Source organism: Mycoplasmopsis pulmonis (assembly GCF_900660575.1).
GTDB classification, from domain to species: domain Bacteria; phylum Bacillota_I; class Bacilli_A; order Mycoplasmatales; family Metamycoplasmataceae; genus Mycoplasmopsis_B; species Mycoplasmopsis_B pulmonis.
The window spans coordinates 519,043-576,713 of sequence record NZ_LR215008.1; the positions used below are offsets into that span (position 1 = coordinate 519,043).

A 57,671-nucleotide genomic window follows, 5' to 3' on the forward strand; every position below is an offset into this window, starting at 1 on the left:
TTGAAAAAAACTTTGGAGATTTTATTAAAGAATATAAACTAGTTGATATGCTTCAAGCTAGTTTGTTTGAATATCCTAATTGACCCAGTTATTGAGCTTTTCAATCTCGTTTTACCTCTATTAATTATTATGATCAACCTGTCAGTGAGAGTTTTTTAAAATTAAAAGAGCTTATCAAAGATAAAAATTATTTTATCATTACAACTAATTCAGATAGTTGTTTAGAAAAAGCTAACTTTGATGAGGACAAAATTTTTTACATCCAAGGAAAATACAAACATTTTCAATGTAGTAAAATGTGTCATAACAAGCTCTATGAAGACAAAGAATTAATTTACAAAATGATCAAAGAACAAAAAGATTTACTTGTTCCTTATGAGTTAATTCCGCGCTGCCCTAAATGTGATTCTTTTTTAGAAATAAACAAAAGAATTGCATACAAAGGAATGGTTGAAGATCAAAAATTTGAAAATCAAAAAGCAAAATATGAAGCTTTTGTCGAAAAAGCTAAAGACAAAAAAACTTTATTTTTAGAACTAGGAGTTGGTTATACCACTCCTCAGTTTATCAAAATTCCTTTTCAAAAATGAACCCAAGAAAATCCACAATCGTTTTATTTGTCAATTTCAAATAAAACTTACCGTTTAAATCCACAAATCAAAAAACAAGCACTTCTTTTGGAAGTGGATTTAAAGGACTTTTTTGAAAAATTTTAAATCTTTAAGGAGAAAAGTATGTATTTAATAGAACCAATTAGAAATGGAAAATATATTAAAGATGGAGCCTATGCAATGGCCCTTCAGGCTTATGCTCTAACTCATTTAAAACTTGAAAGAACTGCTATATTTCCATATATTTGTGATGCTCACATTCAAATTGGATATTTCCAAAATCCAGAAGTTGAAGTTAACTTTCCTTATTTAAAAGAGCACAACATCCCTATTGTAAGACGTCGAACTGGTGGAGGGGCTATCTACATTGATGATAAATCGGTAAACATTTGTTGGCTTTATCCTTTTAATAGCGAAAACAACAAAAATATTTTTGGTAACTACCAAAAATTCTATGAACCTATTGTTGAAATTTTAAAAGAGCTAGGGGTTAAAAACCTTGTATATAGCGGTAAAAATGACCTTCACATCAATGGCAAAAAAGTCTCAGGAGCTGCCATGATGCTCCAAGATGATTATATCTATGGAGGATATTCACTTTTATGAAACCTTGACTTTGAAGCAATAGGAGAGGTTCTAAGACCAAGTAAGGCAAAAATTAAATCAAAAAGTATTGAATCAGTTCGCCAAAGAGTTGACTACATTAGCCAATATGTTGATGATAAATACAAAAACCTTTCTTCTCAAGAGTTTAAAAAACTAGTTCTTGACAAGCTTTCAAAATACCATGAAGAAAAAATTGAAATTTATGAGCTAAGCGAGCAAGACTGAAAAAACATTGATGAATTAGTAGAAAAAAGATACAAAAACTGGGATTGAACCTTTGGGCTTTCTCCTCGCTATGAATTTAATAGAGAAGCTCGTTTTGATATTGGTACCTTTGGAATTAGTCTAAAAGTCGATCAAGGAAAAATTCAAGCTTGCAAAATAAGCGGTGATTTTTTTGCAAAAGAAAATCTTCAAATTATTGAAAAAGCTCTTTTACAAAAGCGTTTAATTAAAGAAGAGCTAATGGATGCTCTTAAAGACATAGATTTTCAAAACTTTTTCTTTAAACCAATTGATCCAGAGAAAATAGTTGATTTAATTTTAAGTTAATTTTTTTAAACAACTATTATAATTAATAAACTTTAATTTATAAGCTATACTTTGGCTTATAATTTTTATTAAGCCCCTCGAAAGATTAAACTAGTAAAGGACTAAAGATGATTAGGAAAAGAATATTTCTTCATGAAAGCGATTTGGAATCATTTAACTTTTCAAGACTAAATAAATTTCAACAGCTTTTGAAAATGGCAAATTATTTAATTATCTTTGTAGTTACTATTTATTCTTTATTTTTTATAACTGACTCTTTTGACAACATTTATGCTGATCCTAAAAAATTTGAGCTTACCAAAGTTTTTATTCTTGAACTTTTACAAAGATCATTACATGCTTCATTTTTAGTTTATTTTATTGCAACTGCTTTTAGGAAAATCTACCATAACCATAGAAATTTTTATATTTATATCCTTTGATTTTCCATTTATATATTTAGTGGTATTTTTATTTTATTTTCAAGAAACATTCCTAATTTTATAACACTAAATGAGTTTGTTGAACTAGGCTATATTTTTTACTTTGTAATATATGTTATATTTTTAGAAATTCTCTACTCAGTTTATTGACTTTTATACAATAGAAGAGTTGAAAGAGATCATCTTGAAGCTTATAAACTAAAAATTGTTTTTTTAATAGTTTCAATGCTTTATGTTTTGATTTTTTCAAGCTGAATCAATAAATCTCAAATTACAACAGATGCTAAGTTAGTTGAAGAGTGACTTCCTTTTTATCAAAATAGAATTCAAGCTTTTGTAGAAGCTTCAAGTGATGAAATTGTAGGTTTGATTTTTAGAGAAATAGGTTATGTCATTGCTTATTTAATTTTAATTTTCCCTTTCTTTTTTAGCCTTTTACTCTATAGCTTTAAAAAACCTAAAAGAACTAAAGTTTCAAAAAACAAAAAGAACCTTTTCCAGTTAAATGTTTCAATTATTGTTTTAATTTCAACTTTTTTAAACTACTGAATCATTTTATTTAAAAATGTTAACGTTAGCTTTTTAGAAATTAACAATTTATTTTTAGGTTTAAATGTTGTCTTTTTATTAGTTTTTACTTTCTTGATTTTATGAAATAGACTAAGATTAAAATCTTCAATTTATTTTATGTTTTCAGTGAGCTTTTTTATTGTAGTTTCATTTTTTACTTTAATAATTTTCCATATTTCCTATGATAGAGAAAACAAAATTTCAATGTTTAATATTCTAATTTTTTCATTTGTTCTAACCATTTTGTTTTTATTTATCTTATTTTCTAATTATGAAATGAGTACACTTCAAAAAATGTCATTTAACTTGCTTTTAACTTCATTTTCACTTTTATACATTTTCATGTCAGTGATTCACAAGTTAGATCTTCTAGTCATTATTGCTAATTTTTTAGATTTTTATTTATTATTGTACTTATTAGTAGGCTTTGCTGTGATGTTAAACTTTTTTGTTTTTGTCTTTTCATTTTACAAATCACTAAGCACTCTAAAAACAGAGAAAAAACCTTGAACATTTAATAAAAAAAACATATTTGATTATAATAAAGTCTTTAGTTTAATAAAGTCCTTACTAAAGAAAAAGGAGAAAAAAGATGTTCAAATTCTGAAACAACAAAAAATTAAAGCTAAAAAAGGAAATTAAATTACATGAAAATGTAATTAATCACTATAGAGAGATTATGTCAAATCCCTCTACATACTTAGTTGACATTGAAAATTTCAAATATAGTACTTATCTATATTCAAATTTTTCTTTTGAAAATGACATTTTTGAAAAATTTTTAGAAATGCTCTCTTCATCAATTAAACAAAAAAAACAAATTGTTTTTAGCTCTTTTACTATTTCTTGAGAAAAAAGTGCCAATGCAGTTGACTATCCCATTATTATCCAAAATAAAAACAAAGTTAACTCATCACTATTATCTGTTGATTTTTCAAAAGATGAAGATGAAGACATTGCTAAACTTTTTAGATCTTTAAACAAATTAATTGACTATTATTTCCAAAAGGACAAACTAGTTTTAAGACTTCCTTATGAAATTATTGTTTTTGGACGTCAAAGAAATGATTTTTCACTTTTATTTTCAGAAAGAGTTTTAAATGAAAATATATAGCAAAATTGAAAAAAAGAAAAAAAATTTGATCAATATCAAAAACTACATCAATATTTATTTTCTTGAATCTCTTAGTCAATTTCAAGTACAAAACAAAATCTACACTAATAAACTAAATGAAGTTAACTTTATTAAAAATATTTATTCAAATGTTTTAAAATCTCGCTTTGGTTTAAAATCAATTTTTTTCAATGGCTATCCTTCAACTAAAAATGGAAGAAAAATTTTTGTCTACATAGCTGAAATTAATAGAATCTCTGATATTTCTCATAGACAATTAGACAAAAAAATCCTAGATACAATTGAAAAAAATGATTGAATTATTGCAATTGGAAAACATGCAATCCAATTTGCCCAAGAAAACAAACTTAACATTTTAACCACTTTTGAGAGCATTGATGAAAAATATGTCAATGATTTAAAAGCTCTAATCTATGATAAATACACACTTGGAGGTGTTTATCAAATTGAATTTTTCTTCCAAAGTAACAAACTAAAAAATAACTCAGTTGTTATTTTGCCTATTAAAAACTTTCACCTTGACAAATCCTTTGAAGATGAAGAAATTGACCCAAAAATAGAGATCTATCCAAATTTAACTGATTTTGTTGATGATTTGAGTTGAATTTATCTACAAAGCTCAATTTCGGCTTTATTAATTGAAGCTAATTTTTACTTGATTAAACAAAGAATAGCAAAATTAAAAGATCTTCTAAATGACATTGATAAAAAAATTGAAAATATTAAATATGAATCATCAAAATTTAGAAAAGATATTTTAAATGAAAATGTTTTAACAACCACTCAATAAAAAAAGTAGGAAAAATGAAAATATTAAATAAATTAAAAGAGGCTTTTGAATTAATTCCCTCAATAATCTTAAAAGCTAGAATCATAACTGATTCAATTTTAATTAAATTAAAATTCAAAGAAAAGCCCTCTTCATTTGTGCTTTCTTTTTCCGATTACAAAAAAGTTGATCAAAATATTCAAAATTCAATCTTAAAAAACAACAAAGCTAAATTCTTTAAAATATTTTTTGGTGCTAGTCAAAAAGTTTTTAGACCAGCAAAACCTACCCTTGTTACTGGAAAAGTAGCCATAATTGCCTTGGGTGATGAGCTCTATCAAAGTAGAACTGATGAAGTCTTACTAATAACTGAATTTCTAATCTTTTTTAAGGGAAATAAAGCTGAAGTTAAAAACTTTGAGACATTAAAAAAGATAGAAATCTCAAAAAAATGGGTATTTATTAAGAAAAATGTAAAATCGAGAATAAAATTTATTAAAAAGAGAATAAAATTTTTAAATGTTAAAAAAACAATTGGACTCTTGCCAAGTGAAGTTATTGAATTAAACAATTTAAATAAAGATCTTGAGATCAATAAAATGTCCTTGTTTTATATGATGGATATAAACGGAGAAAATTATGACCAAAAAAAATAAAGTAATTTTGTCGCTTTTTTGTCTTTCGAGTGCTTTAGCCTCTAGTACTTTTTTTATTTCTAGCACTCATGCTAGTCAAAACATTAGTTTCAATGAAAAAATCCATAACAATGATAGAAATTTCAACAATAATGATTTAGAAAACTCAACAAAAGATGTCAATCCAACAGATAATGTAGAAGTTCAAAATGCTGAAGATGATGAAAAATTTCCTCTTCCAGGAACAAGACTAAAATACAAACATGTAAAATGGATAGTTGGAATTTTGCAAGAATTAAGACAAAATCTTATAGAAAAAATTCCAGCTTATGGAAATCGTCATATTCTTTCAGCTAGAACTACAGAAGAGATAACATGGCTTTTAATAACAAAAGGTTATGTTGACATTTTGACTCCTGGAAGTGATAATTTTTTAACTCTTTTAACTCAAGTAGTTGATCTAATTAATAAATTTATTGCCAACGAAAAATTTCAATATAAAGAAATTCCAACAGAAAATGACCCTGAATATTTACCTAGTAGAAGAGCTAATCCTTTAGTTAAAAATATGTTCTATGTTTGAAATACACTAACTGATAAACAAGTTGATGACTATATAAAATATTTCTTACAACGCATGCGTGGCTTATTTTTAGCTGGCTTTGATCCAAATACTAGTTCAACATGAAAAAGTAATGATTTTGGTCTTGATTGATATAACAATATACCTTCACTACCAACTTGAGAATTTGCCACTTCAATAAAACAGTCTGACTATAAGTTGTTAATAGATAGCTTATCTTCAATGGAAGGGGATAACCAAATTGTTAAATCTTATTTTGGAATGTCTTATATTAAACAAGCAGTAGAACAACAGCTAAAAGAACAACAAAAAAAAGATCAAGAAGATTTAATAAGTGAAAGAGCTAATTTCTATTTTACAGATTCAACAAAAAATCAACTAAGAAAAGCTTTAAATCTTCCAAATGATGCTCAAAGCAAAATAAACTGAAACGACAATAGTTGAAATTACAACTTTTCAAAGTTGGAAAATTTATCTTTTGACTGATCAAAAATCCAAAACCCTGAAAACAGAGCCACCAATGGAGAAAACTCTAATGTAGGTATTTTAGGTAATCTTTTCATCCACAATGAAAGACTAAAATTGTTAGAAGATTTTGCCTCAACTCTTGAGCTTTCTGAATTAATAAATAGAACTGGTGTAGGATTTAATATTTTTAAAAATAATGCTATCTTAGAAAATGAAATTGCCTATAGCAAAGAAAGTATTCAACTTTCTGATTTTATGAATAGCCTAAATAGTGTAATTGAAGATGATTTTAAAACAAATATAAGCTCATATCTTTCAATTAAAAAATCTTCTTCTCAAAAAAGTGGACTAAGACTTCAAAAAGAAGATTTTCAAAAAGAAGCAAAAGCTCAACAAATATCTTCTGTTGTCAATTGAGACTTTGACTATGAAATAGTTAGAGATGAAAAGTCTCAAGAGAGAAACACTGGTGAAGATGTTTATTTAAAAATAACTTCTACTTTAAAAACTAGTGATGCTCGTAGCTTTGATTCAGCTGCAAATTATTCAGCTAAGTCAATCTTTTTTATAAAATTTGAAAACTTGCCTTCTGAAATTCAAAATTTAATTGACAATGCCCCTGAATTACAACCAAATTTTGTAGGCGACAATCTTGCTAATTTTGATGCATATCAATTCATAAAAGATATCAATTCTGGCAAAGGAACTCCATTTCTTAGATATAGTAACAAAGACTCAAGAATTGTTTATAAACCTATTAATTTGAAAGACATAGGTAATGGTAAAGCTGAAATAACAACTCAAATAAGTCCAAATATTGATTATTCTAAATTAATTAGAAATAAATTAATAAAAAATAAAAGATATGTAACAAAAGTTAATACCACTCTTTTTGATCTTAGCAAAAACTTTTTAAATAAATCACATGAATCAGCTGCTCTTACACTTGGAGCTTTTGGTTCTCTTTTAGGAAAAGAATTTTTAGATAAAAATCTTGATGAAATTACCAAAAAAAATGTTTTTGAAAAATCAATTGAAGATTTAAAAAAACAAGATTCATTTTTAAAAAGTAATTTTGAAGAAAAATTAAAAAATTTTAGAAATATTTACTATGACAATTTAAAAAATAAAATTGAAGATTTAAGAAAAAATAAAGATGAATTTGATAAAACTATAGATAAACAAATGATTATTGATCACTACAACAAGCTAGAAAAAAACTTATCAGATAATTTAAAAAGCAATAGCATTGACCCTTCAAGTGCTCCTGTTAAAGAACTTTTTGACCACATCAATAAATCAAAAACTATGGCTCTAAATAATCAAAATCCTTCAACTCTAGCAGAGTTGCAAGAATTTTTAGCAAGAAACAATGATTTACTAAAACTTTTAAATACAGATACTTTAAATCCTCAAAATTTAAAAAAATTTGAAAGTATTTTACAAAAATTCGATTTAAACCAAATTAAAAAATATAAATCACTTGGAGAACAAATAAGCCTTTATACTATTTTAGGATTTTTATCATTAATTTCACTAGGAACTATCCTTTTATTGGTAAGATCTACAAGAATAGGTGGATCAAAAGTAGGACTTAAAAAATCAATATTTGTTTTACTTACTTCAGTTGCTTCCTCTTCTACAATTGGACTATTAATTTATATAATTATGGAAGCTATAGGAAAGGTATAAAATGGATAATGCTAAAATAGTAATAAAATCGATTAAAGACTATATTGTAGAAGTGCAAGGAGACTATGACTTTAGGCTTTATGAAGTTTTTCAACTAACAGATGATGTAAAAGGTTTTTGTCTTTCAGTTGATGAAAAACGAACCTTTTTATTAATTGATGGAGACACTTCCAAAATTAAAGTAGGAACTGAAATTATTCCTTTGGAATCACGCTTTATTGCTAAAACCTACAAAGATTATTTTGGAAAAATAATAGACATCGACGGAAAAGTTCTCTATTCAGAAAGTGAAGATCAAGAAATTTCAGAAAAAGCTTATGAAAATGAAAATTCAGCTTTTAAAGTAGCCTCTGGAATTCAAGATCGAGTTAAATTAAACGAGCCCCTTGAAACAGGTATTTTTTCAATTGATATTTTACTTCCTATTGGAAAAGGTCAAAGACAGCTTATCTTGGGAGATAGTAAAACCGGAAAAACTTCAATTGCCCTTTCAACAATGATTAACCAAAAAGAAAATGATATTAAAATTATTTATGTTTCCATTGGTCTTAAATCAAATGATTTAAAAAGAATTTACAAAACTATAGTTGAGCAAAAAATTGCTCATAAAACTATTTTGATGCATGCTTCAAGTGATAATTCTTTTCAACAATTTTTAATTCCTTATGTTGCTATGGCCCATGCCGAAAACATCATGCAATCAGGTGAGGATGTTTTAATTATCTTTGATGATCTAACCAATCATGCTAATGTCTTAAGAGAAATTGCCCTTTTAACTGGTAAACCAGTAGGTAAAGAAGCCTTTCCTGGAGATCTTTTTTATTCTCATTCGAAATTACTTGAAAGAGCTGGTAAGTTTAAAAATGGCTATTCAATTACTTGTTTTCCAATTGTAAGAACAATTAACAATGATATGACCTCACTTTTGGCCTCAAATATAGTATCAATTACTGATGGCCAAATTGTTACCAATAGTGAAATTAAGGATCAAGGAATTTTACCTGCAATAGATATAGGCCTTTCAGTTTCAAGAACTGGCTCATCAGTTCAGTCGGTTTCACTTTCTAAAATAGCCATTGAAATTTCTAAAATTTATTCAAAATACAAACAAAACGAAAAATTTTCAGATACTAACTTTGATCTAAATGACAGCGTTAGAGACATCATCAAAAAAGGTAAAATTCTTTTAAAAATTCTTAATCAAAAAGAATTTCAAGCCTATTCAAGAAGTTTTAATCTAATTATTGCCTACATTGTAGTTTGAGGAATTTTTGAAGATGAAGAAAAAATTTATGATAAATTAATTTATCTTTATTTTGTTTTAAGATATGACTATATTGGAAAAATTTTAGTAAATGTTGTTGACAAAAAATCAGGAGTTGATGGAATGGTTGATGAGGGAGTTTTAAAAGCTGAAATTATGAGACTTTTAGCTCACTTTAAAGATATTCACAATATTAAAACAAAAAGCTACAATGATGGTAAATTTAACTTATCAACAAGAGTTTTACATAAAGTAAAGGATAGAATATGGGAAAAGTAAAACATTTATGATCGGATGTCTATGATGTTGAATTTTCAGAAAATGAACTTCCAAATATTGGTAATATTTTATCTTTACAAGATGGAAAATGTTTCTTGATGGTTGAGAGGATTTTATCAAATACCCTTGTAAGAGCTATTTTAATCAAAATTGGTGAAGAGCAAATTAAGATCAATGACATAGCAATTGATACCAAAGAGTCTTTTAATGTACCGGTGGGCTCAGCTACAAATGGTGCTATTTTTGATGTTCTTGGAAATCTTTTAAATGAGCATCCTGGAGATTTTAAAAAAGTTGAAGTTGACTCAACCATTTCAACTGAAAAACACTTTAATTCAGATAATGAAATCATTAACACTGGAATTAAAATTATTGACTTTTTTGTTCCAATTATTAAAGGAAGTAAAATTGGAATTTTTGGAGGAGCAGGTGTTGGAAAGACCATCATCATAAAAGAGCTTATTTTCAACATTAGCCGTCAAAGAGACTCAAATGACGTTAAAGTTTTTTTTGTTGGAACAGGAGAGAGAACCCGTGAGGCAAAAGAGCTCTACGATGAATTAGTTAATTCATCACTGATTAAATCAACTTCACTTTTTATTTCTCAAATGAATGAACCCTCTGGTTCAAGAATGAAAATTTTGCCAGTTGGAATAACAGCGGCAGAGTATGCCCGCGATAGTGAACAAAAAGATGTTTTATTTTTTGTTGATAACATCTATCGATATTTACAAGCTGGAAGAGAGCTTTCTTTTTCACTAGGAAAAAAACCCTCAGAGGCAGGTTATCAAGCTACTTTAGTTAGTGACATCTCCTCTGTTCAGGAGAGATTAGCAAATAGTAAACATGGAAGTATAACTTCCTTTCAAACTGTCTTTTTACCAATGGATGATTTAAATGATCCAGCTTCAGTTGCTATTTTAAACCACCTTGACTCTTCACTTGTTCTTTCAAGAGAAATCTTTGCAGAAGGACTTTTTCCAGCTATTGATCCGCTTTTATCAAATTCATCACTTTTACAAGAAAAAATTGTTGGAAAAAGACATATCTTATTAGTTAAAAGAGTTAAAAAAATCCTTCATAAATACAAACAACTTGAAGAGATGATTATGATCTTAGGAGTTCAAGAGCTTGAGCCTAATAATCGTTTAATTGTTAAAAAAGCTCAACAATTAAAAAACTACTTTAGCCAAAATCTTTTTATGGCTAGTTCATATACAAAAAAACCAGGTTTTTTTGCAGATAAAGAAGAAATGTTAGATGAAATTGAAAAAATAGTTGATGGCCACTACATTGATATTCCTGAATATAAATTTTTATATTTAGGTTCAAGTAAAAAACTTGATCAAATAAAAGCTAATTTAGAAAAAGACCAAAAAGAACAGGAAAATTAAATTTTTAGTATTATAAAAGCTATGCACGATCAAAATAAAAAGAAAATGCTAGACATTAGCAACCATCTTAAAAACTTTGGTTTTATTTTCCAAGGTTCAGAAATCTATGGAGGACTTGCCAATACTTGAGACTATGGCCCTGTTGGTTTTTTATTAAAACAAAAAATCGAAGAATTTTGAAGAAAATTCTTCATTTTAAAACAAGACAATTCAGTTGAAATAGACTCAAAAATCCTAATGAATCCAAATGTTTGAAAAGCCTCAGGACATGTTTCTAACTTTAGTGATCCTTTAATTGAAAACAAAGTTAATGGAAAAAGATATCGAGCTGATAAAATCATTGAAGAAAACTTTCCTGAAGTTAATGTTCAGTCAATGAGCGAAAAAGAAATTCATGCCTTTATTGTTGAACATGTTAAAGAATATGAAAACTCAAAAACTTCTTGAAGTGAAATTAGAAAATTTCAGCTTATGTTCCAAACTAGCCAAGGAGTAGTTGAAGATTATAAAAACCTTGTTTATCTAAGACCTGAAACTGCCCAAGGTATTTTTATTAATTTTAAAAATATTCTTCGCTCAACTCGAGCTAAACTTCCTCTTGCTGTAGGTCAAGTTGGAAAATCCTTTAGAAATGAAGTTACTCCCGGAAATTTCATCTTTAGAACTCGTGAATTTGAACAAATGGAACTTGAAGTTTTTTGTCTTCCTGAAGAAGCTGAAGAAATTTACCAAAAATACATTAATCTTTGCTGAGAATTTTTATTAGAACTAGGAATAAACAAAAACTCAATTAGAAAAAGAATTCACCAAAAAGAAGAGCTAGCTCATTATTCAAAGGGAACTTGTGACTATGAATTTAATTTTCCTTTTGGTTGAGGAGAGCTTTTAGGAATAGCCAACCGTGGAGATTTTGATCTAAAAAATCATAGTCACTTTAGTCAAGAGGATCTAAGTTATTTAAATCCTCTTGACAATCAAAGAATTATTCCTTATGTAATTGAACCTTCAATAGGTCTTGATAGACTCATGCTAGCACTTTTATGTGATGCCTATCATGAAGAAAGTGTTGAAAATGAAACGAGAGTCGTTTTAAAACTTGATAAAAAAATTGCTCCCTATCGCTTTGCAGTTTTACCCCTTGTTAAAAAACTCTCAGAAAAAGCCAAAGAGCTTTATAAAAATCTTGTAGATTTAAATTTAATGGTTAGCTATGATGAAAGCGGTTCAATTGGAAAAAGATACCGCCGTCAAGATGCCATTGGTACTTATGAGTGTATTACCATTGATTATCAAAGCTTAGAAGATGATAGTTTTACTATTAGAAACCGTGATTCAATGGAACAAAAAAGATTGAGTTTTGAAGAGCTTAAAGGATTGTTATAGTGAACAATCTTTGAGAAATTGAAAAAAAGATTTTAGAAAAAACAACTCTTTCAAATCTCATAGGTAAATTAATTTCAATTAAACCGAAGGGCAAAAGTTTTTGAGCCCTTTGTCCTTTTCATGATGATAAAAACGCTTCCCTTTCTATAAGCGATCAAAAAGCAATGTTTTCTTGCTTTTCTTGCAATGTCCGAGGAGGACTTTTTGTTTTTTATTCAAAATTTTTAAATAAAAGCTATGTTGAAGTTGCCAACATGCTAGCCAAAGAATTTGACCTTGATTTTCACTTTGACCAACAAGAAAAAGAAAAATATAATGAAAATGAACAGCTTTTTATTGATGTAACTTCCATTGCAAATCACTATTTTAAAGTTTCTTTAAAATCTCAAGTTCACTCTAATTCAAAGCTTGTTAATTTTTTAAAATCAAGAGGAATTTCTAGAGAAACAGCCAGTGAATTTGAAATAGGCTATGATGACGGAAATTTTTGAAAAATCCCAAATAAAGAAAAAAAGAACTTTAGCTTTTTTTTATCAAATAATCTAATTGTTAAAAAAGAAACTAATCAATATTATGATTTTTTCTACAAAAGAGTAGTTTTTCCAATCCACAATAGCTTTGGAGATGTAGTGGGCTTTTCGGGAAGGGCCCTTGATGAAAATAACATCAAATATTTAAACAGCCCTGAAAGCCTTGTTTTTAAAAAACACAAAATTCTCTACAACTGAGCAAAAGCCAAAGAAAAAGCCATTCAAGAAAAAAAACTCTACATTACTGAGGGCTTTATGGACACAATAGCTCTTTATAAAATTGGAATTAAAAATGCCATTGCTATTATGGGAACAAACCTTTCAAATGAACAGCTTGAGCTTATTCCTAAAGACATTGAACTAATTTTTTTTCTTGATGGAGATCAAGCTGGAAAAAATGCAGTTTATAACATCTTAAAAAAAATCATAAAAATGCGCTCAAAAATTAGTGTTATTGAAAATGATTCAAAGCAAGATCCTGATGAGCTTTTAAAACAAAAAGGAGCTAATTTTTTAAAGGAGCTAATTGAAAAAAACAAAAAACCTGCCATTGACTACCTTTATGAGTTTTTACTTACTTCAAAGTACAATATCAATAACTCAGAGCATTTAATTTCTTTTGTAAATGATTTTGCACCTCTTCTTTCAAGCCAAAATAATATCGTTATTGATAAATACGAAAATCTTCTAATGAAACACTCAATAAACATTAGAAAATTTTTAACCTATCAAAATCAAAAATATGATAGAATTAATCAATATAATTCACTACAACAGAGATTTTATGAAGAACTAAAACAAAAAAAGAAGGCAAATTCTAGAGAAGAGATTTTAAAAAAACAATATCAAAACTTATATGTTAAGTTGCTTTTAAGCTTACTTAACTCAAATGCATTGCTAGAATACTTTCTAAGGCATAACATTGAAGAAAGAATTATTTTTGAGCAAACAAACAATGGACAAGAGTCTAAACTAAAAGATATACTTAGAAAAATTATTAAAATCCAAAAGGAAAAAAAATCTGAAACTACAATTGAAGATTTACCCTTAGAAGATCAAGAAATATTAAGGTGATATTTACAAAAAGACTCTTGATTTAAAAGCGACTATGCAAAAGAAGGAGATTTAGACCTTCTAGCCAATCAGATTTCTGAGTCATATTTAGAATATGAAAAGAGCCAAAAAATTTCAAAAACACTAGAAATGCCCTCTTTAGATGAAGAAAAACAAAAAATCTTGAAAAGAGTGATTTTGCAAAGAAGGAGTAAAAATGACTAAGAATTCAAGTTCAAGTTACAATCAAATAATAAATGATATTTCTAAAATCATGAAAAAAAGAAAAGTTAAAACTCTATCTCAAAGCGAAATTTTTGAACTTTTAGATAGTGAAGGACTGTTTATCGATGAAGATTCAAGTGATGAGTTTTTAGACGTTTTGAAGGAAAAGAAAATCCTTCTAGATGAAGTTGACCCCGATGATCTAGTGGAAGTTTCTGGTGATACAATCGAAAATGAACTCGATGATGAAGTTGATATCAAAAAACTAAAAAGCATTGAAAAAGAAATGCTTAATGATGATCTTTTTAACGATGATGATTTAAATGATGATGGTGATGAAGACTTTGAAAGTAACATCTTTGATGACGATGAAATCAAAGAGTATAGTTCTAAATCATTACAAGACAAAAACATCTCAAAACTTTCAGGAGAAAAATTAAAAAGTAAGTTAATTGAAACCAATGACATTGTTAAATGGTACATGAGATGAATTGGTAAATATGGAACTCTTTTAACAGCTGCTGAAGAAAAACAACTTGCAATTGATATGAAAAAAGGTGGACTTAAAGGTAAAAGAGCAAAAGATAAGCTAATTAATCGCAACCTTCGTTTAGTTATAAATAATGCTAAAAAATATAAAAATAGAGGACTTTCTTTTATTGACTTAATTTCAGAGGGTAATGCTGGAATTATTAAAGCTGTTCAAAAATTTGATGAATCTAAAGGATTCAAATTTTCAACTTATGCAACTTGATGAATTAGACAATCAATTACAAGAGCAGTAGCCGATCAAGCTAGAACAATTAGAATTCCAGTTCACATGGTTGAGACTATCAATAAAATTATTAAAATTGAAAGAGAACTTCAACAAGAATTAGGAGTCAATCCCACAGATGAGCAAATTGCTGAAAGATATGGAAATGACTACGATGCTAAAAAAGTTCGTTACATAAGAAAAATGAACATAGATCCAATTTCACTTGATAAAACAGTTGGTAAAGAAAATGATTCATTTTTTTCAGACTTTGTTAAAGATGAGAGTGTAATTTCACCAATTGACCATGCTGCAAAAGAAGACTTAAACGAACATTTATTAGAACTTTTAAATGAGCAACTCACTGAAGAAGAAAGAGTCTTAATTATGAAAAGATATGGAATAGGAGAAGATGAAAATGGAGTTCCTTATCAAGTTCATACTTTTGACCAATTAGCAACAGAAAAAAACACTTCTAAAGAAAAAATAAGACAATGGGAAAACAAAATCCTTAGAAGACTTAAAGCTACTAAAAAAAGAAAAATTCTTAAAGAATACTTAGTTAAATAATTTTTAAAATCACCAAAGCTTGTAAAATTCTTTGGTGATTTTTTTATTTTCAAAGCCAAAAAGCCTTATTTTAAAATGGTTTATTTTAAATTTTATTTTATAATTCTAAAGTTCTTAGCAAATTTAGAACAACATTAAAATAATCACTTATTTAATTTAAATTTAAAAGAAAGAGGTTTTCTATGTCTTTAAAATTTTTTAAAAAGACTTTTTTAGCCATTAGCTTAGTTGCACTTCCTAGTCTTTTGTTTACAGCATGTGTTGGACAAAAAAACGAAACTAAAAAAGAAAGTGCTCCGACTAGTCCAAATACTCAAAATAACCAAAGTAATCAAAGTACTACAAAACAAACAAATCTAAGTTATGCAAATAATTTTGAAATTAAACCAAAAGCAAATGTTGAAGACAGAAGACTATTACATCCAGCTGCCCCTGAAAATAAACTTATTGATGGTAAATTCAGATTTTCACTTCGCCACTCTCCTGTAAGAGGTTTAACTGGTGAGTGAGTTGCCTATGCAACAGAGGTAAAAGCAGCAAATGACAACAGCCTAGTTATGCCTGTAAACATCCATAAAGCAGAGGCAAGTGTTAAAACTGTAAATGACATTGACGCTGAAGCTTCACTTGTTTTTAACTTCGAAACTCTAAACACTTCCCAAAAAGGAAAACACTTTACCTTCTACTTCATTAAAAAAGATGGTTCTCAAAGAATTTTGTTTAGCCAAGCCAACATTGAAGCTAATAGAGATATTTTTACAGTATAAGCTTAATTTAAGTTAAAAAACAAAGTTTTAATTAATAAAAATTAAATCTTCCAAGTTTTGCCTTTAAAAAGAGGCAAAACTTTTTATTTAAAACTAGTTGAAAAACGAATTTTGCAATTTCCTTGACTTTTGCTATAAAATAAAAAAATATTGTATTTTTACATATTTAAATTTTAAAAATTTATTAAAAAATATGAAGAAAAGAGGATATCATTTTAAAAATTAAAGATGTGACTTTGTTATTGGAAGAAAAATATCCAATCGAAAATTGTGAACCATGGGATTTTTGTGGTTTTTCTTATAAAGTAAACTTTTATAACAGAGAAGATTTAACAGGGATTGTAGTTGCCCTTGATCTAACAGATCATGTTTTAGAAAAAGCTATTGAAGAAAAAGCTAATTTAATAATTACACATCACCCTTTTATTTATAACAATAATCTAGAAGAAGAATTTGCTAATTTCCCTTACAAAGAAAAAATATATAACAAGCTTGTAAAACTAAAAATAAGTGTTTATTCACTTCATACAAACTTTGATGCAGACAAACAAGGAACTAGCTATTGAGTAGCAAAAGAATTTTTCCCAGATGAAAAACCCTCTCCACTTGGAAAATATGGAGCTCTTATAAAAACTAAAATAGAACTTAGTGAACTAAAGGCTATTTTAAGAAAAAAATATAGCGGTCCAATTATGACAAACAACAAAAAAGCTTCTTTTTCATTTAATGGAGTTGCCTTTTTTGCAGGTTCAGGAGATAGCCCTGAAATTAATGAACACACAACTAAAAACAACATTCTAATCACCTCTGATACTAAATGATCAGACTGGATTTTTCTAAGTCAAAACAAAAAAACTTTAGTCAACATCTCTCATCAAACTGAAGAGCTTTTTATTAAAGTTATTTACTTTTTATTAACTAAAAAATTCAAAAAAGGCGTAAACGTTTCAACTTTTTACTACAAAAACTTGATTAACTCATTGTAAAATAATTCAATCATGTTTAATATCGAAAAAATGCTGCGCGAGCAAGAAAAACTAGATAATCTCATTTTAAAAAAATGTAACATTTTAAATTTTGAAGCTGTTCAAAATAAAGTTGCTCTTGCACTTTTAGTTGAAGTTTCTGAACTAGCAAATGAAGTTCAATCATTTAAATATTGAAAACTTTCAAAACAAATTGACCTAGCTAAAGTCAAAGAAGAATACTCAGATGGAATTCATTTTTTAAATTCAATCTCCTTTTATTATCAGCTAAGCAATTTAATCCCTTTTAAAGTAATTTCGCCCGATATTAACGAGCAATTTAGAGCTGTTTTTATCTCAATAGCTGAGTTTATGAAAAAACCTTCAAAAGAGTCTATTTTAGAGGTTTACTCACTTTATTTAGGAATAGCTAAGTTGTTAAATATTTCAAATGAAGAAATTGAAAAATCTTATTTTGAAAAAAACTTAATTAATCAAAAAAGAGCTAAGGGATCATATTAATTTATTTCAAAAATTATTTCAAAAAAGGCCTAAGTAATTAATTGGGCCAATTTTTTTTAATTTTTAAAAAAGTTTGTAAAATTTAAATAATACTTTGAGCCAAAAAGGCTCATTTCTAGGAGAAAAATGAAAAAACTTTTAATTATAGGTAATTGAAAAATGAACAAAACTTATGATGAGGCACGTGATTTTATCAATGCTTTTTCTAATGCATATGCACTTAATGGAGCAAAAATTTCTGAAAATATTGAATATGGAATTGCCCCGTCTTTTACAAATATGTCACTTTTTAACAAAGAATTACTTGAAAAAACTAACATTAATTTAGTAGCTCAAAACATAAATGAAAATCGAAGTGGAGCTTTTACTGGTGAAATTAGTGCACAAATGCTTAAATCAATTAATGCCAAATATGTTATTGTAGGTCATAGCGAAAGAAGACAAAACTATCGAGAAACTAACAAAATTGTTAATCAAAAAGCCAAAGCTGCCATTGAAAATGGACTTATTCCAATTATTTGTGTTGGAGAGAGCTTAGAAGAATATGAAGCTGGAAAAACCAAAGCTGTTATTAAAAAACAAATTAAACAATCTCTTGAAGCTCTTGATCTTTCTAAAATTGTTGTTGCATATGAGCCAATTTGAGCAATAGGAACTGGAAAAGTAGCAACAGCTGAAGTAGCTCAACAAATTTGTAAGTTTATTAGATCAATTACCTCAAAAGATTTAATAATTCAATATGGAGGAAGTGTTAGTCCATCAAATATTGAAAATCTAATGAAACAAGAAGATATAGACGGAGCTTTAGTAGGAGGAGCTTCATTAGAGGTTGATAGTTTTTTTGAACTAATAACCTTTAATGCTTTAAAGTAATTATGGAAAACAAAAAAAATAAAAAAGTTATCTTAGTTGTAATTGATGGACTAGGACTAAGAAAAGAAAAAATTGGTAATGCCTTTGAACTAGCTAAAACACCATTTTTTGACAAAATGTTCAAAGAATTTCCTTGAAGCTTTATTCAAGCTTCAGGAAAATTTGTAGGTCTTCCTGAAGGGCAAATGGGTAATTCAGAAGTAGGCCATTTAAACATTGGAGCTGGTCAAATAGTTTATACAGGGCTTTCTTTAATTAATAAAGATTTAGAGGAAAAAAATTTTATTAATAATAAGGCTTTTTTAGAAGTTATTGAAGATGTTAAAAAAAATAACTCAACTCTTCATTTAATGGGCCTTGTCTCTCCTGGAGGAGTTCATTCTTTAGAAGATCACTTATTTGAAATAATAGATGTAGCTTATCAAAAAGGACTAAAAAAAGTCTCAGTTCATGTCTTTGGAGATGGTAGAGATGTAGCTCCTCGATCAATTAAAAGCTCTTTTGAAAAACTTGAAAAAATAACCAACAAATATAACTATGATATTGCCAGTATTTCAGGAAGATTTTATTCAATGGACCGAGATAAAATCTTTGAAAGAACAGAAAAAGCCTATGAAGCTCTTCTAGGAAATTCTAATTCAAAATTTGATAACTGATCAGAGTTTTTAAACAAGCAATACTCTCAAGAAATTAGCGATGAATTTTTTATTCCATCAATTAATGCAAGCAAAAATGTTAACTTTGTTAAAGATGGAGATAGCATAATTTTCTTTAACTTCAGACCTGATAGAGCTCGTCAATTAACTCATTTATTAATTGGCTCTTCTTTATATGATTTTAAGCCAAAAAAACCAGTCAAAATTAACAAATTCTGTTCAATGATGAAATATGAAGGAATTGAAACTTTAATTGCCTTTGAAGAGATGGAAATTAAAAATCCAATTGGAAAAGTTGCTGAAAAAGCTGGTTTAAAACAGCTGAGACTAGCTGAGACTCAAAAATATGCTCATGTAACTTATTTTATGGATGGTGGAGTTGACATTGAATATAAAAACTCAAAAAGAATTATGGTTGAGTCTCAAAAAGTACGCTCTTATGCAGATCATCCTGAAATGTCGGCTAAAGGCATTACTGATGAGCTAATTAAAAATGCCAAAGACTTTGATCTAACTATTTTAAACTACGCAAACCCTGATATGGTAGGTCACACCGGAGTTTTAACTTCAACTATTAAAGCTGTTGAAATTCTTGACTATGAACTTTCAAGGTTAGTTGATTTTGCTCAAAAAAATAACATCACAGTTTTTATTACAGCCGATCATGGCAATGCTGAAGTTACAGAAGATGACAAAGGAAATCCTCAAACCAAACACACTTCAAATCCAGTAATGTTAATTACAAGTGATAAAAACCTAAAATTAAAAGATGGAAAACTAGCAAACATAAGCCCTACAATCCTAGATTATCTTGACATTGAAAAACATGAAGATATGAATGAAGAGTCTCTAATTATTAAATAAAAATTAAAGCTGATATTAACAAATTGAATTTAAGAAAAACTAGCTTTTAGGAAAAACAAGGCTAGTTTTCTTAAATTTTTCTTTTTTTTGCAATTTTTCAGTTTTTTGACTATTAATAAATGAGTCTAAAAAGATTAAAAAAAATACTTTCTAAACTCAAAGATGAAATTATGATCAAATCCAAGTGAAAAAAACTTTTACTAGTCTCAGCTTTAGTTGTAGTTTTAGCTTCTTTTTTTATCTATAGTTTTTCAGTTAATAACTCAAAAACTACTATAGAAAAAAGTGACAAAATTACAATAACTCTAAAAGGAGCTTTTAAATATCCAGGAATTAAACTTGTTAAAAGACAAGCTAGTTTAAGAACTATTTTTAAAGAAGCTGGACTGATGACCAATGCTGATTTAGAAGGAATTAATCTAGAATCTAGTGCCATTGAAAATAAAGTTTATAAAATTCAGCTAAAAAGCAATGTTGAAAAAATTAGATGAGATCAAATAACTCAGGAGCTTTTAAAATCATGGTCAATAAAATCAAATATTATTGAAAAACTAATCAAACTTAAAGACACAGGAGCAAAAGTTTCTTGAAAAGAAATTGATTCAATAAATGGCATAGGTCCTATTACCTTAAATATTTTGAAAAAAAATATTCAACTTTAAATACAAACTTTTACTTATTTTTTCCAATTTTATTTTTTTTATTTTTTAACTACTCTAAAATTTTCTTAGTAATTATTACAATTTTATTTTTTGTTTTTTCTTTAAAGAAAATCAAAAAATTAATTTACTTTTCAATATCTCTAAGTATTTGCTTTTTTTCAATTGGAATAAATCGTCTTTATTTAAACAAAACTAATTTGCAAGTAGAGGCAAACTATGCTATTTCACAAAAATATAAAAATGGCTATGTTATTCAAAATAATTTTCAAAGAATTCTTTTAATAACTAATAAAGATTTAGATCAAAATTTTATATACAAAATAAAAGGAAAACAAGAAAAATTAGATAATTCAAATTATGCTAATTTTTTAAAATCTAATTTCGTTTTTTCAACAATTAAAACCAAAGAAATTACTAAAACTTTTTCAAACAAAAGTTTCAGAAATAAAATCAAAAACTACTTTGAAAACTCTCCTAGTTATTATCAAAAATATGTTCCTCTTATTTTACTTAATCATAAAAGTCAAATAAATCAAAAAGAATATAAATCCATTGAAAATCTTGGAATAGTTCATCTTGTAGTAATTTCTGGTTTTCACATAAATTTAATTTTTTGACTTTTAAATTTTGCTTTTAACAAAGTTAAAATAAAACCTTTTTATTCCAACTTTTTTAGCATCTTTTTGATTTCATCTTTGGTAATTTTACTTGGAATTTCAATGCCAATATATCGGGTTTTATTTTTCTATTATTTCAAGTTTTTTTATGAGAGTTTTATTTATAAAAAGGGCAAAGTAAAAATATCGAAAATTCAAATTTTGCTCATTTCACTAGTTGCAATTTTTACTATAAATCCAAATGTTATTTTTTCACTTTCAACTATATTTACATATAGCATAACTTTTGTTATTTTATGATCAAGCAAATTCAAATTTAAAAATAAAATTTTAAAAGCTTTATTTATCTCATTTTTAGCTTATGCAACTTCTGCTTTAATTTTGATAATTTTTCAAAACAAAATTTATCCTTTTGCATTTTTTTATTCAATAATTTTTAGCCCAATTATTTCATTTGTTTTTATTGTTAGTGTGTTATTTTTTTGACTTAAAAATTTCATAGATTTTATCTATTTAATTTTTGATAAGTTGATTCAAAGTCTAAATACTTTTTCACTTGTGTGAGAATTAAAATTTTAAATTTTTAAGAATTTATTTTATAAATAAATATAATTTGAACAATGCATTTAATTTATGGACAAGAAGAATTTTTAATTGAATCAAAAACAAAAAACATAATTGAGAATCAAAAAAAAGATTCGATAGTTTTTACATTTTATGAAAACTTTGAAATTGATGATCTTTTAAATGATATTGTTCAAAAAGATCTTTTTAGTCCTAATAAAATAATTCATATTAAAAACTGAAAATTACTTGAAAATCCAAGACCTTCAAAAGTAATTTTAAACAAACTAAAATTGCTTAGCGAAATAATAGAAAATGATAAAAGTTTAATTTTTATTTTTTCTCACATTGGTGAAATTGAAAAAAATTTTTTAAGTGATTTTTTATTAAAAAAAGCTTCAGTAAAACACTATAAAAAACTTGAGTTAAATGAAAAAATTAAATTCATTGAAAGCTATGTTACTAAAAACAAAATTAAAATTTCAACAGTGCTTATTTCTTATTTATTAATCAATGTTTCATCATCTATTTCAATTGTTATAAATGAAATTAATAAACTATTTTTAGAAAACCAAAACATCACTAGAGAAATGATTGAAAAGTCAGTTGGTTTTTATACTAAAGAACCTAACTTTGAATTTATCAATTCAATCAAATCTAGAAATTCAAATTCAATTTGAAAAACATTTTTAGAACAAAAAAATTCAGGAATTGAACCTTTAGATCTTTTAAAACAAATTTCATCAGCTTTTATTTTAGGAAATAAAATTAACAACATCATCAAATTAGATCACTCACTTGATCAAGTTGCTAAAATTTTAAATGTGCACATTTATAGAGCAAAAGAAATTTTTTCTTTAATTAAAGGTTTTAGTCAAAACTCAATTAATGAAATTATCGAATTATTAGAGTTAACTGATAAAAGAATCAAAACTACATATATGGATCCTGAGATGGCTTTAGATTTTTTTATTCTAAAATTAATTAGACACTATAATTAAAATTATGAAAAATTCAAAGTATATTTTTTATCAACTAAAACAAGATTTATTCTTTTCTAAAAGTGCAAATTTTAATGGTGATTACAAAGGTATTAACTTAACTCTTGACTATTTTAAAAACTTAAAAGTTGATTTTATTATTATTGAAAATATTCTTGAATATTATCTAAAACCTCAAAAACAAATAAAAGAAGTTGAAGATGAAATTGGAAGCTTAAAAGATTTTTTTGATCTAAGTCAAAATTTTAGAAAAAACAAAATTGAATTTGCAATGAAGATAAATCTTTTGAATATTGAAAGAATATACAATGCTTTTTTAGAGATTAAAAAAAATTATGAAAACAAAAATTCAAGTTTAAATGAACCTTTAAAAAATGTTGATAAAACAGATATTAATAAATCCAATTTTTTCAAAACTCAAACTAGTAATATTGAAAATCTATGAACTTTAAACAATAATTCAAAAAAGTTGAGTGAGCTAATAAGTTTTTTCAATGAAATTGGAATTAAATCATTTGTTTTAGAAAACTTTGAATTTTTATTTGATGAAAAAGAAGAAAATGCTTTAAATGATCAAACTTTAGAACAACTTCAAAAAATCAATAGACTAATCAAAGCTAATAGTTTAAAAAATCTAGTTATTTGATCTTCAAAATTAGTTGATTTTAAAAAACATAGAAAACTTATAAATCACAGTAAAAATTACTATGATTTTTTAATTGATGATTCTATTAACTTTTTGAATATTTATAATTTTTATGAAATTCAACTTCTAAAAAAATTTGAACCAAAAACACTTTATTCAAAAGTGAAAATGATGATCCAAAAACCTAACATTATTTTTAAAATAAATAATGGTAAAACTGGAAGAGCACTTTCACTTTGAGAAAAAAACAAATTTTCAAGAGATGAATTTGCAAAGTCTCTGGCAATTTTAGCTTTTTTCAATAACAATAGTAAGGGAATTTTTTTCGGTGATGAAATAGGACTTTTAAATTTAAAAAGTGATTTTATCAAAGAATATAAAAATGCTGAATTTAATGAAAACAAAAGATTTTTAGAATCAAAAGGTATTAACCAAAAAACTTTCTCAAATTCTTATGCACAAATAAGTGACAAAAACTCTAGTTATCCAATGATTTGAACTAAAAATCAGCTTGCAAAAAATAATTTTTCTAGCTATATTGACTCATTAGATCACAACAATGTTAATTCTCAATGAGAAGATTCGAGATCAATTTTTCATTTTTATAAAAAATTAATAATGATTTTTAAAGATTCTTTTTTTCTAGAGTTTTTAGCTAAAACAAAGCTAAAAGTTTATAGATCATCTTCAAAATTACTAAAATATGCTTTTAAAAACAAGGATTTTGAAATTCAAATTCTTGTTAATCTAAATAATAAAAATATAGCTCTTTATAATTCTAAAAATATCATAGTGCTTCTTAGTTCATATGAAAAAGATGACTATCAAGATAGAGTTGATTTTTTAAGCCCTTATGAGTCATTAGTTGTTTTAAAAAGAAAGAAAAATCAAAACAAAGATCTTGAAGATTTTTTCACTAATTTATTTTTCCAAAACAAATACTAAAGACTATTTTTATTTATCTTTAGTTATTATTAAAAACCTTACTAAAATGTAAAATTATCTTAAAGATCATTAATATTTTTATTAATGAATAATGGCTTATTTTAGAATTTTATTTTTTACATTTTAACTTTGAAGATCAAATTAAACAATATAAAATGTAAGTAGTTAGATAGCTTATAATGGAAGGTTAATATATGGAAAAGGCAATTTTAGTAATACTTATAATCTTATTAATTTCAGTTATTACATTTTTTATTACATGATTAGTTTTGTTTTTCAAAAAACAAAATCTTAAGAATCCATCAATTGATGAAAAACTTGTAGAAAAAGAAATGCAAAAAATTAAAATTTTACTTTTAGATGAAGTTAAAAGTCAATTTGAGAAATTTGAAAATTCAACTTTGGATAATTTTAATATTGCTACAGAAAAAATAAAAACTGAATTAGATGAAAATCAACCTAATTCTTTAAAAAGTACAATGACTCAAAAAATCAATGATTTAAATAATCAACTTTGAATCACCCAAAACGAAACTTTGAATAAAATTAGTCTCGAAAAAACAGAAGAGTTAAAAAATATAAGAGAAGAAAACAACAAATCTTTAAATACTCTTAAAGAAGAAGTTATTAAGCAAATTGATCTGATTAAAGGAACACTAGATGATGAACTTTCAAAAAAATTAGTTCAAAAAATTGAGACTTCCTTTGAACAAGCAATAACAACTGTCCAAAAACTCACAGAGAATGTTAATATTATTGGAGCACTTAATAAGAACATTCTAGACATGAAAGCAATTTTTGATAATAATAAAAAATTTGGGACTTTAGGTGAAACTTTACTAGAACAAATTTTAGAAAATTATTTACCAAATGCTAATTTGGTTTATTCTAAACAATATAAAATCAAAGGTGAAACTAGAGTTGATTTTGCTATCAAAGTCTTAAATCAAAGAGGAAATGAAGTTCTTTTACCAATTGACTCTAAATTTCCAGCAACAGTTTTTAGAGAATATAATGAAAATCCTAGTGTTGAGAACTTGAAAAAATTAGAAAATTCAATTACTGAGCGCTTTAAAGAAACTAAAAAATATGTTGTAGAAGATAAAACAACAACTCATGCCTTTTTGTTCTTCCCTAGTGAAGCTATGTATTATTTCTTTATCACAAGTCCTTTTCGTCAAAAAATTATGGACAAATATAAAGAAGTTCTTCCAGTTTCTCCATCTAATGTTATTTTATATATCAACCACTTTAATTTATTTGCCAAAACTCATTTAATTGAAAAACACCTAAAAGAAGTAAAAGAATTATTTGTAAGTATTTTAAAACATCATCAATCAATACAAACTAAATATGAAAATAGTAAAAAGCAACAAAAAAAATCATTAGAGTCTCTAGAAGAATTAGGCAATGAAGTTAAAACAATTAATAATCAAATTTCTGATAAAGCTAACAAAATAGGTTTTGCTAGTGAAGCTTTAAAACTTGAAAGTAATTCAGATCAAATCTCTATAATTAAAAGAGATCCAATTACAGAAGAGCAATAAAATAGTCATACTTTAAAATCTAAAAAATTTAATTTATAAACTAGTAAATTATTTTTCATAAAAAGCAAAATAAAACAAAGTATTTAAAAAAGCTTTAGAGATTTTAACTAAGCTAACATGGTTTTTTAACTTGAGATTTATTAGAATTTTTTATCATTTAAATTAATACCTTTTTTTGTATTTTCATTTTATAAAAAAGCTACAAAATATAAATTATTTAATTTTTATTTTCCTGCTCAAAAACTTAAAATAATTTAAATTATTTTTTGACTTTTTTTCCTTGTATTTACCAATAATAATCTTTTCAAAAAACACTAATAAAAGAATATATTTTTATTTTCATTGTTATAGTTTTGATTAATAACTTATAATTATATGCACTTAATATGATTCTATAATTTGAGATTTTGTATTATGAGTTTTTATATTTATTAGCCATATTACAAAAAAGAAAGTTTGATATGAAAAAAGGATTTTTAATTTTATTTGCATCATTAAATTTAACAACACTTTTAACAGCAGTAGCATGTAATGTTAAAAATGATAGTGCAAAAAATTTTGTTTTAAAATCTAGTGATTTAATTTCGATTTCAGAAAAGTTTCAATTTAAATTTAAAAATAATTTAGACAAAAACCAAAAAATTATTGAAGGAGTAATTACCTTTATAAATAGTGAAACTAAAGAAATTGTGAAAAAAGAAACAATATTAAATTTAAGTGAAGATAATATTATTTTTTCTCTACTTAATATAGAAAATAATGCAAAATTTCAATTAGATGAATTTGTATCTAAAGATGAAAAATTTAAAATCAAATTTCAAGAAATTAATTTTAGTCAAACTGAACAAAAAATCACTGATAATATTTCTTCAAAAGAGGATGAAAAAAACAAAAATCCTAAAGATAATGAAAATTCAAACAATAATAGTTCTGATCAAAAAAATGATGAATTACAAAAAAATAATTCAGATAAATTAAATGATAATGTCCAAGATGAAAAAGCTAATAAAGAAAATTCAAATAGTAATGATTCTAAAGAAAAAAATGATGAAAATACAAACAAAATTCAGCAAGATCAAAATCAACAAAAAGAAGATCAAGATACTAAGCAAATAGAACAAGAAAAACAAAATAATTTAAATTCAAATAAAAATGAAAATTTAAATAATTCAACAAAAATTTTTTCAAATAAAATATTTGATAAATTAACCTTAATAAATAGTAATTCAAACAAACATGTTTTAGTTTTTAATATAAAAAATTCCGAAGAATTAAAAGATAAAAATAAATTAACTTTTAGTATTGATAATAAAAATTACGAAAAAGAATTTTATAGTTGAGAAAAAAATATTTTTATTCAAGTTGAAAGTCCATCTTTAAATTTAGAAAATGTTAAAGAATTTTTTTCTAAATTACTCATAAATGATAAATATAAAATTTCAAAAGAAAATATTACATTTGACTCTCTTAGTGACTCACATGAAAATAATAGTAATTTAGCTTTTGAAAAAAATGAAATAGATTTTAAACATGAAAATAATAATTTAATTATTAATTTTAAAAACCCACCTCTATTTTTTAAAGAAAATCAAAGATTTATTTTGGAATTTAAACCTTATCAACATAATTATGATTTTAATTTGAAATTTATTGCCACTTTTAAAAATAAACAATTAATTGTTGAAAATGTAAATTGATTATCCAAGTTTTATAACAAGTTTTATTTAACTAATATCTATAGTGCAAATTTAGAACATAAATACAACATACCTGAATTTATAAATTTTGATATAAAATCAAATTTTGAAATTCAAATCCAAAGAATTAAGGTGGAAAAAACTAAAGATTTCAATTCATTTAAAATGCAATTTGAATTAAAAAATAATGAAGATATATCTTTTTATAAAAACAAATATTTTGCATTGCATTTTAATGAAAAAAAATTAGCAAATATAAAAAATACAAATTTTGTATATGGTAAAAATTTTGTTAAATATTATTCTTATGAAGAAATTATCAATACCTTATTGATTAATTCATTTCCTGAAAATAACATTTGAAAATTAATAAAAATTGACTTAGTTTATAAAGAGGATTTAAGTCTAATTAAAGAGTTATGAAATAGTGAAAATAAAAGAAATTCAATAGAATTAAATTTTTTAGTTCCTCAAGAAAAAAATGATACAAAAAGTTTTACAAATAATATAAATTTTGAAAATAAAGACAATGATTCAACTTTAGATTTAAAGCAAGTTGAACAAGTTGATTTAACTAAAAATAATTATTTATCAGTTAATGACTTTTATTTAAAAATTCTCAACTTAATTTAGATCAACAAAAAGAAAATGATGAAAATTTCATAAATAAATCATTTACTTTTTTAAAAAATAATCAAAGCCTTAATTATGATTGAAAAATTTTATGAGAGTCTTTTGAAGAGAAAAAATTAAAAAAGGTTGATCCAAACAAATATGAAATAAGAAAAAAACTATCTTTATTTAACAATGAAAATTACAAAGATACATTAATAAATTTTAATTTCTTTGCTTCTTATGAATGAGTTAATTTACATTACTGACAAATGTTTTTAGACTCATATGGAATTACTTTTGCACTAGAAGAATTAAAAACAAAAAAACATTTAGATAATGTAAAAATTAATTTAATTGCAGATTGAAAAGAAATTTACAAAAATAGATTTAAAAAAAGACCAAACAATAAATTAAATGGCTTCAATGAAGGAACAGAGCGTTTTTGACAAAGACAAATAAAAGATATAGAAAAGATTATTAATTCTAGATTGAAAGTGGATGTTAAACTAGAAAATGATGAAATAGTTTTTGTTATTTCGCCTAGAAAAGGAAAAATTAACACCAAAAGTTATGTTCATAATTTAACTAATGAGTTTTCTACTTTTTTAGAATTAAATCATAATTACACTTCTTTTATGTATTGAAGTAATGATTCAATACCAGTTGATAGTCAAGCGCTTGTAAGCAAATCAAATAATTGAAATTTCAAAACTATCTTAAATAAAAATAAAGATAAAATATACAAATTTGATGTTAATGAAAAAATAACCAAATCAAATGACAATGACATTTTTAAAATGTTAAGAAAAAGATCTTTTGGAAATCGTGATGGATCTTTATGAGCTATTGCTAAAGTAAATGATGATCCAAATGATAATCGTTATTATGTGGGTACAAATAAACATGTTCCACTATTAAAAAATACAACTATAGTAATACCTAAAATTCATGAAAATGAAAATGATATAAGTTCAATTTTTAATAAAGATAAAAATTGAAATTTAAAAAGCGAATTATTTTGAGAAGCTAGTGAAAATAAAATAATTGATGGAAATAATCTAACAGAAGATAATAAAAATGGTGCTGATCTACAAGTTGGTATTATTGATATAAGTGAATTTATTTCATATTATGAAAATAATAAAAATAAAGCTGATAAAGAAAATGATATTAACTTTTTAATTTCAAAACATTTCTATCAATGAAAAGATTTAAAACCTATTAAAATTTCACAAAAAATAAAACATATAAAAATTAATCAAATTTTTGATTCATATATAGTTGCTTTTCCAAATGATAAAGATCAAGTACTAGGTAAATTAGCTCAAGACTCTAGTTACTTTTATAGAAAAAATGTGCAATTAAAAATGAAATTTGGTGATCTATGAGCTATTTCAAATAATTTTGGATATGAAGTTAGTGACAACATTGGTATGCATCATGAAATAAATGGTATATGAGATTCTAAAATTAATAATTTAGTTGATGGCTCTTCAGGATCAGCGGTCTATGATGATGAAGGTAACTTATATGGAATTCATATGGGTGTATTTAATAATTTATGACAAACTGTTTTAATTTCTAGTCCTAGATTAGACTTGTTTGGTCACTATGATGAATTTAATACTAAATCACTAGCTTCTCGTGTTCAACTAGCTAATAGACTCTATCCAGATAAATATAAAAAGATTGAAACTTTTGAAAATTTTGACAATCCTTTAATTAATCAAAAAGCTCAAGATAATAAAACAACATAAAATCTTTAATTATCAAATTAAAAGATTAAAAAATGCTTTTTTGTATTTAATATGCATTTTTATTAAAGTACATTTTTTACATCATAACTTAGATAATAATTATAAAAACTTCTAAGAATTTGTAATTTATAAGTTTCTACAATAAATTAATTTGAGTTTTATATTTGTTTTGTTTTTTTGAATTTTTATAACTTATTAATTAATTAATTAATTAATTAAACTAAATTATTTTTAGCTCTGCAAAGAATTACAAAAGCTAGCAACAATTAATAACACAACTTTTTTAGAAAGCTTTTTTGTTATAACTATTAATAATTTTTATTTTTGATAAGGCTTTTTTATTAAAAAATCAAGTGCTCGATTATTAATAAAAATTATTAATAACTTAATGCACTTGATCTTGCAATTTGAGAAAAATCTTTTTGAAAAAAAGACTTTTTTAAATTTGAATTATTTATTTTTGTAACTTGAAAAATAAAGAAATTATTTTTTTTCTTTAAGTCTTGCACTTTTACCACTTTTGTTTCTAATGTAGTAAAGTTTTTTTCTTCTTACTTTATTTCTTCTGATAACCTCAATAGCTGAAATAATAGGGCTATTTAGTGGAAAGTCTTTTTCAACTCCAATTCCAGAAGAAATTTTTCTTACTTTAAAAGATTGACTTAGTCCCTTACCTGGACCATCTTTTGCAATTACTAGACCTTCAAAAATTTGAATTCTTTCTTTGTTTTCCTCTTTAATTCTTAGGTGAACTTTTACATTATCACCTGTGTTGAAATTAGGTAAATCTTTTCTAATTTGATTTTGTTCAACTAATTGCAATAATTTATTTTTCATTTTTAAACCTTTCGTATAAATCTGGTCGATTAATTTTAGTTTTTTCTATTTGCTTTTGTTTTCTTCATTTTTCTATTTCTTTATGATTTCCATTTAAAAGAATCTCTGGCACTTCAAAGCCTTCAAAAACTCTTGGTCTAGTGTATTGAGGATAATCTAGCAAGTTATTTTCAAAAGATTCATTTTCATAAGATTCTTTTTTAATTACATCTTCTCAAAGTCTAATTATTGAATCTGCCATCACCATTGATGGAAGCTCTCCGCCAGTTAAAATATAATCACCAATTGAAAGCTCTATGTCAATATAATTAAGAATTCTCTCATCAAAACCTTCATATCTTCCTGAGACAAAAGTTATTTCAGAGTGATTTTTAACTATTTCTTTTGCAATTTCTTGATTAAATAATTTTCCTTGTGGAGAAACTAAAATTTTTAGTCCCTTTAGAGTTTTTAAAGCTTTGGCTATAGGTTGGACTTGTAAAAGCATTCCTTGCCCTCCGCCATAGACACTATCATCGACCTTTTTGTGTTTATTTTCTGAAAATTCTCTAAAGTCAATAACATTTATGGAAATTTTTTTTCTTTCAATTGCTTTACCAATAATTGATTCTTTTAAAAAGCAATCGAAGTATTTAGGAAATATTGTTAGAAAATTGATTTTAAGCATTAGTTTTTGTTATTTTTTAAACTTGTAAATTCTTCTCAAACTTTTTCACGAGTTAGTAATCTTTTTACAGTATCAGAAGGTTTTACACCTTGATTTAATCAAGAAATGATTGCTTCTTTTTTAAGATTAAGAGATTTTGAATGAGGGTTGTAGTTTCCAACTTCTTCAATGAATCTACCATCACGAGGTGCTCTTGAGTCAGCTACTACAATTTTGTAGATAACATTAAATTTTTTACCTACTCTTTTTAGTCTAATTTTTACCATTGTTCTCCTTTGATTTGATAAATAAATAGTTTTAATATATCAATAATTGATATTAAATAATTTTTAACAATGTGACTATAATAACACATTTTATAAAGGTCAAGTAAAAATACTTAACTCTTTTTTTAATAATTTTTATTTTAAATTTCTTGTGTTAAAATGCTCATATGTCAAAAATAGTAGTAAATATTGAAATACAAAAAGATTCAAATATTAAATATGAATATGATCGTAAAAGGGGCAAAATTGTAGTAGATAGAATTTTAAGAGGTGATTTTAGATACCCAGCTAACTACGGTTATTTAGAAGATGCCCTTGATTGAGATGGAGATGAACTTGATGTTTTGGTGTATTCTCAAGAAAAATTCTTACCAGGAACTTCACTAAATGCAAGAATAGTTGGAGCTATGAAGATGATTGATGATGGAGAAACTGATACTAAATTAATAGCAGTCCATGATGATGACTATCGCTTAGAAAATATTAAAGCTCTTGAAGATCTTGATTCAAAATGACTAGAGGAAATTAAGTACTTTTTTTCAAATTATAAAAATTGAAAAAGGCCCGGAATTACTAAAGTAAGTGGCTTTGAAAATACCTCTTGAGCTTTGAAAGAATATCAAGAATGTAAAGATCTAATGAGAGAATATGGACATCTTCCAAAAAAAGAATTCATTTCCAAAATGATGAAAATGCACCCTGAAAAATACGAAATTTAATTATAAAAGTGAAAAAATGGAAAACTTTTTTTTGTTCCATTTTTTCTTTTTGTGTTAAATTATCTAAACATGAATAAGTTAGTAATAGTAGAATCGCCTAATAAAATTAAGGCAATTTCAAAATATTTAGGTAAAGATTATGTGGTCAAAGCTTCTGTTGGCCACATTGCTTATCTTCCTGCCTCTGGAGCCTATGGTTTAGGTATTGACCTTGAAAATTGGCAGCCTCTTATGAAAATGGATCCTGAAAAAAGAGCCATCTGTAAAGAATTAAAAGAAGCAGCTGACAAATCAGAGCTAGTTTACATAGCAACTGACCCCGATCGTGAGGGTGAGTCTATTGGTCAAAATTTAGTAGATATTTTAAAATTAAAAAATTATAAAAGAATTGTCTACAATGAAATTACCGAACAAGCTATTAAAAATGCTATTAATAATCCTAAAATGCTTGATGAAAATTTAATAACAGCTCAAAAAACTAGAAGAATGTTAGATCGAATCATCGGTTTTAGACTTTCAAAATTGATGAAACACAAATTTTCAAATATTCCAAGTGCCCCTAGTGCTGGAAGAGTTCAGTCTATTGCTTTAAAACTAGTAATAGAAAGAGAAAAACTAGTTGAAAATTTTGTAGCACAAAAATACTTTAATATCATTGCAAATTTAGACCAAGACTATCAAGCGCTTTTATATCTTGAAGAAAATCAAGGAGATAAAAATTGAATCAATGAAGATCAAGTTGATAAAATTTATAATTCTCTAAGTGGAAAATTAACTATCAAAAAAATTAAACACTCTACTAGAAAAGATTCCAAAGCCACTCCTTTTAAACAAGCTGTTTTATATAAAAGATCTTCTTTGACATCAACTCAAGTTCAAAGTGCTTCTCAAAAACTTTTTGAAGGTTTTGGAGATGATGGATTAATTACCTATCCAAGAACTGACTCAACTAGGCTAAGTCAATATTTTATTGAAAATGCTCATAAATACATTGAAAAAACTTATGGCCTTGAATATGTTTCAAAAGAAATTAAAGGCTTTGCAGGAGATCAAGATGCCCATGAGGCTATTAGACCTACTAATTTAGAACTTACTCCCGAAAAAGCTAGATCTAAATACAATTTAAAAAGAGAAGAATACGAAACTTATAAACTAATTTATAACAACACTCTTCAAGCTATTATGTCAGTTCCTATTAGAGAAATAACTTCATATACTTTAGAAGACAATGGCAACATTTTTAAATTTTATGAATCAAAAATTCTTTTTGATGGTTATTTTAAAGCCATTGGTTTTCCTGAAATTAAAGCTCCTTATTCGCAAAATAAAAAATTGCAAGAAGATGACATTATTGAAGTTCAAGAATATATAAAACAAGAAAAAACAACCAAACCTCCAGCTCGTTATAATGATGGAAGTTTAATTGAAGCTCTTGATAACATCAAAGTTGGTCGACCTTCAACTTTTGCAACAACTGTTAATATCTTGAAAAAAAGAGGTTATGTTGATCAAATTGAAAGAGAGCTTATTCCTACAAACTTTGGAAAAGAAGTCAATGAAAAATTAATTACTGGTTTTCCAACAATAATTAATGAAGACTATACAGCTAGTGTTGAAAAAAACTTAGATGAAATAGCTGAAGGAAAAAGTGATCACAAAATTTTGATGAGTGAGTTTTGAAATCTTTTTGAAAAAAATATTGATGATGCTTATAAAACCATGGAAAAAACAATTTTAATTCCTTCTTTTGTAGGCGAAAACTGTCCTCTAGATAATCAACCTCTAGTTTATCGAAAAAACAACTATGGTAAGGGAAGATATATAGCTTGTTCTGCTTATCCAAAGTGTAGTTTTACAAGAAGTGAGCAAAAATTTAATTTCTTTAAAAAAACTTTCTTAAAAGATAGATTAAATGAAGAGCAAAAATAGTTTGCTAATAAATCAAAAAAATATCTAAAAATCAACCTTTAATATAGGTTGATTTTTTATTCAAAAATTTTTGGTTTATATTTTTTCTTAATTTCTTCAAGATATGAATGATCATTTTTATCCTCTGGATGAAGATAAAGATTTTTTAAAAAATGAACTCCTCATCCAGAATTAAAGCGTGATTCTACTAGGGCAAATTTGGCTTTTTCATAAATTCTAGGATAGACAAGTTGAACTCTTTTAGGTTCAAAGTTATACTTTCTTAAAAGATAAAATAAATCAACTAATCTTTCAATTGGAATAACAAAATTTAAATAACCTTTTTGCTCAATAATACCTCTTGAGCCTTTAATAATTTGCTCGAGATTAATACTTACTTCATGGGTTGCTATTAACTTAGATTTTTCAATTTTTTTTGTTTTATTTTTATCAAGCTGATAATAAGGAGGATTGACAAAAATACTTTGATATTTTTTTAAAGTATTTTTTTGATGATTTTTATAAAAATCATTGAAATCTTGATTAATGATTTTTATTTGAGATTCTAAATTATTTAACTCAACATTTTTTTGAGCTAACTCGCTAGGTTCTTTTTGAATTTCAACTGCATCAATTTTTAAATCTTTTTTTCGTGAAGCTACAAAAATACTCAAAGCTCCATTATTAGCTCCTATTTCAAGGGCATATTTAATGCTAGTGGTTAAATGAATGAAATTGCCAAGTAAAATTGTATCAACTGAATAGTTGAATGCATCTTTGTCTTGATAAACTTTTAAATTACTATCAAAACCTAAATTATTTAAAACTAAATTTTGCTTTTTTTTATTCATCATTGCTTTCTTTTGAACTATTTTGATCAAATAAATTTAGAGCCTCTATTACCATATTATCTACATATTTATAATCAAAGATTTTTTCTTTTTCTAAAAAATCTTTGAGAAAGTGATAGTCCCCTCCAGTGATAAAAATATCACTTGTTTTATCAATTTCATCAATGTAGCCTTTTAGCAAAAAAACACTTCCACGAACAAGTGAAGAAGATATAGACTCTAAAGTAATTTTTCCTAAAATTGGCGGAATTTTTATGATATTAAAATTACTTTCAATTTTAGCAACTACATTAAAAAAGTTTTTAAAACTTTGATAAATTCCAGGATAAATACTTATTCCCTCAATAGATGAGTTTTTAATTTGAGTTATTACAATGGCAGTTCCTAAAGAGATAAAAATTGCATTTTTACTTTTATGTAAAACATAATAAGCATTAGCTACTATATCAAGACCTATTTCTGAAGTTAATTCTTTTTGACAAAATTTAACAAGACTTTGACTTTTATGAATAAAAAAATCAATTTTTGCATTTTTGAAAATACTCTTAAGTTTAAATTCTAAAATTTGATTTTCTTTGGCATTTCTAACTGAACAAATTAAAATTTCTTTAACATCTAATTTATTAAATTCAAACAAGTTAAAGCTTTTTATTTCAAAGCTAGGATCAACTACACTTTGAGTTTTGAGCCTAAAAAGAAAATGGGCTTTGTTTTCATTTTTTAGAGCAAATTTTGCAAAAGAATTGCCTAGGTCAATAAATATTTTCATAAGTTTATATTCTAAACTAAAAAGTTATTAAATTAATTTTAAGCTTTTAAAATCCTTATCTAAAAAGCTATTTAAAGTTAAAAATAAACTTTTGTTTTATAATTTGGATTATGTTTTTAAAGAAAATTGCATCTAATAGAATTTTATGAGCTTTTATTGTCATTCTTGGATTTTTATATTCAATGACAATTTCAATTTTAACAAATGTGCTTTTTGAACAAATTGAGCCTAGATGAATAGTTTTTTTTAGAACTAGCTTAATAGTTGTTTTTTTAGCAATAGCTACTTTTATGATCATAGAAGCCATCAATGCCTTTGCTTTTAAAAAACATACTAGCATTTTTGTTTTTAGCCTCTTGATTTTGTTTTTAACTTTGCCAAATGATTCAATAATTGAATCTATTTCAAGCAATCACTTAGAAGTTAAAAACACTCTTATTACAATTTTAAAAAGCCCTTATATTTATTTGTCAATTATTGCTATGATTTTATTTTTTGTCTCTTACAAATACATTAGTCAGGCTAAAGATAATAGAAATTTAAATGCAATTTTGTCTAATTCATTACTTTTAACTTTTATCATGGTTTTAATTTTTGTCTTTACAAAATTTATCTTATATAGCTTATTTTTTTATTGACCAATTGCTTTATTTATTTTTAGTATTCCAGTAGTTTGTGATAGCTTTGGTTTTTTTGGAGGACTAGCTTTAGGAAAAAGACTTATTCATAGACCTTTTTCTCCAATGATTAGTCCCAAAAAAACTTGAGAAGGTTTTTTCTTTGCTTTAATTGGGGGGGCTATTGCTGCTTGTTTTATTGTCTTTAGCTTTAGTGAATTTAGATCTATTTTTAAACATGGACAAATTAGTACTAAAATAGAAAACATTTTTCTATTTATTTCTCTACTTGCTTTTGCACCTTTAATTTCGATTTTTGGTGATTTATTTTTTTCATGGGTTAAACGAGTTAATAACATCAAGGACTTTTCTAACTTGCTTCAAGGCCATGGTGGAGTTTTAGATCGCTTTGATTCAATGATTTGTCTAAGCTTTTATATGTTATTTTTAATATTAATTTATTAATTTCAAAATTTTCTCTCTATATATTCTATAATTTAATTTTTATATATATTTTAGGAGAGAAAAATGAAATTATTAACAATTTTACATGATCAATATCAAGACATTGAATATTCAGTTGTTATGTCAATTTTAGATATATCAAAAACATTTGATACAATGGATGTTTACAACCCAGATGGTCAAGATAGAATTTATGGACAACACAAAACTTCATATGCAGATGTTAGTGTTAAAGATCTTTCAAAAGTAAGCCACAAAGACTATGATGCAATTTTTATTCTAGGTGGAAAAGATGTTAGAAGATTAGCTGATGATCAGAAAACTTTAAAATTTATTAAAGATTTTTACACATCAGGAAAAGATCTTTTTGTACTTTGTTTTGCTTCAAATGTACTTTTTGACTCAGGAATTATTAACGAAGAAAAATATGTTGGATATCCACTTCAAAATCAAAAAAGAGGAAAAAACTTTACAGAAACAATTGGTATTGTTAGAGATAAAAATCTTTTTACAGGAGCTGGAGCTTTTTCAAGTTTTGAACTAGGTTTTACAATCGTTGATCACTTCCAAGGTGAAAAGAAAAGAGAACAAATCAAGGAAATTGTTAAAGGTTTTAACATTTAAAAACAAAATAAAAAACAAAAATCAAGAAATTCATTTCTTGATTTTTTCTTGCTTTTTTAAAATCTTTTTTAATTAGCTTTTATTAGTAAAACAAATAAGTTTTTAAAGATTAAAAACTTTGAATTCAAAAAATTAATTTAACTTTTTTCTAATCTTTTTTGTTCAATTTCAGCTATGTATTCAATAAATTCATAGACCATGAGCATTGCCATTACATCATTGTGGCAATATTGTTTTAAATTCTCTTCTATTTTTTTTCAACTTTGATCATGGCTTTGACCTAAAAACCTCTTAATTCCTTCAGTCATTGCTAAAAGACCATTTTGAATTTCAAGTTCTTTATATGGCTTTATTTTATGCTTTAAATTAAAGTTATTTTTATTAATATATTTTTCAAGTAATTTAATACTATATTTTCCTTCAAGTGAGCCAATAATAACTGAATAATCTTTGTTCATAGAACTAAAAAAATCTAATAAATCAAGAGTGTTTGCAATAATTTGCTCAACCATATCAATGAGCTTGTGTCTTATGTTTTTAGTCTTTGATTGGACTAAATCAGCAATTAACCATAAAGCCTTATTTTCAAAAGATTTATTATAAACAACATATTTATTTTTATTTTCTAAATTAAATTCACTAGAGCCATAAATTTTATAGACAATTTCTTCAAGATCTTCTATTGAAATTTGCTTTGGATCAATAACATGATCTTCTGAAAATATTATTTTTGAATCTTTTGTTTTTATAATTGAAACTTGAAAAGGAATATGTTGATAATAAAGAGCATAGTCAACAACTGGAAGAGGAAAGTTAATTGACTCAAAATCGTATCAAATATATTCGATATCTTTTTGACGATAGTTTTGTAAAAGTTTTACAAAACCATTGTAGTTAGCAATTTTAAAGTCAATTTTTCTTAGCTCCTCTAAAGTTTTAAGAGCTTTTTTATAATCAAAATTTATATCACCTATTTTGAAAAATTTCATTGAAGAGTCTTTAAACTCTGGATATAAAAAATTCTTTATTTCATTTCTAAAAGGGTGATTTACTAAAGTATTTTTAGTAACTATTTGATCATGGCCTATTTCTGGATAACTTGCGCTTTGTCCATCATTAATTTCATGATAAACTTCAAAAATTGAACAATAGCCAATTTTGCTTTTAAACTCATAATTACTAAAATCTTCCAAGATAATATGAGTCTTTTTTTTATCAGTTTCTATTCCATAAGAATTTTTTCTTTTTTGCTCTACATACTCACTATAATTCCTTGAATAGTTGCTTCTTTTAGTTGATTTAGAGCTTTTAGAAGCATGAGCTGAGGCTATTTCCTCAAATTCAATAACTCTTGCTTTGGTGTTTTGCTTAATTTTAAAAATTAATTGAGCATAGTCCAAGATTTGAAAATCAAGGATTTTTTCAATTATTTCAATATCGAAAAAAGCTCTAAAAAAATCTTCTCTTTTTGTTGATGAGGAGAGTTTTAAATTAATTAATTTATGCTCACTAGTAAAATAAGCAAAAGGTCTTGAGATAATATTTTTTCATTGAAAAACTGGATTAACAATGATTTTGTTTTTTTCTTTTGAAAAAGCCAAAGTTTTTTCAACTTTTTGCTCCAAAGAAAGTTTGGAATTAATTATAACAAGTTCATGATTAGAATAATTTGACTTTAAAAAATTTATAGCAACATTTTTATGATCTTTAAAAACTTGAACTACTTCAGGAACTTTTAAAATATCACTAAGAACATTTTTCTCATTTTCATCTTCATCTTCTTCATCAAAATCACCTGTTAAAAATCAATTTTTAAACATTTGTTCTTGATCTTCTAAATCAAAATTTTCTTCAATATTTTCAACTTTGTTTTTGTTTGGACTATCTTGAAAGTCATTTCAAAGAAAATAGGGATTGGCTCCTGAAAAATATTTTTTAAAAATATTAAATGTTATAAATTTAAGCTTTGAATTTTGAATCAGCTTTACCTTCCTTTTTTCATCTTTCTATAAGTTCTAAATATTCTTTTTCATTTGAGCATCTTAAGTAATCAATTAAGTCTTTATCTTTTATTTCATCATAAACAGGAGAGTGTCCTAGCTCTGTGTATTTTTTATATCAATCAAAAACTAAAGCAAGGTCATTTTCAACTTGAGCTTTATCAATTTTATACATAAAATTTTTTATAATTCTTTTTTCTATTGGATATTTTTCAGGCTCAGCATAGTCATCATCTTTTAAAAAAGTTGCTACAATTCAAAAATTTTCTTTATTCATTAAATATGTATAAAGTTGAGCTTGTTTTAAATAAGCAAGAGGCACTCCATTTTTATTCCAAGATTCAAAATTTTTCTCACCAGTAGTTTTAATTTCTAAAACTATTTCTTTACTTGGAATATAACCATCAGGAACTCCCCCTATTATTGGATTTATTCCGGCAAAATAATCATAGTTATAATCTTGAGCACTATATGATTGGATTTCAATTTTTGGCCAGTGCTTTTTTAAAGAGTCAATAACCATAGGCTCAATTGCCACTCCGGCATCTATATATTTACTAATCATTATTGGAGGAGCTATTCATGAGATTCTACAAAAAGCTAAAAATTGACTTTTAAAATCATCAATTTCTAAAACATCAGCAATCGATGAGCCTCCAATTTTTTTAAATCCAAATTTATTTCATAATTTTTTAGCTAATAATTTTTTGTGAAAATTATTGCTTAAAATTACTATTTTTCGTTGTTCATCAAGTATGTAATCTCTATTATTATAAAAATGTCTAGCCATAGTAAAACCATTATATGTCATAAAATATTTTTAGAAAATAATTTATTATTTTTTGATTCTTTTAAATATTTTATAAAGTTAAATAAATTAAATTTTTAACAAAAAATGAACCAAATTGGTTGGTTCATTAAACTTTATTATTCACTATATTGAGGCTCAATTTCTTTAACGTTTGGATCATTGTCAAAAATGTTAAATCTTAGTGCACTTTCATCATTAAATCTAAAGAATAAATTTGGATTTAAAAGTCCTCATCTTTCATATGCATGATAGTCATCTAAAAAGTATCTTCTATCAGGATTTTTTAGTCCATCATTACTATTTTTAATTGGTTCTAAAGTTATAGGATCTACTTGTTCTTGACCTTTATTTAATAATCTTCTAGTAACTCCAATAGGTTTAATTGTGCCCTTAGGATCTTTTTGAGTTTTTAGAGGATTATAAGAATTTTTTCTATCATTGTTATGAATAGAAGAACTTCAAGATCTTTTAGCTTTAATTCCTTCAAGTGAGTATGGATTTGTAGAACCCAAAGAAACTTCAATGTGGACATGTGGCATTCATCCACCATTATTTTTAAATTCACCAACTAGTCCAATAACTTCACCTTTTTTAACAGTTTTAGGAGTAGCGGGAGTTATTTCTATTGCAGCAGTACTTGATTGAACTTCGACTAACTTACCATAATTTTCCAAATAAGAAGGATTTAAGTGCATAAAAGCTATGTAAATTCTATCGGTTTCGGCTAATTGGTTATCAATAACACTTTGATCAATTTGACCTACTAAATCTTTTTTCATAACTTCAAGAACAGTTATTACACCTAAACCATAGGCTTGGTATGGACTAGGAGCATAGTAAGAAGCAATTATTTTTCCATCAAAAGGAGCTATAACTTCTTTGTTTTGCTCAATTAATATATCTTCACCTAAATGGATATCTTTTGTGTTTTTATCAGAGGCTTTACTTGTACTATAAATACTTCTATCATCTAATCATCCTCCAGAGACAATAGGACTTTGTAATCTCTCTCTTAGTGCAGGAGAAATTTCTGTAAGTTGATCATATTTTAACTCACCTAAATCCATTAAATAGTTTATGTTTTTATCTTGAAGTTCAGAGGCAAAAATGTAACCTCTATTTGGAACTTCAAAGTTTTTTACAAATTCAATTTTGTCAAATTTTGGATCTTCACTTATGCTAATAATTTTTACTTTTCATGATCTTGTATATTGATCATTTTTTGTAACATCTAAAACATGATATTTAATTTTTTCATGAGTTGAATCAACAATAACTTTTGAAAGAGAATCTTCCATATTTTCAAAATCAAAGTTGTGAGCAGAGCTATAGTCATAGGCTCTAAGTTTTACATTTAATTCAACAAATTTTTGTTTATCTTCATCTTTTAATGAAGATGCTTGCTCTTTTGACAAAGTCAATGTTAATTCTTTAGAAGCATAGATGGCTTCTTTCTCTTTTGTAATGACATTTTTAATAACTTCATTTGTTTTTCTAATTAATCTAAATGTTAATTTTAGAGAATTTAATTTTTCTTGATCAAGTTCAACTTTGTTAATTAAAAATGAAACATTGTCTTGTTCATTTTCAAAATTAACTAGATCAACATATTCTTTAATAAATGTTTTTCTTTTTTCTAATAATTTTGAAAAATCATCATCTTCTAAAGATTTAAAATCTTTAACAAGTTGTGTAAATGAAACATCACTTTTTTCACTTTTTAAAGTTGCACTTGGCTTTTTAGTTTCAAAATATTTTTCAAATTCTTGTGAATAATTAATGTTGTTTGAATCATCTTCTTTAAAACCAGTGTGTTCTCTTTTTAATTTATGAAGTGAAAAAAGTTTTACATCATTTTTTTGATCACTAACTTTAACATTGATATTGAAATTTACTTTTCTTGAATCATATGGATCTACATGAAGAGACATATAATCAATTTTGAAATCAAATTTTTTAAGATCAATTTTATTGTCTTGAATTATTTTTTGAACACTCTCTAATTTCAAATCATTGGTATTTAATTTCAATCTTTTCCATTGTTGATTTTTATTAAAATTTTTTGCCAATACATTTGAAATATCAAAGTTGTTTTCAATTTCAACTTTTAAGTGTTTGTCTAAATTTAACTCTAAAAATTTATTTAATTGATAAGCTGATTTATTGTAGTCAATTGCTAATTGTTTATGAGCTTTTATTGGAGAAGTCAAATTATTGCTAGAGCTATTTGTCTCTGCTGTATTTGATGGATTTGTACTTTGGCTTGTATCAGTGTTTTTTTGATTTTCTTTTTCTGTTGGTATTGAACAAGCAACAACACCAAAAGAAGCTACTAATGGCAACACTGTGCCTATTGATAATAACTTCAATAACTTTTTAAATTTATTTTTTGATTTTTTTGCTTTTTGAGACATAAAGGTTATCTTATTCAAAAAAAAAAAAAAAAAAAAAAAAAAAAAAAAAAAAAAAAAATAATGTTATGAGTTAGTGCTAAATGAATTGTTTTTTCACATTAAAGTGATTTTCAATAGCTTCATTGCTTTGTTTTTAAAAAATAAATTCAAAGATAAAGATTTTTCTAAAAAATTGAGTCATTTCAAAACTAAAAAGATATTTATATTTAAAAAAATTTTAAAAAATTTTTCAATTTCATTTTTTTCATATTTATCTAATTTTTCATCCTCTTTTAAAAGATTATTAATTTTTTTATTAGTACTAGCTCCTTCAAAGAAAATTTGATTTTCATCAACTCTACAAACTAAAAGAGAAAAATCTCCTTTTGGTTTTTCTTTTTTCTTTTTTAGAAAATCTCTAACATAATTTTTGTATGCTTTTAAAATACTTTTAGTTTTATCTTTGTTAATATCATGTTCTTCACTACCTTTAACTTCAATATAATAAATATGTTCTTTATATCTAATAATAAAATCAGGAAATGATGTGTGTTTTTCATCATTATGTATATAATCAAAACCAATACCTTGATGGGGAATGTTTTTACTTCAAATCTCAATTTCTTTTTTGTGTTTTTGCTTAAAAATTCTTTTGATTTCTTCAAGAAAAGATGTTTCGTTTTTAGATTCTAATTGAAGTTGAATTTCATCATCTTTTTGATTTTTGTCTTTTTTGGTTATTTGTTCATATGCATAATTTTTAGCATTAAAGTCAATTTTGTTTTTACTTTTTTCTAAAAATATTTCACTATAAAATTCAGGTAAATTTTTGCTTCTAAAAATTTGATATTCAACAACTTCTTTATATTCATTTTTTTCTAATTTCTTTTCAATTTCTTTGAATTGATTTTTGAAATCTTTAAATAAAACATATCATCCAAAATCGATTGATATATTTTCATCTTTTTTAAAATTTTGATCTATAAAAAATTTAAGTCAATTATTTATTTCTTCTTTAATATTTCCATAAAATATCTTTTTTGTTTTTGCTCATTGTTCTAATAAAAAAAATCTTAAATCTATTTTGTTATATAGTTTGTCATCAGATATTTTTCTAATGTCTTTGTTATCTTGTTCATAATTTTTTAAATCACCAATTAAAAATCTAAAACCATCTTTAGACTTATTAATTGATTCATGATAATTTTCAAGATTTTTTCTAAGTGCTTTTAAAAATCTTTGGTTAAATTTTTCACTATTTATAATAAATTGAATCTCATTTAAGAGTTCATAGTCCTTTAAAATTTTTGTTTCTTTTTTCTCTTTAAATTTTAAATTACCTATAAAAAATTTAATATCTTTTACTTCATTTTTTATCTTGAATTTAATTTCAAATTCCTCATCAATGTTCAAATTAGAATAAACATAATATTCTCTAACTATTGATCCTTGTTCATGTTGTTTTTCCGGAAGAGGAATTCTTTTAATTCTTCCTAATGTTTGAACACTTAAAGACTCAGAACATACATTTCTAAGTTTAACAAGCATTGTAGCTCTTGGAATATTTCAACCAACAGCTGGGCCAACTTTAAAAATAATTACATCAACATCAGAGGAGTCTTGTGAAATGCTTTTTAAAGTAATTTTTCCTCTTAGTTTTGAATCTATTTTTTCATTGGAAAAATATTTAACTCAATTTAAATTCCTTTTATCCAAAATTTCAATGATTTTATTAATGTTTTGTTCAAATTCTTCTTCATTGTTTTTTGTTTTATCACTAACTTGAATTAGCATGGCAGGATTTATATCTTTGACTTTGATATTTTTTAAATACTTTTGTTTAATTTCTTTAAATTTTTCAATTGCTTTTTCTAAAATATCAAATGAATCTATTACTTTATCTTTTTCAAATTCATCTATTCCAAAATTAAATTTTTTCTCATCTTTTATTAGTTGAATATTATCTTCTTTTAAATCCTTTTCACTAATATAAATAAGCTTTTCATCTCCATTTGGAGTTGCAGTCATTTTTATTACAAAATAGGCATTATTTTGAATAATATTTTCAAATTTTGTCTCATCTTTTTTTAATGATGTTTTTTTAGATCCATAATGAGCTTCATCTCTAATATAAATTATTTTAAATCCATCATTTATTGCAGAGCTAGTAAATTTTTGGATTTCTCCTCTTTCAGTTAAAATTCTATCTTTACCAAAAGATGATTTTCCAAAAATAAAAACATTATTTTGTTGAGCATGAATTTCATAAGATTTGTCTTTTGCTACAATCCTATTTTTTGATGGTGATTCAATTACTTTTGATTCAAAATAATTACCTAAATATCTTTTATACTCATCTAAATTTTCCTTCATTTGTTTTGGTAAATCCGCTGAAGAAAGAGTTGCTATTACAAAAACAAATTTTTCATTTGGATAATTTAAAATTAATCTTTTTATAAAGTTGGCCATCATAAATGTTTTACCACTACCAGTTGGTGCTTGAAATTGAATTATTTTTTCTTTATCAAGATCATATTTATTTTGGTTTTCTTGTTTTTTATATTCATGATTTATTTTAAATTGCTCTAAGATATCATCAACTGCATTTTGTTGAACTTTTGTTAATTTCATTATTGTTGATGTCATTTTATTTCCTTAAAGCTTTTAATTCAGTTAGGTTGTATAAAATTTCTTTTTCATCAAGAGAATATTTTTTAACATTAAAATCAACTAGAGATTCTTTAAAAATTTCAAATAATTTTGTTATATCACTTTCATTGTGTGAGTCTATTGAAATATTAAAATATTTAATTTTAAAAACATTTAAATTTGTATTAATAAAAGGTTTGTTTTTTTCTAATCATTTAAAATTAGATTCACCTTTTGTAGATCTACCTTTAATTATTCTATAAAGTCTTTCATATGTTATTTCACTAGCAATATTGTTTTCATTATTTGTAACTAAAGTAAAAGTTCTTTTTCCACCATCTTCTCTATTTAGATCTAAAACAGCATGGCCTGTGGTTCCGCTTCCTGCAAAAAAATCTAAAATTTTCGCATCTTTGTTAGGATACAAATTTATTAGATGTTTTATTAATTTATATGGTTTTGAAAATTTAAAAAATATCCCAATTTGTTTTAAATCGTTTGCAGAACTTTGAGTTGTACTTTCATGATAGTAATCGATTTTTTCATTGAATGTATCTTTTTTGTTTGATTTGTTTGAAAGATCAAAATAATCATTATATTCCAAGCCTTTTTCTTGTGTTTCAACTTTTCTTGTTTTAGGGTTAAAAATTACATTAGAATAAACTTTTCTATGTGCCTCTCAAAAACCATTTTTGTTATTTTTTTTAATAACTATAAATCCTTGTTTTTTTCCTTCTAAAAAAGTATCATAGCTTCAGGTATAACATGATTTATCAACAGCATTTTTGACATTCATGTTTTGTCCAATTTTGAAAAATGTTCCATCAGGAGCTTCTATTTCATAGTCTAAACTTGGTGTGTATTTAAAAGAAGACCCTGAATTGTTACGTATTAAAGGAGTTAATTTATAGTAACCTCTTTGTTGAAAAAGTTGTTCATCTTTGTCTCTAAATTTATACTGGTTTTTTTCAAAATCTTCTTCATCATATTTGTAATAATTTAAAGAATTAATTTCACCTTTATCTTTGGCATAAAGATGAATATATTCATGTTGGATATTAACAAATTTTTTATTTTGATTAGTATTGCCAGAAGGTGAATTTGTTTTTCTTCACTTGATAGTTGAAATAAAATTTTCTTCACCAAAAATTTCATCCATTAAAACTTTTAAATAAGCTTGTTCATTATCATCAATTGAAACAAAAATAATTCCATCATCGCTTAAAAGCTTTCTTGCAAGAGTTAATATTTCATTCATGAAATTTAATCAACCATTGCGAGAAAAACGATCGCGATACTGGAATGTGTCATTTTTTATATCTTCTTTGTCATTTGCTATAGTATTGCCATCAGTTTTAGTAGCTTCAGTGTTGTAAGGAGGATCAATATAAATTATGTTATATTTATTTGCCTGGTCTCTCTCTCTCTCTCGATAACTATTAGATTTTTTAAAGCATCATAGTTTTCACCAATAATTAATTGGTTATCTTGTTCTAAGATATCATTTTGAATACTCATTTGCTTATCTTTAATTAAAAGGCTAATTTGTGTCTTATCAGGTTCAGGAGCTATGTCAAAGCGAAATCCCAATTTTACTCTTTGTAATAAAAGTTTTTTTGTTTCTTGAAGAATATGATCATCATCTTTAATTTTTTCAAAAAGACTTTTCATCATTTCTTTTTGATCTTCATTGATGTATTTGTTATTTCAATGCTGCTCTAATTCATCTAAATACTTTTTGTATTTTTCCACTTTTCCTCCAATTTACTTAAGTAAAAACTTATATTTTTTAACTTATCATTATATTAATTTTTTTAATTTAACTAATTAAAATAAAGTTTTAAAAGCTAATCAAAATTTTAAACTTATTTATATTTTTTTATAAACAAAAACTAAAATAGTTTCATTATTTTAAATAAAAAAATGTTATCCATAATGAATAACATTTTAAAAGGATTAAAATTGATTTAAATTATAAAGTGAATGTCAGGTTTGAATTTTTTGCAACAAGTAAATAGAATAGAGCCCCTAGAATAGAAAGAACAATATAAGCAAGTGATGAAATTGCAGTTGAAATTAAGAATGTTTTATTAGCTGTTCTATTAACTATTTTATTAATTAAAATTGAGAAAGTAAAAACTAAATTCAAGTTGAAAAATCCAAATTTTTTTGATGCAATAAGCAAGAATAAAACAAATGACATTGTAATTAATAATTTAGAAAAAGCATCAACTCCATATCTTGTTTCTTGAATATATTCTACAAATGGAACTGTAAAAAGATAAATCATTAAAAAGAAGATTTCTTTAGATACATCTTTTGTTAAACTAGTTGGATTTTCCTCAACTATGTTTGCAAAATTAGCTTGATAATTTTTATCAAATTTTAAAAAGTTTTTAAAATTAAATCTTTGTCTTGGATTTTTTTGAACAAGTTTTGTTGTTCAAGAATTTTCTAGTTTTTCATTGTCTGGTTTAATTCAATTTAATAACTTTGTCGATAAAAATAATCAACCAGTGGCTAAAAATGAGCCTAAGAGTTGAGCTCCTATAATGTAAGGAATTCCTTTTAATAATGGAGCTCCTGTAAATTCTTTTCTTATACCTTTAATAAATCCTTCAATAATAACTGAAGATGGGCTCAAATAAGTAACAACACCAATTGGTGAAAGAAATCTTGATCAAACTCAAGTTAGTGTAACTACTATAAAAATTACAAGAGTATAAATTATTGGCAAGGATATTAAATTGTCTTTATTAACAAATTTTTTGTATAAGAAAAAAGATAAAAAGATTAAATAAACTAGTAAAAATGTTCCAAGCAATTCTGAGACAAAAAGGTTTTTATTCCAATAAACACTTAAGGCTTCTTTGTGGGTCATTAGTCTACTTCCAATTCTTCGATTCCAGGAAAATTGTCAAAAATATTAAAACTTAAAGATGAAGGATCACTAAATCTAAAAAATAAATTTGGATTTAAAAGTCCATATCTTGTATAAGCACTTCAATCATCAAAGAAATTTCTTCTATCGTTTTTATCTTTAATAGTATTTTTTGTAGGTTTCAATGTTATAGGATCAACTTCATTTACACTTTTTAATGAAGAAAAGTGTACACTAAACTAGGACAAAAAAAGTGACTATTTAAAAAACACTTAGAACATCTCAGCTTTGTTGAGGTGTTTTTCATTCTAAGATTGATTGTAATCTTTCATTATTGTATCAGTCAATATAATTTTGAATAATTTCTTGCAATTCTTTGAATGATAATTTTGAAATTTTTAGATCATTTAAGCACTCACTTTTGATATTTGAAAAGAAATATTCTGCTTCTCGATTATCAAGTGAATTTGCGATTCTACTCATTGAAATTATCCCATTGTTTTCTTTAATAATTTCACTATACTGATTTGATGAATATTGACTTCCATGATCTGAGTGAATTATTCACTCTTTATCAAATTTGATTTTAGAAATATGATCTAAAACTAACTTAACATCATTTCTTTTACTTAGATTTCAATTAATTATTTTCTTGCTTTGATGATGAATTGCAATCGATAAATAAACATGATTGTTAATTGCATCTTTGGGGCTTGGAATATAAGTTACATCAGTGGCAACTATGTTGTTAAATTTGCCATTGTAGTCTCTTTGAATTAGATTTTGATATTTAGTATTAAGATTTTTAATTTCATTTTTTCTTTTTGCTCTTCTAATTTTGCAAAAAAGATTTAATTTAAGCAAAATTCTACCTATTTTTCGATAGTTTATATACCTTTTATATTTATTTTGAATATAAATTTCTAATCTTTTTCTACCAAATATACCTTTGTTTTCATGAAATGATTTTCTAATAATTTCTTCAATTTCTTGATCTTTTTTCGGCTCTGCAAGTTTAGGTTTTTTTCAAGAATAATATGTTGATTTTGAAAAGAGAAATTCTTTTCATGAAATTTTAGTTAATATTTTTTCTTTATCTTTATGTTCTTTAATTTTTTTTCGAATTTCTTTTTCACTAATGTCATCAAAAATTATTCTATAAATTTTAACAATCTCTTCTAATTCTTCTCTTGTATATTCATTAACTTCTTTTCTTTTTGGTGGTCTACCGTTATTTTTTTTGTTAGCTGTAGATTTGCCAGTTTGTGAAATTAAAGATTGTTCATCTTTTTGAAAAGCAGAATATTTTTTGAAAAATCAAGATTTTACATATGTATTTTTTCAATCTTTACCAATATTTTTGTTTACTAAAAATATATATTTTTTTATATTAATTTTTCCATCATAAAATTCTTCATATAATGAAAATCATTTCTTTCATTGTTCTGGTTTTAGTTGTTTCATAAACACTCCTATTTAAAGTATATTTTAAAAAGTGTTTTTTATTTTTTTGTCCCAGTTTACACCAATTTGTTTTATATTTGTTGGATTAAACTTTTCCAAAGTTGGATCATATTGTCCATATCTTTTAGATCCTTTATGAACTCCTGAACTTCAATCTCTTATTTTTGTACCCTCTTTTGTATAACCTGAACTTTTTCCATAATAAACTTCAACATGTAAATGAGGAACTCATCCTCCATTATTAGACTGATCACCAATCAATCCAATTACATCACCTTTTTTTACAATTTTTGGATTATTAGGTGTTATGTTATTTACAACTGGAACTGGTAGATCTCTTGTTGAGTATTCAGAAACTGTTCCTAGCTCTTTTAGATATGAATCATCTAAATGGATAAATGCAATATTGATAGTATCAGTTTCTGCTAGTTCATTGTCAATTACATTTTGATCAATGTTACCTACCAAGTCTTTTTTAGCTACTTCCATAACAACAATAGTTCCAATACCTACACCAACTTTATTAGTTTTAAGATAATAAGCAGCAACTATTTTCCCATCAAAAGGAGCTAAAAGAGGTGTTTTTTTCTCAACAAGAACATCCTCACCTAAATGGATTTGTCTTGATCCAAATTTGTCACCAAGATAAATTGTTCTATTGTCTAGTCACCCCCCCGAAATTATTGGACTTTGCATTCTTTCTCTTAACGAATTTGTAACTTCTGTTAATTGTTTATGTTCTAAATAACCTAAATACATTTGGTAATTTGTATTTTTATCTTGAAGTTCCTTTGAAAATACATAAGCTCTATTTGGGACTTCAAAGTTTTTTACAAATTCAATTTTGTCAAATTTTGGATCTTCACTTATGCTAATGATTTTTACTTTTCATGATCTTGTATATTGATCATTTTTTGTAACATCTAAAACATGATATTTAATTTTTTCATGAGTTGAATCAACAATAACTTTTGAAAGAGAATCTTCCATATTTTCAAAATCAAAGTTGTAAGCAGAGCTATAGTCATAGGCTCTAAGTTTTGCATTTAATTCAACAAATTTTTGTTTATCTTCATCTTTTAATGATGATGCTTGCTCTTTTGACAAAGTCAATGTTAATTCTTTAGAAGCATAGATTGCTTCTTTCTCTTTTGTAATGACATTTTTAATAACTTCATTTGTTTTTCTAATTAATCTAAATGTTATTTTTAGAGAGTTTAATTTTTCTTGATCAAGTTCAACTTTGTTAATTAAAAATGAAACATTGTCTTGTTCATTTTCAAAATTAACTAGATCCACATATTCTTTAATAAATGTTTTTCTTTTTTCTAATAATTTTGAAAAATCATCATCTTCTAAAGATTTAAAATCTTTAACAAGTTGTGTAAATGAAACATCACTTTTTTCACTTTTTAAAGTTGCACTTGGCTTTTTAGTTTCAAAATATTTTTCAAATTCTTGTGAATAATTAATGTTGTTTGAATCATCTTCTTTAAAACCAGTGTGTTCTCTTTTTAATCTGTGCAATGAAAAGAAAACTCTGTTTGAACTATCTTTTAGCTCTTTAGCTTTTATTTCAATATTAAAAGTAATTTTTCTTGAGTCATATGCATCAACTTGAATTGAATTAACATCAATTTTAAATTGAAAATTTTTGATATCTAAATTATGTTTTTTTAATTGATTTTGAACTTCTTCACTTTGAAGTAAACTTGTGTTTAACTTTAATTTTTTTCATTGATCATTTCTATTGAAATCTTTTGCCAATACTTTTGAAATATCAAAGTTGTTTTCAATTTCAACTTTTAAGTGTTTGTCTAAATTTAACTCTAAAAATTTATTTAATTGATAAGCTGATTTATTGTAGTCAATTGCTAATTGTTTATGAGCTTTTATTGGAGAAGTAAAATTATTGCCAGAGCTATTTGTCTCTGCTGTATTTGATGGATTTGTACTTTGACTTGTATCAGTGTTTTTTTGATTTTCTTTTTGTGTTGGTATTGAACAAGCAACAACACCAAAAGAAGTTATCAATGGCAAGGCTATGCCCAGTGATAACAACTTAATTAACTTTTTAAATTTATTTTTTTGCTTTTTTTCTTTTTGAGTCATAAAGATAAATATTATAGAAAAAATAAAAAAGCAAAATTAAAACTTAGTAAATGAATTGTTTTTTCATAATTTAAAATATCAAATAATTAATATTAAATTTTTTATCTTTTTTTCTCTAAAAAAGATGCTTTTTTCCATAAATAAAATCAATTCTTTATTAAATAAATCTTTAAAATACATTTTAAAGTTATAATTTTTTAACATAAATTTTTGTTATAAAAATATAAATTAAATTTTAATAAATCAAATCTTAAATTAATGAGGAATAATGAAAAAAAACAATATGAGATATTATGCTGCAAATTATTTTTTTAAAGCAGAAGGAATTATAAAAAAATATAATCCAAATTCCATTGTTGTTTTGCAATTTTTTCAAAGACATAATGATTCAATTCTTGGTGGCATGAATGAGGCTTTAGAGCTTTTAAAAAATAGTACAGACACTTCTAAATATAAAATTAGATATTTAGAAGAAGGAACAATAATTAATGAAAAAGAAGTTGTTTTAGAACTTGAGGGAAAATATGAATATTTTGGTGTCTATGAAGGAATTATTGATGGTATCTTAGCAAGAAGTACTTCAGTGGCTACTAATGCGCGAAGATGTCTACAAGCTGCTAATGGCAAAGATGTAATCTTTATGGGAGATAGAAGTGATCACTATTCAAATCAAGAAAGAGATGGAATAGCAGTTGAGTTAGCTGGCATTAAAAGCCATTCAACAAATGCTGGAGCAAGAGGAAATGAAGAAGTAGTTTTTGGTTCAATTCCTCATGCTTTAATTCAAAATTTCAAAGGTGATTTAGTCTCAGTTATGAAATACTACCAAGAGCTTTTTCCTGAAGATAAAGACCTTGTTGCTCTAGTTGATTTTAACAATGATGTTATTGGCGATTCTTTAAAAGTTTTAAAGGCTTTAAAAGATGATCTAAAAGGAGTAAGAGTAGACACTTCCAAAGCCATTAGAGACAAAATGTTTACAAACAATGAAGATGAATATGGTGTAACAGTTAATCAAATCAAAAGACTGCGCCAAGCCCTTGATGAAAATGGTGGAAAAAAAGTTAGAATCATTGTCTCTTCAGGATTTAATCCAGAAATTATCAAAAAATTTGAAGAACAAAAAGCTCCAGTTGATGCCTATGGAGTTGGTGAATTTATCTTAAAAATTAATAATACCTTTAGTGCTGATGCTACTATGATTGATGGTCAAAAACTAGCAAAATTTGGAAGAAGTTATTCAAAAAATCCTCGATTAATTGAATTTAATTAAAATTAAAGTTTTTATCTACTTAAATGCTTATTTTTTTATATACTTAAAGTAGTAGGAAGTTTTTTTAATAAGTAATGTTTAACTTAACTCCTTTTTATGTTTGTGATTTTTATTTTTAAAGATGGTTGGTATTTTTTTCCAAATTTCTTTGTTTTACTTCCTACTGACCCCTTTTGGGGTTTTTTATTTTAATTTAACTCTTAAAAATAAATAACCAACAAGAGTTTTGTTGGTTATTTTCTTTAGCTAGAAAATTTTAAAATTAACTTTTTGCTCTAGAAAATGTAAGGAAGTAATAAAACAAATCCAAAAATTAATGCATTTAAAGGAATTAAAGTTCAAAGAGCATAAATTCAATAATTATTTTTTTTGATTGTATCTACATTTTTCAAAAAATTATTTTTATTAATACCTTCAACTTTATCTTTACGTCTTTCACCAACACTTATGGTTATTATAGTCATTATAGAAAGCAAAATAAAAGGTCATAGATTAAAAGCTTTATTTATAAAGTCAATTACTGTAGCTTTTGAATGTGAGTTGGGTTTATTTAAAATAAAATCATAAATGTTGATTGCAAGATATTCAGCTGATCCTGAGCCTCCTGGGCTAATTGAAAGAGTATTAGCTGTTAAAATCATATTTTGAGTAATTACAAATGATAAATACGGTCCTATTGATAAATCATTTTTAATATAACCTAAAACTAAAGCAAAAACTGCTATACCACTTACAAATTTTGGAAAGATCTCATAAAAAAGTCCTTCAATAATTAAAAAGGTATTTTTTCAAATATTTTTAAAACTTCGTCTTATTTGAAAAAACTCATATTCAATTTTAATTTGTGAAGCAAGAGGATCTTTTAAAATAATAAAAGGTATTAATTCAATAATTCTAGTTATTCAACTAACAAAGAAATTTTGAATTGATTTGTTTAGTGTGAAAATCAAAAATATTGCAGTTGAAAGCAAACTTCAAGCCAATCCTGAAATAAAAAAAACTGAAAGCAATGTATTCGTTTTAAAAACTAGTGCATAAATGTTGTATCCAATGGCAAAGAAAATAATTGATGAGACAAGTATTGAAATTTGGTAAATAATTGTTGAGGTAAAAAGTGATGACAAAAGAACATCTCTTGAAAGGCCTTTTCTCCTTAAATATCAATAAACTATTACATCTCCACCAATTGCAAATGGTGTTATCAAACTTATAACCATACCCATTAAATTACCAATCATAAAATGGCCTAGACTAACTTTAACTTTTTGATATGAAATAATTCTTTTTCGTCATATTGATTGCATCAAAAGTGCAAAAATAGTACTAGTTCATAAAAGTACAATAAAGCCTAAATTAACTTTTTTAATTTCACTAATTGAAATCTTAAAAATATCATTAGAATTTTCTGAGTAAATTTGAGTAAAAACAAGATACATAACAATGATTAAAACAATTGAAAAAAAAGAAAATTTATAAATGTCTTTTTTTTCAAAAGCTTTTGATGTAATTATCTCAGTATTTTTATTAACAAAACTTTGAACTTTTTTCTCAAAAATTAACACTTCAGGATTGTCTTTTAACAATGGAGCTTTTGCCTCGGAGATAACAACTAAATTATCTGGTTCATCTTTTTTTATTTGAAAAGCAAATCAGTTATTGTTAATGGTTGTAAACTTATAAAATATCAAATTATTTTTAGTTTTGATCTCTTCTAATCTAATGATTTTTTCATCACCTATTGTTTCAATTTTTCTTGCTTCTCTACAAAAAACATCAATGGCTTGTGATGAGATTTTCTTTTCAATTTTTTGATAACGATAGTAGTAACTTTGACTATGAATTTCAGTTAATTTTTTATAAATATTTGTACTTGTGTTTTTAAAAAAATTTAACATCTCATAAATTTTTAAAAGTGTTAAAGTTATGTTTAAAGATGATTGATTTTCTTCAAATATAAAATCATAATTGTTCTCATAAGCAAAAATAAAATTGCTTTTATATGTTCAATTATTTTGGCTTTTATTTTCTTCAAGAATAGATTTTTTTCTAATTACTTCAATGCCATGTTTTTTAGCTATTTCTATAAGAAAATTTGAAGTCAAAGATGAGACAATTATGTATGAATCTTTTAGTTGATTTTTAGTTAAAATTTGAGCTTGATATTCTAGATAAAGAGCTGCTAATTCTTGTCCTGTGATAATACGTTTTTTTGTTTTATAAACAACCACCATGTTCTCTATTTTTCCATCATTTAAAACAAAACTTAATGGGTTATTTTCAACTAAAACTTTTAAAGAATTAACAAGCTCTTTTCATGAGTGAGATCAATCAAAAGATATGTCTTTTAAAAACTTATCATTTTTATTTTTTGATATCTTTAAATTAATACCTAATGTATCTTTAATAAATTCTAAAATTAGTAAATCATTTGTTCTTATAAAACTAGCAGCTGAACTAAAAGTTGAAAAGTCATTTTTATGTTTAAAATCATCTAAAAATTTTGGTGAAATTAAAATTGAATTAAAAAAGTTTTTGTCAAGATAAAAAACATTTTTTATGTTTTCATTTTCTTGCTTTTTTTGATCATAAAAATCATCAAATATTTTTTTAATTTCTTCTTGAGACATTTGCCCTTTTTCTTTTTGAAAAAAAGCAAAAGCTAAATTTTCATTATGACTTTTTTTATCAATAAAGATTCCGAAATCATAATTCATCTTTTTAAAAATTTTGTTAAATTGTTGTTTATTTAAAACTACATTTTCCTTAAAAGTTCAAATTTCTCCATCCGAAAAATTTAAATTTTTTAAAAGTTTTTTTTGTACATCTTTTGTAAGATTAGTTCCTACATTAGAGATAAAAAGTTTTTTATAATCTTTTTTTGATTTTAAAAAATTATTAAAAGAAGTAATTGAAAGTTCTAAAAATTTTTCAACAAGTTTAAAATTTTTTTTAACTTTTGGAAGTATTAATTCGTTATTTTGAAATTCTAAATTGTTTGTAAAAATTTCCACAAAATATCCCTTCTTTTTTTATTTGTAAATAACTCAATATTGCTTTTTACCTTTTTTTAAAATTAGATATTTATTATCATAATTTTCTCAAGGTAAATCATAGTCTAATCCAGTTACATCTTGACCATTAATCTTTAAAGATTTATCTCTTACAAATTCATTAAATTCTCTTTTAGATGAAATGATTTTTGAATCAACAAGAGTTAAAAATAAATCATCTTTAAATGGAACAAAATCAACTGAGCCTTTTAGTTGAATTAAATCTTCTAATGAAAGATTAAATCAACTATTTTTTTCTTTAAAAAGTGATGTTGAAATATGAAGTGCTCTTTGGGCTTCTTCTTTACCATGAATATCTTTGACAACTTCAAAAGATAATCTGCTTTGCATTAAGCGTAATTTTGGATTTTTTAAATGTTCATTTTTGATTCGTTCAATTTCACTTAATTGCAAAAATGTTAATTGTAAAAGTAAATTATATGCATCATCATCATTTGTATTTAGTAAATACTGATAAAGAACATATGGTGAAGTTAGTGTTTTATCAATTCAAAGAGAAGCTCCTCCTGTTGATTTACCAATTTTGTTTCCATTTGAATCAACTAACAAGTTCATTGTTATTCCAATAGTTGGAAGATTTTTGCTCAAAGTTTTATTGATAAAATCAAGTCCAGAAACTAAATTTCCTCATTGATCTGAGCCTCCAAGTTGCATCATTACATTTTCTTTTTCACATAAAACTTTAAAATCATATGCCTGTAAAGTTTGGTATGAAAATTCAGTAAAAGAAAGTCCGCTTTGAATTCTATTTGCAACTGAATCACGGCTCATCATTGTAGAGACATTAAAAAATTTTCCAACACTTCTTAGATAATCTAGAATGTTCATATCTTTATAAAAATCTAAGTTATCAATAACTTTAAAACCAAAATTTTCAAGTTGTTTTCTAATGTGTTTTTTGTTTTCTAAAATAGTTTCATTTGAAAGAAGTTTTCTTTCACTATCTTTAAAAGATGGATCACCAATCATGCTAGTTGCTCCACCTAAAATAGCTATTGTTTTAAAACCAACATTTTGAAATCTTTTTAAATTTACCATTTGAATATAATTACCCAAATGTAAAGAAATTGCAGTAGGATCAAAACCTACATAAATTCCATG

General features: G+C 25.1%; 44 protein-coding genes and 2 pseudogenes (2 of these 46 only partly in view). 29 read left to right on the top strand and 17 right to left on the bottom strand.

What is annotated here, in order from left to right:
• From EXC36_RS02160 to EXC36_RS02275, 24 genes are all read left to right on the top strand, one after another.
• Positions 1-716 carry the 3' portion of an SIR2 family NAD-dependent protein deacylase gene (locus EXC36_RS02160; RefSeq protein ID WP_129690253.1) on the top strand. 133 nt of this gene lie to the left of the window's left edge, so the window shows 716 of its 849 coding nt (coding positions 134-849); its start codon lies off the left edge, out of view; it ends in the stop codon at positions 714-716.
• Positions 717-734: 18 nt separating this feature from the next.
• Positions 735-1,769, top strand: a complete 1,035-nt coding sequence (locus EXC36_RS02165; protein WP_010925244.1) for a lipoate--protein ligase — start codon at positions 735-737, stop codon at positions 1,767-1,769.
• Positions 1,770-1,876: 107 nt separating this feature from the next.
• On the top strand, positions 1,877-3,403 hold the full coding sequence (locus tag EXC36_RS02170) for a hypothetical protein (protein WP_129690255.1): 1,527 nt from the start codon (positions 1,877-1,879) through the stop codon (positions 3,401-3,403).
• Positions 3,354-3,875 (top strand): DUF2714 domain-containing protein, encoded by a 522-nt coding sequence (locus tag EXC36_RS02175; RefSeq protein WP_010925246.1) that lies wholly within the window; start codon positions 3,354-3,356, stop codon positions 3,873-3,875. Before EXC36_RS02170 ends, EXC36_RS02175 begins: the two co-directional genes overlap by 50 nt.
• The gene (locus EXC36_RS02180; RefSeq protein WP_129690257.1) at positions 3,862-4,686 is read left to right on the top strand and encodes an MSC_0622 family F1-like ATPase gamma subunit; all 825 of its coding nucleotides are present in this window, start codon (positions 3,862-3,864) and stop codon (positions 4,684-4,686) included. Before EXC36_RS02175 ends, EXC36_RS02180 begins: the two co-directional genes overlap by 14 nt.
• A gap of 14 nt (positions 4,687-4,700) precedes the next feature.
• The gene (locus tag EXC36_RS02185) at positions 4,701-5,321 is read left to right on the top strand and encodes a hypothetical protein (protein ID WP_010925248.1); all 621 of its coding nucleotides are present in this window, start codon (positions 4,701-4,703) and stop codon (positions 5,319-5,321) included.
• Positions 5,305-8,043 (top strand): hypothetical protein, encoded by a 2,739-nt coding sequence (locus EXC36_RS02190; RefSeq protein ID WP_129690259.1) that lies wholly within the window; start codon positions 5,305-5,307, stop codon positions 8,041-8,043. Before EXC36_RS02185 ends, EXC36_RS02190 begins: the two co-directional genes overlap by 17 nt.
• A gap of 1 nt (position 8,044) precedes the next feature.
• The gene (locus tag EXC36_RS02195; RefSeq protein ID WP_129690261.1) at positions 8,045-9,586 is read left to right on the top strand and encodes an MSC_0619 family F1-like ATPase alpha subunit; all 1,542 of its coding nucleotides are present in this window, start codon (positions 8,045-8,047) and stop codon (positions 9,584-9,586) included.
• The gene (locus EXC36_RS02200) at positions 9,574-10,980 is read left to right on the top strand and encodes an MSC_0618 family F1-like ATPase beta subunit (protein ID WP_010925251.1); all 1,407 of its coding nucleotides are present in this window, start codon (positions 9,574-9,576) and stop codon (positions 10,978-10,980) included. The genes EXC36_RS02195 and EXC36_RS02200 overlap by 13 nt, the downstream gene beginning before the upstream one ends.
• Before the next feature lie 21 nt (positions 10,981-11,001).
• On the top strand, positions 11,002-12,363 hold the full coding sequence (locus EXC36_RS02205) for a glycine--tRNA ligase (protein ID WP_318025398.1): 1,362 nt from the start codon (positions 11,002-11,004) through the stop codon (positions 12,361-12,363).
• Positions 12,363-14,171 (top strand): DNA primase, encoded by a 1,809-nt coding sequence (dnaG, locus tag EXC36_RS02210; protein ID WP_129690263.1) that lies wholly within the window; start codon positions 12,363-12,365, stop codon positions 14,169-14,171. Before EXC36_RS02205 ends, dnaG begins: the two co-directional genes overlap by 1 nt.
• Positions 14,164-15,495 carry an RNA polymerase sigma factor gene (locus tag EXC36_RS02215; protein WP_129690535.1) on the top strand — a complete coding sequence of 444 codons (1,332 nt, stop codon included), beginning with the start codon at positions 14,164-14,166 and terminating at the stop codon, positions 15,493-15,495. The genes dnaG and EXC36_RS02215 overlap by 8 nt, the downstream gene beginning before the upstream one ends.
• Before the next feature lie 182 nt (positions 15,496-15,677).
• Positions 15,678-16,262 carry a hypothetical protein gene (locus tag EXC36_RS02220; protein WP_010925256.1) on the top strand — a complete coding sequence of 195 codons (585 nt, stop codon included), beginning with the start codon at positions 15,678-15,680 and terminating at the stop codon, positions 16,260-16,262.
• A 230-nt stretch (positions 16,263-16,492) separates the two neighbouring features.
• Positions 16,493-17,248, top strand: coding sequence for a Nif3-like dinuclear metal center hexameric protein (locus EXC36_RS02225; protein WP_165152517.1), 756 nt, complete (start codon positions 16,493-16,495; stop codon positions 17,246-17,248).
• A gap of 12 nt (positions 17,249-17,260) precedes the next feature.
• The gene (locus EXC36_RS02230; protein WP_010925258.1) at positions 17,261-17,749 is read left to right on the top strand and encodes a dUTP diphosphatase; all 489 of its coding nucleotides are present in this window, start codon (positions 17,261-17,263) and stop codon (positions 17,747-17,749) included.
• A gap of 126 nt (positions 17,750-17,875) precedes the next feature.
• On the top strand, positions 17,876-18,622 hold the full coding sequence (gene tpiA, locus EXC36_RS02235; RefSeq protein ID WP_010925259.1) for a triose-phosphate isomerase: 747 nt from the start codon (positions 17,876-17,878) through the stop codon (positions 18,620-18,622).
• 2 nt (positions 18,623-18,624) lie between these two features.
• Entirely contained in the window at positions 18,625-20,142 is a 1,518-nt protein-coding gene (gene gpmI / locus EXC36_RS02240; protein ID WP_010925260.1) for a 2,3-bisphosphoglycerate-independent phosphoglycerate mutase, read from the top strand.
• A 119-nt stretch (positions 20,143-20,261) separates the two neighbouring features.
• A complete protein-coding gene (locus EXC36_RS02245; RefSeq protein WP_129690267.1) occupies positions 20,262-20,804 on the top strand; it encodes an MAG0490 family ComEA-like DNA-binding protein in 543 nt (180 codons plus the stop codon).
• The gene (locus EXC36_RS02250; protein WP_010925262.1) at positions 20,729-22,000 is read left to right on the top strand and encodes an MAG0480 family ComEC-like protein; all 1,272 of its coding nucleotides are present in this window, start codon (positions 20,729-20,731) and stop codon (positions 21,998-22,000) included. Before EXC36_RS02245 ends, EXC36_RS02250 begins: the two co-directional genes overlap by 76 nt.
• Before the next feature lie 41 nt (positions 22,001-22,041).
• The gene (gene holA / locus EXC36_RS02255) at positions 22,042-22,986 is read left to right on the top strand and encodes a DNA polymerase III subunit delta (protein ID WP_010925263.1); all 945 of its coding nucleotides are present in this window, start codon (positions 22,042-22,044) and stop codon (positions 22,984-22,986) included.
• A gap of 4 nt (positions 22,987-22,990) precedes the next feature.
• A complete protein-coding gene (locus EXC36_RS02260; protein WP_010925264.1) occupies positions 22,991-24,577 on the top strand; it encodes an alpha-amylase family protein in 1,587 nt (528 codons plus the stop codon).
• A gap of 194 nt (positions 24,578-24,771) precedes the next feature.
• On the top strand, positions 24,772-26,124 hold the full coding sequence (gene rmuC / locus EXC36_RS02265) for a DNA recombination protein RmuC (protein WP_010925265.1): 1,353 nt from the start codon (positions 24,772-24,774) through the stop codon (positions 26,122-26,124).
• A 461-nt stretch (positions 26,125-26,585) separates the two neighbouring features.
• Positions 26,586-28,454: a hypothetical protein gene (locus EXC36_RS02270; RefSeq protein ID WP_010925266.1), complete on the top strand. Its 1,869-nt coding sequence runs from the start codon at positions 26,586-26,588 to the stop codon at positions 28,452-28,454.
• Between the two features lie 251 nt (positions 28,455-28,705).
• Entirely contained in the window at positions 28,706-30,193 is a 1,488-nt protein-coding gene (locus EXC36_RS02275; RefSeq protein ID WP_129690269.1) for a hypothetical protein, read from the top strand.
• Positions 30,194-30,676: 483 nt separating this feature from the next.
• On the opposite strand, the gene rplS is transcribed toward EXC36_RS02275, so the two are convergent.
• The 3 genes from rplS to rpsP are packed head-to-tail and all read right to left on the bottom strand — an operon-like array spanning position 30,677 to position 31,963.
• Complete coding sequence (gene rplS / locus EXC36_RS02280; protein WP_010925268.1) at positions 30,677-31,030, bottom strand: 50S ribosomal protein L19; 354 nt, start codon at positions 31,028-31,030, stop codon at positions 30,677-30,679.
• Complete coding sequence (gene trmD / locus EXC36_RS02285; RefSeq protein ID WP_010925269.1) at positions 31,020-31,697, bottom strand: tRNA (guanosine(37)-N1)-methyltransferase TrmD; 678 nt, start codon at positions 31,695-31,697, stop codon at positions 31,020-31,022. The genes rplS and trmD overlap by 11 nt, the downstream gene beginning before the upstream one ends.
• Positions 31,697-31,963, bottom strand: a complete 267-nt coding sequence (gene rpsP, locus EXC36_RS02290) for a 30S ribosomal protein S16 (RefSeq protein WP_010925270.1) — start codon at positions 31,961-31,963, stop codon at positions 31,697-31,699. Before rpsP ends, trmD begins: the two co-directional genes overlap by 1 nt.
• 167 nt (positions 31,964-32,130) lie before the next feature.
• On the opposite strand from rpsP, the gene EXC36_RS02295 reads away from it, so the two are divergent.
• On the top strand, positions 32,131-32,682 hold the full coding sequence (locus tag EXC36_RS02295; RefSeq protein ID WP_010925271.1) for an inorganic diphosphatase: 552 nt from the start codon (positions 32,131-32,133) through the stop codon (positions 32,680-32,682).
• A gap of 69 nt (positions 32,683-32,751) precedes the next feature.
• Complete coding sequence (gene topA / locus EXC36_RS02300) at positions 32,752-34,611, top strand: type I DNA topoisomerase (protein WP_041364416.1); 1,860 nt, start codon at positions 32,752-32,754, stop codon at positions 34,609-34,611.
• A 56-nt stretch (positions 34,612-34,667) separates the two neighbouring features.
• On the opposite strand, the gene EXC36_RS02305 is transcribed toward topA, so the two are convergent.
• On the bottom strand, positions 34,668-35,444 hold the full coding sequence (locus EXC36_RS02305) for a tRNA1(Val) (adenine(37)-N6)-methyltransferase (RefSeq protein WP_041364110.1): 777 nt from the start codon (positions 35,442-35,444) through the stop codon (positions 34,668-34,670).
• Positions 35,434-36,210: a type III pantothenate kinase gene (locus tag EXC36_RS02310; protein ID WP_129690271.1), complete on the bottom strand. Its 777-nt coding sequence runs from the start codon at positions 36,208-36,210 to the stop codon at positions 35,434-35,436. Before EXC36_RS02310 ends, EXC36_RS02305 begins: the two co-directional genes overlap by 11 nt.
• Before the next feature lie 110 nt (positions 36,211-36,320).
• On the opposite strand from EXC36_RS02310, the gene EXC36_RS02315 reads away from it, so the two are divergent.
• Complete coding sequence (locus tag EXC36_RS02315; protein WP_129690273.1) at positions 36,321-37,292, top strand: phosphatidate cytidylyltransferase; 972 nt, start codon at positions 36,321-36,323, stop codon at positions 37,290-37,292.
• Positions 37,293-37,355: 63 nt separating this feature from the next.
• Positions 37,356-37,916 carry a DJ-1/PfpI family protein gene (locus EXC36_RS02320; RefSeq protein WP_129690275.1) on the top strand — a complete coding sequence of 187 codons (561 nt, stop codon included), beginning with the start codon at positions 37,356-37,358 and terminating at the stop codon, positions 37,914-37,916.
• A gap of 137 nt (positions 37,917-38,053) precedes the next feature.
• Here EXC36_RS02320 and EXC36_RS02325 read toward each other — a convergent pair whose 3' ends face one another.
• From EXC36_RS02325 to EXC36_RS02370, 10 genes and pseudogenes are all read right to left on the bottom strand, one after another.
• Positions 38,054-39,898, bottom strand: coding sequence for a DUF2779 domain-containing protein (locus tag EXC36_RS02325; protein ID WP_408634248.1), 1,845 nt, complete (start codon positions 39,896-39,898; stop codon positions 38,054-38,056).
• On the bottom strand, positions 39,876-40,706 hold the full coding sequence (locus EXC36_RS02330; RefSeq protein ID WP_041364116.1) for an MAGa7180 family putative nuclease: 831 nt from the start codon (positions 40,704-40,706) through the stop codon (positions 39,876-39,878). The genes EXC36_RS02325 and EXC36_RS02330 overlap by 23 nt, the downstream gene beginning before the upstream one ends.
• Positions 40,707-40,843: 137 nt before the next feature.
• Positions 40,844-43,141 carry an MSC_0775 family lipoprotein gene (locus tag EXC36_RS02335; RefSeq protein WP_083801833.1) on the bottom strand — a complete coding sequence of 766 codons (2,298 nt, stop codon included), beginning with the start codon at positions 43,139-43,141 and terminating at the stop codon, positions 40,844-40,846.
• 63 nt (positions 43,142-43,204) lie between these two features.
• A complete protein-coding gene (locus EXC36_RS02340) occupies positions 43,205-45,766 on the bottom strand; it encodes a DEAD/DEAH box helicase family protein (protein ID WP_129690277.1) in 2,562 nt (853 codons plus the stop codon).
• A 1-nt stretch (position 45,767) separates the two neighbouring features.
• The gene (locus tag EXC36_RS02345; protein WP_334295121.1) at positions 45,768-47,165 is read right to left on the bottom strand and encodes a site-specific DNA-methyltransferase; all 1,398 of its coding nucleotides are present in this window, start codon (positions 47,163-47,165) and stop codon (positions 45,768-45,770) included.
• A complete protein-coding gene (locus EXC36_RS02350; RefSeq protein ID WP_129690279.1) occupies positions 47,162-47,521 on the bottom strand; it encodes a type III restriction endonuclease subunit M in 360 nt (119 codons plus the stop codon). Before EXC36_RS02350 ends, EXC36_RS02345 begins: the two co-directional genes overlap by 4 nt.
• Before the next feature lie 220 nt (positions 47,522-47,741).
• Complete coding sequence (locus EXC36_RS02355; RefSeq protein ID WP_010925282.1) at positions 47,742-48,650, bottom strand: MAG4940 family membrane protein; 909 nt, start codon at positions 48,648-48,650, stop codon at positions 47,742-47,744.
• Positions 48,650-48,883, bottom strand: a pseudogene (locus tag EXC36_RS02360) (hypothetical protein); the annotation flags it as partial. The gene EXC36_RS02355 and the pseudogene EXC36_RS02360, both read right to left, overlap by 1 nt.
• 28 nt (positions 48,884-48,911) lie before the next feature.
• Entirely contained in the window at positions 48,912-50,114 is a 1,203-nt protein-coding gene (locus EXC36_RS02365) for an IS3-like element IS1138B family transposase (protein WP_041363864.1), read from the bottom strand.
• 51 nt (positions 50,115-50,165) lie between these two features.
• A pseudogene (locus EXC36_RS02370) lies at positions 50,166-52,226 on the bottom strand (MSC_0775 family lipoprotein); the annotation flags it as partial.
• Positions 52,227-52,494: 268 nt separating this feature from the next.
• Between EXC36_RS02370 and EXC36_RS02375 the strand changes: the two are divergent.
• On the top strand, positions 52,495-53,499 hold the full coding sequence (locus EXC36_RS02375) for a nicotinate phosphoribosyltransferase (protein ID WP_010925284.1): 1,005 nt from the start codon (positions 52,495-52,497) through the stop codon (positions 53,497-53,499).
• Positions 53,500-53,774: 275 nt separating this feature from the next.
• Here EXC36_RS02375 and EXC36_RS02380 read toward each other — a convergent pair whose 3' ends face one another.
• Complete coding sequence (locus EXC36_RS02380) at positions 53,775-56,510, bottom strand: lysylphosphatidylglycerol synthase transmembrane domain-containing protein (protein ID WP_010925285.1); 2,736 nt, start codon at positions 56,508-56,510, stop codon at positions 53,775-53,777.
• A gap of 18 nt (positions 56,511-56,528) precedes the next feature.
• Positions 56,529-57,671 carry the 3' portion of a tyrosine--tRNA ligase gene (gene tyrS / locus EXC36_RS02385; protein WP_129690283.1) on the bottom strand. Its footprint extends 102 nt past the window's final position, so the window shows 1,143 of its 1,245 coding nt (coding positions 103-1,245); its start codon lies off the right edge, out of view; it ends in the stop codon at positions 56,529-56,531.